This window comes from Dyadobacter sp. CY351 (genome assembly GCF_021502625.1).
In the GTDB taxonomy this organism is placed as follows: Bacteria; Bacteroidota; Bacteroidia; order Cytophagales; family Spirosomataceae; genus Dyadobacter; species Dyadobacter chenhuakuii.
Genome location: NZ_JAKFFU010000004.1, coordinates 57672 through 115342, shown reverse-complemented (window position 1 = coordinate 115342; position 57671 = coordinate 57672). Strand labels below are relative to the sequence as shown.

The 57671-nt window shown below is 45.6% G+C and carries 60 protein-coding genes and 1 tRNA gene (2 of these 61 cut by a window edge); 34 read left to right on the top strand and 27 right to left on the bottom strand.

What is annotated here, in order from left to right; genetic code table 11:
* Window positions 1-1524 carry the 5' portion of a CocE/NonD family hydrolase gene (locus L0660_RS09700; RefSeq protein ID WP_235159315.1) on the bottom strand. Its footprint begins 351 nt before the window's first position, so the window shows 1524 of its 1875 coding nt (coding positions 1-1524); it begins with the start codon at window positions 1522-1524; its stop codon lies off the left edge, out of view.
* Window positions 1525-1655: 131 nt separating this feature from the next.
* Between L0660_RS09700 and L0660_RS09695 the strand changes: the two genes are divergently transcribed.
* The 3 genes from L0660_RS09695 to L0660_RS09685 all read left to right on the top strand — a co-directional run bounded on the left by L0660_RS09695 (window position 1656) and on the right by L0660_RS09685 (window position 3674).
* Entirely contained in the window at window positions 1656-2762 is a 1107-nt protein-coding gene (locus L0660_RS09695; RefSeq protein ID WP_235159314.1) for an MBL fold metallo-hydrolase, read from the top strand.
* 84 nt (window positions 2763-2846) lie between these two features.
* On the top strand, window positions 2847-3044 hold the full coding sequence (locus tag L0660_RS09690) for a hypothetical protein (RefSeq protein WP_235159313.1): 198 nt from the start codon (window positions 2847-2849) through the stop codon (window positions 3042-3044).
* Window positions 3045-3080: 36 nt separating this feature from the next.
* The gene (locus tag L0660_RS09685) at window positions 3081-3674 is read left to right on the top strand and encodes a hypothetical protein (protein ID WP_235159312.1); all 594 of its coding nucleotides are present in this window, start codon (window positions 3081-3083) and stop codon (window positions 3672-3674) included.
* Here the strand turns inward: L0660_RS09685 and L0660_RS09680 are convergent, their stop codons facing one another.
* From L0660_RS09680 to L0660_RS09660, 5 genes are all read right to left on the bottom strand, one after another.
* Window positions 3675-4082 carry a helix-turn-helix transcriptional regulator gene (locus L0660_RS09680; protein ID WP_235159311.1) on the bottom strand — a complete coding sequence of 136 codons (408 nt, stop codon included), beginning with the start codon at window positions 4080-4082 and terminating at the stop codon, window positions 3675-3677.
* A 3-nt stretch (window positions 4083-4085) separates the two neighbouring features.
* Window positions 4086-4274 (bottom strand): type II toxin-antitoxin system HicA family toxin, encoded by a 189-nt coding sequence (locus tag L0660_RS09675; protein WP_235159310.1) that lies wholly within the window; start codon window positions 4272-4274, stop codon window positions 4086-4088.
* 83 nt (window positions 4275-4357) lie between these two features.
* Window positions 4358-4696 carry a HigA family addiction module antitoxin gene (locus L0660_RS09670; RefSeq protein ID WP_235159309.1) on the bottom strand — a complete coding sequence of 113 codons (339 nt, stop codon included), beginning with the start codon at window positions 4694-4696 and terminating at the stop codon, window positions 4358-4360.
* Between the two features lie 10 nt (window positions 4697-4706).
* Window positions 4707-4985 carry a type II toxin-antitoxin system RelE/ParE family toxin gene (locus L0660_RS09665; RefSeq protein ID WP_235159308.1) on the bottom strand — a complete coding sequence of 93 codons (279 nt, stop codon included), beginning with the start codon at window positions 4983-4985 and terminating at the stop codon, window positions 4707-4709.
* A gap of 108 nt (window positions 4986-5093) precedes the next feature.
* Window positions 5094-5438 carry a helix-turn-helix domain-containing protein gene (locus tag L0660_RS09660; RefSeq protein WP_235164011.1) on the bottom strand — a complete coding sequence of 115 codons (345 nt, stop codon included), beginning with the start codon at window positions 5436-5438 and terminating at the stop codon, window positions 5094-5096.
* 111 nt (window positions 5439-5549) lie between these two features.
* On the opposite strand from L0660_RS09660, the gene L0660_RS09655 reads away from it, so the two are divergent.
* Window positions 5550-5801: a hypothetical protein gene (locus tag L0660_RS09655; RefSeq protein WP_235159306.1), complete on the top strand. Its 252-nt coding sequence runs from the start codon at window positions 5550-5552 to the stop codon at window positions 5799-5801.
* Window positions 5802-5906: 105 nt separating this feature from the next.
* Here the strand turns inward: L0660_RS09655 and L0660_RS09650 are convergent.
* Window positions 5907-5978 (bottom strand) — tRNA-Glu (locus tag L0660_RS09650).
* Between the two features lie 259 nt (window positions 5979-6237).
* On the opposite strand from L0660_RS09650, the gene L0660_RS09645 reads away from it, so the two are divergent.
* On the top strand, window positions 6238-8727 hold the full coding sequence (locus L0660_RS09645; RefSeq protein ID WP_235159305.1) for a M14 family zinc carboxypeptidase: 2490 nt from the start codon (window positions 6238-6240) through the stop codon (window positions 8725-8727).
* On the opposite strand, the gene aroQ is transcribed toward L0660_RS09645, so the two are convergent.
* Window positions 8728-9141, bottom strand: a complete 414-nt coding sequence (gene aroQ / locus L0660_RS09640; RefSeq protein ID WP_235159304.1) for a type II 3-dehydroquinate dehydratase — start codon at window positions 9139-9141, stop codon at window positions 8728-8730.
* Window positions 9142-9167: 26 nt separating this feature from the next.
* On the opposite strand from aroQ, the gene xerD reads away from it, so the two are divergent.
* The gene (xerD, locus tag L0660_RS09635; protein ID WP_235159303.1) at window positions 9168-10064 is read left to right on the top strand and encodes a site-specific tyrosine recombinase XerD; all 897 of its coding nucleotides are present in this window, start codon (window positions 9168-9170) and stop codon (window positions 10062-10064) included.
* Here xerD and L0660_RS09630 read toward each other — a convergent pair whose 3' ends face one another.
* A complete protein-coding gene (locus L0660_RS09630; RefSeq protein WP_235159302.1) occupies window positions 10065-10268 on the bottom strand; it encodes a hypothetical protein in 204 nt (67 codons plus the stop codon).
* Window position 10269: 1 nt separating this feature from the next.
* Window positions 10270-10776 carry a histidine phosphatase family protein gene (locus L0660_RS09625; RefSeq protein ID WP_235159301.1) on the bottom strand — a complete coding sequence of 169 codons (507 nt, stop codon included), beginning with the start codon at window positions 10774-10776 and terminating at the stop codon, window positions 10270-10272.
* Between the two features lie 195 nt (window positions 10777-10971).
* Between L0660_RS09625 and sppA the strand changes: the two genes are divergently transcribed.
* Entirely contained in the window at window positions 10972-12738 is a 1767-nt protein-coding gene (gene sppA, locus L0660_RS09620; RefSeq protein WP_235159300.1) for a signal peptide peptidase SppA, read from the top strand.
* Window positions 12739-12747: 9 nt separating this feature from the next.
* Here the strand turns inward: sppA and L0660_RS09615 are convergent, their stop codons facing one another.
* The 4 genes from L0660_RS09615 to metH all read right to left on the bottom strand — a co-directional run bounded on the left by L0660_RS09615 (window position 12748) and on the right by metH (window position 19655).
* Complete coding sequence (locus L0660_RS09615) at window positions 12748-13671, bottom strand: YihY/virulence factor BrkB family protein (protein WP_235159299.1); 924 nt, start codon at window positions 13669-13671, stop codon at window positions 12748-12750.
* Window positions 13672-13749: 78 nt separating this feature from the next.
* Window positions 13750-14988, bottom strand: coding sequence for a NupC/NupG family nucleoside CNT transporter (locus L0660_RS09610; RefSeq protein ID WP_233797210.1), 1239 nt, complete (start codon window positions 14986-14988; stop codon window positions 13750-13752).
* A 95-nt stretch (window positions 14989-15083) separates the two neighbouring features.
* Window positions 15084-15629, bottom strand: a complete 546-nt coding sequence (locus L0660_RS09605; RefSeq protein ID WP_235159298.1) for a nuclear transport factor 2 family protein — start codon at window positions 15627-15629, stop codon at window positions 15084-15086.
* Window positions 15630-15830: 201 nt separating this feature from the next.
* Window positions 15831-19655, bottom strand: coding sequence for a methionine synthase (gene metH, locus L0660_RS09600; protein ID WP_235159297.1), 3825 nt, complete (start codon window positions 19653-19655; stop codon window positions 15831-15833).
* Window positions 19656-19848: 193 nt separating this feature from the next.
* On the opposite strand from metH, the gene L0660_RS09595 reads away from it, so the two are divergent.
* The 4 genes from L0660_RS09595 (at window position 19849) to L0660_RS09580 (ending at window position 23604) form a co-directional block, all read left to right on the top strand.
* The gene (locus tag L0660_RS09595) at window positions 19849-20325 is read left to right on the top strand and encodes an Lrp/AsnC family transcriptional regulator (RefSeq protein WP_082215697.1); all 477 of its coding nucleotides are present in this window, start codon (window positions 19849-19851) and stop codon (window positions 20323-20325) included.
* Between the two features lie 265 nt (window positions 20326-20590).
* Window positions 20591-21205: an RNA polymerase sigma factor gene (locus tag L0660_RS09590; RefSeq protein WP_026628354.1), complete on the top strand. Its 615-nt coding sequence runs from the start codon at window positions 20591-20593 to the stop codon at window positions 21203-21205.
* A gap of 85 nt (window positions 21206-21290) precedes the next feature.
* A complete protein-coding gene (locus L0660_RS09585; protein WP_235159296.1) occupies window positions 21291-22598 on the top strand; it encodes a hypothetical protein in 1308 nt (435 codons plus the stop codon).
* 94 nt (window positions 22599-22692) lie between these two features.
* Window positions 22693-23604 carry a Ppx/GppA phosphatase family protein gene (locus L0660_RS09580; protein WP_026628356.1) on the top strand — a complete coding sequence of 304 codons (912 nt, stop codon included), beginning with the start codon at window positions 22693-22695 and terminating at the stop codon, window positions 23602-23604.
* Window positions 23605-23620: 16 nt separating this feature from the next.
* Here L0660_RS09580 and L0660_RS09575 read toward each other — a convergent pair whose 3' ends face one another.
* The 7 genes from L0660_RS09575 to L0660_RS09545 form a co-directional block, all read right to left on the bottom strand.
* Window positions 23621-23989 (bottom strand): SxtJ family membrane protein, encoded by a 369-nt coding sequence (locus L0660_RS09575; protein ID WP_026628357.1) that lies wholly within the window; start codon window positions 23987-23989, stop codon window positions 23621-23623.
* Between the two features lie 79 nt (window positions 23990-24068).
* Window positions 24069-24218, bottom strand: coding sequence for a DUF5989 family protein (locus L0660_RS09570; protein ID WP_169719989.1), 150 nt, complete (start codon window positions 24216-24218; stop codon window positions 24069-24071).
* 72 nt (window positions 24219-24290) lie between these two features.
* Complete coding sequence (locus L0660_RS09565; protein WP_235159295.1) at window positions 24291-25412, bottom strand: SGNH/GDSL hydrolase family protein; 1122 nt, start codon at window positions 25410-25412, stop codon at window positions 24291-24293.
* A 28-nt stretch (window positions 25413-25440) separates the two neighbouring features.
* Entirely contained in the window at window positions 25441-27303 is a 1863-nt protein-coding gene (locus tag L0660_RS09560; RefSeq protein ID WP_026628359.1) for a carbamoyltransferase, read from the bottom strand.
* A 190-nt stretch (window positions 27304-27493) separates the two neighbouring features.
* A complete protein-coding gene (locus L0660_RS09555) occupies window positions 27494-28540 on the bottom strand; it encodes a hypothetical protein (RefSeq protein WP_235159294.1) in 1047 nt (348 codons plus the stop codon).
* 100 nt (window positions 28541-28640) lie between these two features.
* Complete coding sequence (locus L0660_RS09550) at window positions 28641-29027, bottom strand: acyl-CoA thioesterase (RefSeq protein ID WP_233797218.1); 387 nt, start codon at window positions 29025-29027, stop codon at window positions 28641-28643.
* Window positions 29028-29080: 53 nt separating this feature from the next.
* Window positions 29081-29815 carry a 6-phosphogluconolactonase gene (locus L0660_RS09545; protein ID WP_235159293.1) on the bottom strand — a complete coding sequence of 245 codons (735 nt, stop codon included), beginning with the start codon at window positions 29813-29815 and terminating at the stop codon, window positions 29081-29083.
* A gap of 145 nt (window positions 29816-29960) precedes the next feature.
* Here L0660_RS09545 and fumC point away from each other — a divergent pair, with 145 nt between their 5' ends.
* The 12 genes from fumC to L0660_RS09485 all read left to right on the top strand — a co-directional run bounded on the left by fumC (window position 29961) and on the right by L0660_RS09485 (window position 39519).
* Entirely contained in the window at window positions 29961-31361 is a 1401-nt protein-coding gene (gene fumC, locus L0660_RS09540; RefSeq protein ID WP_235159292.1) for a class II fumarate hydratase, read from the top strand.
* A gap of 71 nt (window positions 31362-31432) precedes the next feature.
* Window positions 31433-31966 carry a hypothetical protein gene (locus tag L0660_RS09535; protein WP_235159291.1) on the top strand — a complete coding sequence of 178 codons (534 nt, stop codon included), beginning with the start codon at window positions 31433-31435 and terminating at the stop codon, window positions 31964-31966.
* 45 nt (window positions 31967-32011) lie between these two features.
* Window positions 32012-32953 carry a D-2-hydroxyacid dehydrogenase gene (locus L0660_RS09530; RefSeq protein ID WP_233797222.1) on the top strand — a complete coding sequence of 314 codons (942 nt, stop codon included), beginning with the start codon at window positions 32012-32014 and terminating at the stop codon, window positions 32951-32953.
* A gap of 24 nt (window positions 32954-32977) precedes the next feature.
* On the top strand, window positions 32978-34156 hold the full coding sequence (locus L0660_RS09525; protein ID WP_235159290.1) for a galactokinase: 1179 nt from the start codon (window positions 32978-32980) through the stop codon (window positions 34154-34156).
* Between the two features lie 41 nt (window positions 34157-34197).
* Window positions 34198-35337, top strand: coding sequence for an aldose epimerase family protein (locus tag L0660_RS09520; protein WP_235159289.1), 1140 nt, complete (start codon window positions 34198-34200; stop codon window positions 35335-35337).
* 120 nt (window positions 35338-35457) lie between these two features.
* Window positions 35458-35760, top strand: a complete 303-nt coding sequence (locus L0660_RS09515; protein ID WP_235159288.1) for a DUF4160 domain-containing protein — start codon at window positions 35458-35460, stop codon at window positions 35758-35760.
* On the top strand, window positions 35757-36014 hold the full coding sequence (locus L0660_RS09510; RefSeq protein ID WP_235159287.1) for a DUF2442 domain-containing protein: 258 nt from the start codon (window positions 35757-35759) through the stop codon (window positions 36012-36014). The genes L0660_RS09515 and L0660_RS09510 overlap by 4 nt, the downstream gene beginning before the upstream one ends.
* A gap of 28 nt (window positions 36015-36042) precedes the next feature.
* On the top strand, window positions 36043-36666 hold the full coding sequence (locus L0660_RS09505; protein ID WP_026628368.1) for a hypothetical protein: 624 nt from the start codon (window positions 36043-36045) through the stop codon (window positions 36664-36666).
* 149 nt (window positions 36667-36815) lie between these two features.
* Window positions 36816-37451 (top strand): PspC domain-containing protein, encoded by a 636-nt coding sequence (locus L0660_RS09500; RefSeq protein WP_235159286.1) that lies wholly within the window; start codon window positions 36816-36818, stop codon window positions 37449-37451.
* A 50-nt stretch (window positions 37452-37501) separates the two neighbouring features.
* On the top strand, window positions 37502-37687 hold the full coding sequence (locus L0660_RS09495) for a LiaI-LiaF-like domain-containing protein (protein WP_026628370.1): 186 nt from the start codon (window positions 37502-37504) through the stop codon (window positions 37685-37687).
* Window positions 37688-37691: 4 nt separating this feature from the next.
* Complete coding sequence (locus tag L0660_RS09490) at window positions 37692-38738, top strand: LiaF transmembrane domain-containing protein (RefSeq protein WP_235159285.1); 1047 nt, start codon at window positions 37692-37694, stop codon at window positions 38736-38738.
* A gap of 19 nt (window positions 38739-38757) precedes the next feature.
* The gene (locus tag L0660_RS09485) at window positions 38758-39519 is read left to right on the top strand and encodes a M15 family metallopeptidase (protein ID WP_235159284.1); all 762 of its coding nucleotides are present in this window, start codon (window positions 38758-38760) and stop codon (window positions 39517-39519) included.
* 1 nt (window position 39520) lies between these two features.
* On the opposite strand, the gene L0660_RS09480 is transcribed toward L0660_RS09485, so the two are convergent.
* Window positions 39521-40240, bottom strand: a complete 720-nt coding sequence (locus L0660_RS09480; protein ID WP_235159283.1) for a head GIN domain-containing protein — start codon at window positions 40238-40240, stop codon at window positions 39521-39523.
* Window positions 40241-40480: 240 nt separating this feature from the next.
* On the opposite strand from L0660_RS09480, the gene L0660_RS09475 reads away from it, so the two are divergent.
* The 3 genes from L0660_RS09475 to L0660_RS09465 are packed head-to-tail and all read left to right on the top strand — an operon-like array spanning window position 40481 to window position 43921.
* Entirely contained in the window at window positions 40481-41074 is a 594-nt protein-coding gene (locus L0660_RS09475; RefSeq protein ID WP_233797229.1) for an RNA polymerase sigma-70 factor, read from the top strand.
* A gap of 2 nt (window positions 41075-41076) precedes the next feature.
* Window positions 41077-42111 (top strand): FecR family protein, encoded by a 1035-nt coding sequence (locus L0660_RS09470; RefSeq protein WP_235159282.1) that lies wholly within the window; start codon window positions 41077-41079, stop codon window positions 42109-42111.
* Window positions 42098-43921, top strand: a complete 1824-nt coding sequence (locus tag L0660_RS09465) for an STN and carboxypeptidase regulatory-like domain-containing protein (RefSeq protein ID WP_235159281.1) — start codon at window positions 42098-42100, stop codon at window positions 43919-43921. The genes L0660_RS09470 and L0660_RS09465 overlap by 14 nt, the downstream gene beginning before the upstream one ends.
* On the opposite strand, the gene nadE is transcribed toward L0660_RS09465, so the two are convergent.
* Window positions 43922-45982: an NAD(+) synthase gene (gene nadE / locus L0660_RS09460; RefSeq protein ID WP_235159280.1), complete on the bottom strand. Its 2061-nt coding sequence runs from the start codon at window positions 45980-45982 to the stop codon at window positions 43922-43924.
* Between the two features lie 107 nt (window positions 45983-46089).
* On the opposite strand from nadE, the gene L0660_RS09455 reads away from it, so the two are divergent.
* On the top strand, window positions 46090-47325 hold the full coding sequence (locus tag L0660_RS09455; RefSeq protein ID WP_235159279.1) for an ABC transporter permease: 1236 nt from the start codon (window positions 46090-46092) through the stop codon (window positions 47323-47325).
* A 24-nt stretch (window positions 47326-47349) separates the two neighbouring features.
* Here L0660_RS09455 and L0660_RS09450 read toward each other — a convergent pair whose 3' ends face one another.
* Genes L0660_RS09450 through L0660_RS09440 form a run of 3 tightly spaced genes read right to left on the bottom strand, consistent with a single transcriptional unit; the run spans window position 47350 to window position 50082 of the window.
* Window positions 47350-48510 carry a methionine aminotransferase gene (locus L0660_RS09450; protein WP_235159278.1) on the bottom strand — a complete coding sequence of 387 codons (1161 nt, stop codon included), beginning with the start codon at window positions 48508-48510 and terminating at the stop codon, window positions 47350-47352.
* Window positions 48511-48549: 39 nt separating this feature from the next.
* A complete protein-coding gene (locus L0660_RS09445; protein WP_235159277.1) occupies window positions 48550-49026 on the bottom strand; it encodes an NUDIX hydrolase in 477 nt (158 codons plus the stop codon).
* 18 nt (window positions 49027-49044) lie between these two features.
* Window positions 49045-50082, bottom strand: a complete 1038-nt coding sequence (locus L0660_RS09440; RefSeq protein WP_235159276.1) for a LacI family DNA-binding transcriptional regulator — start codon at window positions 50080-50082, stop codon at window positions 49045-49047.
* A gap of 275 nt (window positions 50083-50357) precedes the next feature.
* Between L0660_RS09440 and kduD the strand changes: the two genes are divergently transcribed.
* The 7 genes from kduD to L0660_RS09405 are packed head-to-tail and all read left to right on the top strand — an operon-like array spanning window position 50358 to window position 57651.
* Window positions 50358-51128 (top strand): 2-dehydro-3-deoxy-D-gluconate 5-dehydrogenase KduD, encoded by a 771-nt coding sequence (gene kduD / locus L0660_RS09435; protein WP_255712260.1) that lies wholly within the window; start codon window positions 50358-50360, stop codon window positions 51126-51128.
* 39 nt (window positions 51129-51167) lie between these two features.
* A complete protein-coding gene (gene kduI, locus L0660_RS09430; RefSeq protein WP_235159275.1) occupies window positions 51168-51998 on the top strand; it encodes a 5-dehydro-4-deoxy-D-glucuronate isomerase in 831 nt (276 codons plus the stop codon).
* Window positions 51998-52345: a cupin domain-containing protein gene (locus L0660_RS09425; protein ID WP_035360201.1), complete on the top strand. Its 348-nt coding sequence runs from the start codon at window positions 51998-52000 to the stop codon at window positions 52343-52345. Before kduI ends, L0660_RS09425 begins: the two co-directional genes overlap by 1 nt.
* A gap of 23 nt (window positions 52346-52368) precedes the next feature.
* A complete protein-coding gene (locus tag L0660_RS09420; RefSeq protein WP_374759224.1) occupies window positions 52369-54309 on the top strand; it encodes a glycoside hydrolase family 88 protein in 1941 nt (646 codons plus the stop codon).
* A gap of 12 nt (window positions 54310-54321) precedes the next feature.
* On the top strand, window positions 54322-55845 hold the full coding sequence (locus L0660_RS09415) for a tagaturonate reductase (RefSeq protein ID WP_235159274.1): 1524 nt from the start codon (window positions 54322-54324) through the stop codon (window positions 55843-55845).
* A gap of 49 nt (window positions 55846-55894) precedes the next feature.
* Complete coding sequence (locus tag L0660_RS09410; protein ID WP_235159273.1) at window positions 55895-57175, top strand: MFS transporter; 1281 nt, start codon at window positions 55895-55897, stop codon at window positions 57173-57175.
* Between the two features lie 44 nt (window positions 57176-57219).
* Window positions 57220-57651, top strand: coding sequence for a nuclear transport factor 2 family protein (locus tag L0660_RS09405; RefSeq protein WP_235159272.1), 432 nt, complete (start codon window positions 57220-57222; stop codon window positions 57649-57651).
* Here L0660_RS09405 and L0660_RS09400 read toward each other — a convergent pair.
* A protein-coding gene (locus L0660_RS09400; RefSeq protein WP_235159271.1) for a YhcG family protein crosses the window boundary here: on the bottom strand, window positions 57638-57671 show its final stretch. Its footprint extends 1001 nt past the window's final position; 34 of the gene's 1035 nt are visible here — the last part of the coding sequence; the start codon falls outside the window, past its right edge; the stop codon is at window positions 57638-57640. The genes L0660_RS09405 and L0660_RS09400 overlap by 14 nt on opposite strands.

Genomic DNA, 57671 nt, shown 5'->3' with positions numbered 1-57671 from the left:
AACCGACGTGTTGGCGGGCCATACATCAATCACTTTTACAATAAAATCCGCGTCAGAGCCAGTTGTCGAAACCATTAAATTGGCAATGATCTCGCCGGTTAATGTCACATCAGTTGTCAAAGAATCTGTTTGAAAGCTAAGCACGTCCGGCCGTTTGGAGGCAAATCGCTGATCTTCGGCCATATATGCATTATTCCTGCGGCTGCCCGTCACGCTTGTGTAGGGAACCGGGTTGGCAGGATCGCTCTCATACGCCGTTTCACCTATTTTTGTACTTGGCTTAGCTGTTGTTAGTGAACCTTTTGCATTTAAATAATAGGGCGTCGGCTCACTATTCTTCGGTGGCCAGACATCATAATTTTTCCATTGATTTGAACCCGTTTCGTAAACCGTCACCTCGGGCTGATCAAAGCTGCCTTTTCCTTTGAGATAAAAATTAAAAAACTTCGTCTCGATCTCTTCCTGGAAATATTTGTTCAAATCGCCACCAAAATCATATTGCGCGAACGACTTCCATTGCGGCGCAGCCCAGCCGCCATGCGTCCAGGGGCCCATCACGAGGCGATTATTGTTGCCCGGCGTCTGCTTTTCGATGGCCGCATAAGTCTTCAAGGCACCATATAAATCCTCCGCATCAAACCAGCCTCCAACAACGAGCACAGCAGGTTTAATGTTTTTCAAATGCTTCTTAATGTTCCGGCTTTCCCAAAATTCGTCATAAACGGGATGTGCCACCGTTTGCCGCCAAATGCTGTTGGGATCCGAAAAATAGGCGTCTGTATTGGCTTTTTTCAAAGGACCGAAGTCAAGAAAATATTTGTAAGCATCCTTATATTCCGCATTGAAAAACGACTTATAATTTTCACCATCCGCGCTTTTTGGACCATCAAAACCGCTATAAAAACCAAAGTTATCCATCAGGAAAAATGCGCCATTGTGATAGCAGTCATCGCCGATAAACTCATCAGACATAGGCGCTTGCGGAGAAACGGCTTTCAATGCAGGGTGCGCATCGGGCAAGGCGGCAGAGGAATAAAACCCAGGGAAGGAAATGCCTGATTGACCCACCTTACCATTGTTTTTGGTGTTTTTCAAAAGCCATTCAATCGTGTCATATGTGTCGCTCGATTCGTCAACATCCTTATTGCCCGATTTCTTCTCAATGGCAGGCGTCATCTCCCGGAAGGTGCCTTCGCTCTTGTAACGGCCACGCGCATCCTGGTACACGAAAATGTATTTTTCACGCATTAAATAAACGTTCGGGCCGAGGCTGCGGCGATATTTATTCACGCCATAAGGCCGCACCGAATAAGGCGTCCGCTGCATAAGGATCGGGTAAGCCTGGGACGAATCTTTGGGCGCATAAATAGCCGTAAAAAGCTTCACGCCATCACGCATGGTGATGTATTGCTCGGTTTTAATGTAATTTTCCCGGATCCAATTTGTATCGGGAACCGCCTGATTTTGAGCCTGACAAATGCAGGTGGAAAGCAGCAAAATGAGCAACAGAAAACGTTTATGCATGGCTGGCTGTTAATGATGAAAATATAGTGACCAAAAATACAGAAGAAAGTGTTTGTCAAACATAAAACTTTTTACCTTCCCGTTTATTTGCATTTCCCCCGTCGATGATCCGAATTCTTAAAAAATCCCTTATGATATTATTTATTTTGCTGGCGTTGCTGGTCTTTGCCAGTTACATTTTTATGGAGCGGCCGCAGTTTGGCCGACAACCCTCTGGAGCGCGTTTGGAGCTGATCAAAAAGTCCCCGAATTACAAGGATGGCAAGTTTCAAAATGAGAGTTACACGCCTGATTTGGCAGAAGGGTCCAGTTATTCCAAAGTGCTCATCAAATTCTTTTTTGGCAAAAGCAAATACAACATTCCGGGCGCAACCATTCCTTCCCAAAAGATTGATTTACTGCATTTAGACCCAAGTGAGAACGTTTTAGTATGGTTTGGACATTCTTCCTACTTCATGCAGATCGATGCCAAAACATTCCTAGTCGACCCTGTTTTCAGCGGCAGCGCCTCCCCCGTCCATTTCACAACGCCCAGCTTTAAAGGCACCGATGTGTATGATGTTGAGGATTTCCCGAACATTGATTACCTGATGATTTCGCACGATCACTGGGACCATTTGGATTACCCGACCATATTAAAACTGAAAGCCAAGGTTAAAACCGTCATCACGGGCCTCGGCACAGGCGAACATTTCGAGCGTTGGGGTTATAAAACAAGCACGCTGATTGAAAAAGATTGGAACCAGGGCGCAGATTTGGGCGTCGGGTTCCGGGTTGACATTACGCCGGGAAGACACTTTTCAGGCCGCGGCCTGAGCCGTAACAAGGCACTTTGGGTCTCGTTTGTACTGCAAACCCCAACCATGAAAATCTTCATCGGCGGCGACTCCGGCTATGACCAGCATTTCAAAAGGATCGGTGAAAGATTCGGACCATTTGACCTCGCCATACTCGAATGCGGCCAATACAACGAAGCCTGGAAATACATCCACATGATGCCCGAAGAAACCGTAACGGCAGCCCACGAGCTGAAAGCTACCAAACTAATGCCCGTCCACTGGTCTAAATTCTCCCTCGCCCTCCACGACTGGAACGAACCCATCCAAAGAGCCACCACCGAAGCAAAAAAACAAAACATGCCGCTGGTAACACCCATGATCGGACAGAAAGTGAATTTAAAAGGGGACAATGTCTTCACCGAATGGTGGAAACAAGCCGCGCTGCAACCGGAGGATTAACCAGCTCTGCCGCAGGGACAATATAGTTGTGAATGTTGTAGGATGTTTTTAAAATTGAGTTTCTGTACGTAAACACTTGAAATTATGACACAGGAATTGGTTGATAAGGTTAGGGCTTATGTGAAGGCAAGGCGGATAGAACTCGAAAATTCACCTAATGCGGCTGAATTGGCTAGGGAACACCTTCGAAAAATCGGTTATCTTGATCAAAACAATGAAGTTAGTGAGGCTTACAGAGGTGGAGTTCCGGAGAATCGGAACGAAGCTACGAGCTCCATCTGACTAAGACTTTTTTAATTCGCACACTATAATAATTAAATGCACCCTTTTCATTACTGTGACGTAACAGTCTATGGCTTTCACGGCTGTAATGTCAACGTCAAAAATCAGATTCTTAGCGGCGCTGTAAAGTTTGAAAAAAGTGCCAACAGATATGACTGGCTCGGTTCAGGGGTGTATTTTTGGGAAAATGATTTCCTAAGAGCACTAGATTGGGCCGAAGATATGCATGGCAAATTTGCGGCGGTTATCGGAGCAAGAATAAAGCTGGGCCGCTGCTTTGATTTGTCTAATTCTTTTGCAAAAAACCTTCTCAGGTTTTCCTATGAGGATATGCTTGTTGAATGGCGCGAGGCAAACATGCCTCCGATAAAAAACAAGCCACATCCGAAAGGAAAAGGCAATCACCAAGATTTCATCCTCAGATATCTTGATAAAGTAATCATCGAAAATGCATTGGTCTTAGCAGATATGCAGGAACCGAATATTCGCTACGATACCGTACGCGCACCGTTTCAGGAAGGCTTTCCAGTCTATCCCGGCAGCGCCTTCCGCGAACACGATCACATTCACTTATGCGTCCGAAATCCTGATTTGTTGATTGATTTGTTTGATCCGGAAGAGCTGGAGTGATCAAGCCAGAACAACCTCTTTCAACTTTTCACCCAGATCATGAATAGCATCTTCTAATTTCTTTGCTTGCTGTTCAGAAGGGAATTTTGTTCCTGCGACATAGTGTCTTACCAACGATGGATTAAGGCCCGCTCGCTTTGCTAATGCCCCAACTTTGATGTCATCAAACAATTCAAAAAACGCACTCAAATCGTAGGCATAATCGAAGGTAAAATCGGATTTCTTAAGATTTTGCCAATCGGCATTTGATTTGCCTTCGTGTTGAATAAAGTCTTCAAGTAGATCTCTCAGATTGTCGGTAATCTCAGCCACTGTGCTTCCGCTTGTTACAGGCAAATAGTCTGGCACATTCTCTATGCGTCCCCATAATTCGTTATCGCCTTTTTCTATGATGATTGTCAGTTTCATGTTTCAATTATTAAGGCCCGCTTGTTTCAAAATTTTCTTTAATGTCCCAATTGGGATATCCTTATGGCCGTGAAAAGCAACAGGGATTGTTTCGCCACTGTCTGGATGCTTAAAAATTCGATGACTTCCACGGCTTCTGACTTCCATCCATCCACGCTGTTCGAGCAGGCGGATCAATTCTTTTGCATCCATTGTATAGTGTGTTAAAAAAACAAAGGTCGCAAATTTGCGACCTTTGTCGAATATCTAGGTAATTTTTTTCGGGAACCACAATCTCATTGTGACATAGAAACTACTACGGCGCCTTCACCATTCACAAAATGCCTGATATTCTCCCGGCTAACATTTTTTTCCGCCTGCCACAGATCGTAATTTTTTTGCAAGTTTAACCATAGCTCAGCACTTGTATTGAACCCTTCGGAAAGCTTAACTGCCATTTCTGAACTTACTGACGCCTTTTGATTCAATATCGCTGAAAGCGTGCTTCTGCTAATTCCCAGCCCCGCAGCAATTTCAGTAATAGTAAAAGCCCTGCCCGACTCCTCGTGCAAACCTTCTATCATCCCTGCCAAAATCGCACCCGGATGAGACGGGCGCATTCCTCTTTTTAACATATGAATGCTCTTAATGATAGTCAAGATAGTTTACATCAAACACATTTCCATCAACAAACCGAAAAATGATCCGATAGTTTCCGCTTACTCTTATTGAATAGAAGTCTTTGAATTCACCGGTTAATTTATGCAACCTGTATCCTGAAACGTTCAACTGCTCAATTGTTTCAGCCACGTCTAACAAAGATAAAATTTCCCGAATTCGTTCCACCAGATGTGGAGGCAGTTTTGACGAGTTATCATCTTCAAATAGAAGATGTAAACCCTTATGCTGAATGCTTTCAATCATCTTAACAGTGCCAAACTCTCAGATAAAATCTTGAAGTAAACAGCGCTGATGCACATTCGGGTAGTTTTGATATCATATATATAGTGTGTCTAGTTTTTGTAAATATCGTTAATCTTTCCTCAACTCCGCAACCTCCCTCTCCAACTCGCGAATCCGATCCTCCTGCCGCAAAGCCTTCCGCTGCAATTCGATAAATTCATCTTTGGTAATCGTTATTTGATTTGAGAGTTCGGCTTGCTTTGTAAAAATCGGCTCATCACCGCCCTCGCCTAGTAATAACCAATAAGGATTTACCTCGAAGGCCTTTACAATGTCGGCGACGGCATCAGCAGTCAAATTTCCACTTCCCTTTTCAATTCTGTTATAGGTCGCCTGCGGGACATTAGCCTTTTTTGCAAATTGAACTGCGTTAATTTGCAAAACTTCCCTAAGCTTTTTTAGCCTGTCAATCACGGAAATTTATTGATTTGATTATAAATATATTCATTTTGGTAAATAATATTATCAAATTGACTATATTTGTGTAGCATTATCTGATTAGCACAATTTACACATATTATACAAATGGAAATAACTAGATTACCGATTAAGCAACGATTACTTATTCGTTTTCGCAGGGCCAAAGAAATGGCAGGTCCAAAATGGAGAGACAAGCTGGCTGAGCACAACCAGTTTTTTGATACGAGAACTGGTGAAGCTTACATGCGTTCAGTGGCTCAGGCGCTTTCCGATCCGAGACGTGGCGATGTGGACCGGATTGAGCATGTTACTTTGGCTTTGGAGGAGATTCCGGGGATTAGTAATGTTCGTATTTAGTTAATGCTCCGAATCGGGTAAAGCAAACGCCAGACAACAACAAAAAAACCGCCCTAAAATAGGACGGTTTTTGAAGTTTCTGAAAGCGCATTCCGCGCGGTTATGTGACCCATAGGGGAATCGAACCCCTGTTTCAACCGTGAAAGGGTCGTGTCCTAACCGCTAGACGAATGGGCCGACTGGTCTCCTACTTCGCGCGTTTTTTAAGCACTTTCTTTCACTTTTCGTTTCCGTTTTCCGAAATCGTGGTGCAAAGATGCACGACCGGTTTTTAAATTCCAAACTTACAAGAGAAATAAAACGAAGTTATTTTACACTGTCCTGATTTCCAGAACATTCAATCCAAAACTTTTTTTTATTCAATATCCCATGCCGTTAAATTGAGGTAACTTTCTAATTTTGGAATCCTCGTTTTCCATTTCATTTCCTTCAATATATGTTAAAACGTTTCTGCTGGTCATTGCTGCTGCTTTTTTCCCAATTCGCAGTGGCGCAAAATAAAACGCCGGACGAATTCCTGGGTTTCCCGCTCGGCTCTAAGTTCGCATTTCATCACCAGATCGTTGATTACATTAAGTTATTGCAATCGCAAAATGCAGACCGGGTGAAAATCGTCCAATATGGCAGCAGCAACGAAGGCAGGCCGCTGATGGTGGCATTTATTTCCTCGCCGGAGAACATTGCGAATCTGGAAAAGATCCGCACAAACCATTTAAAGAGCATTAAACTCCTGGATGGCAAACCGGATGCCGCCACGCCGCCGATCGTTTGGATGAGTTATAATGTGCATGGAAATGAGTCAGTTTCGGCGAATACGAGCATGAAAGTGGTTTATGAGCTGCTGAATAAACAGAATACGCTGACACAGGATTTTCTGAAAAATATGGTCGTGATGATCGATCCTTGCATTAATCCGGATGGGTATGACCGCTATTCGCAATGGTATAACCGCGTGCAGAATGCGACACCGGATGTAACGCCATTTGGGCTGGAACATGACGAACCCTGGCCTGGCGGTCGTTTTAACCACTATTTGTTTGACCTCAACCGCGATTGGGCGTGGCAAACGCAGAAGGAAACGAAGGAACGCATTGCGCTTTACAATCAATGGATGCCGCACTTCCATGCCGATTTTCATGAAATGGGCCACACCAGAAGCTACTATTTCCCTCCTGCTGCCCGTCCATTTCACAAGGACGTAACTGCGTGGCAAAGGCAGTTTAATGATTTGATCGGGGAATATTGCCGCAAATATTTTGATAAAAACAACTGGGCCTATTTCACCCGATATAATTACGATCTCTTTTACCCAAGTTATGGCGACACCTGGCCTACGGTCAATGGCGCAATTGGCGTGACTTATGAGCAAGGCGGCGGAGGAAGGGCTGGATTAGGCATTGAGCGCAAAGACGAACATGATACATTGACGCTCGCCAGCCGCATTTCCCATCATTATGCGACGAGTCTGGCCACGTTGGAAGCGGTGCTTTCACAAAAGGAACGCATTGTTTCTGAGATGATTAAGTTTCATGAAGATGCCTTAAATGCGCCTGCAGGTTCTTTCAAAACCTACATTGTGAAGGCCAAAGGAAATGAAGAGCGGATTCGTTCTTTCAGCGAATGGATGACGCGCCAGGGCTTTATTTATGGCATTGCTGGTAAATCTGCATCCACAAAAGGCACGGAGCTGACGACATTGATCGAGCAGCCCGTAAAAATTGAGAATAATGATTTGCTGATCAGCGCCTATCAGCCTAAATCGAACTTGCTGAGAATTCTCTTTGAGCCCAAACCGGTGCTGGAAGACTCTGTAACTTACGATGTTACGAGCTGGGGACTTGCTTATTTGTATGGTTTGAAAGCTTATGGATTGAAGGAAAAACTGGCTCCGGCAGCGTATCAGTCAGAGAAAATTGAAAATCCGATTCCGTCGACTTCACCTTACGCTTATCTGGCCCAATGGTCTGAGGTTGAGCACACTGCGTTTCTTGCAGAGTTGCTGAAAAACGGAATTTTGGTCAAAAGCTCGAATATTCCGTTTGAGATGAATAAGTCGAATTTTGAGGCTGGGACATTGATTATTCCTAAAAAAGGAAATGAAAACCTGGCTTTCGATAAACTTGTCACTTCTATTGCAAACAAACACTTTGTCAAGCTTACGCCTGTGCAAACGGGTTATGTGAGCAGCGGCGCGGATTTTGGAAGCGATTACATTGTGTCGCTTAAAGCGCCAAAGGTGGTTGCTGTGACGGGTGAAGGCATTAGTCCGACTGCTGTCGGCGCTGTGTGGCATTATTTCGAGCAGCAGATCGGTTATCCGGTGACGATGGTGAATGGTTCGCGGCTTTCCACATTGCCCTGGAATGAGATCGATGTGCTGATCCTTCCTGACGGCCGTTATAGTGACATTATCAATGACAAACAGCTAGAAGCTTTACAAAACTGGATCCGGAATGGTGGAAAACTCATTGCTATGGAGCGCGCAACTGATGTTTTTGTTGGAAAATCGGGTTTTAATCTGACCAAAAAAATGTCGGACAGAAAGAAAGATTCCGACACATTTAAAAAATACGGCGATCAGGAAAGAGAAGACGCTGGCGACACTTCGCCGGGCAGCATGTTTCAGGTGACGATGGACACAACGCATCCGCTGGCATTCGGCTGCGGAAAGGAATATTTCACCCTCGTGCGGGACGCCTACGAAATGGATTACCTGAAAGACGGCTGGAATGTGGGTTACCTCACCGAAACGGGCTACAAAGCTGGATTTGTAGGCAACAAAATGACCGGAAAGCTCAAAAACACATTGGTCATGGGCGTGCAGGACATGGGCCGCGGCCACGTGGTTTACCTCATGGACGACCCCGTTTTCCGCTCCATGCTGTATAGCGGGAAGATTCTGTTTAGCAATGCGGTGTTTAGGTAATTAGAAATAGCGAACCGCCAGTTCATAACCCCGAAGCCCCAACCCACAAATCATTCCCTTACAACGCGACGTCAAATAGCTATGGTGGCGGAAGGATTCTCTGGCGTGGATGTTGGAGATGTGGACTTCTACGGCCGGAGTGGTTACCGCGGAAAGGGCGTCGGCCAAGGCGATGGATGTGTGTGTGTAGCCGCCCGCATTGATCACTATGCCGTCGAATGTGAAGCCGACTTCGTGGATTTTGTCTATTAATGCGCCTTCATGATTGGATTGAAAATAATGCAGTTCAGTGTCCGGAAAAAGACCTTTCAGTGTTTCGAAATAATCCTCAAATGATTGGTTACCATAAACGCCGGGTTCGCGTTTGCCTAAAAGATTCAAATTAGGGCCGTTCAGGATCAGGATCTTTTTCATTCAATAATCAGATTAACAGTTCTTCTATGTGGCAAAGCTACATCAAACATTTTAAAAATTATCTTCGGCTGGAACGCTCCCTATCGGGCAATTCAGTGGAGGCTTATGTGCGGGATGTTGAGAAACTGGAAGAATATCTTGAATTGGCAAAAATCGATTTGCCCCCCGCGAAGATTACGGAGGAACATTTAACGGCTTTTCTGAAATATCTGTCCGAGCTCGGCCTGGCGGCACATTCTCAGGCGAGGATGCTTTCGGGCATTAAAGCTTTTTTCAAATATCTTTTGCTGGAAAATGAGATCACCGAGGACCCGACCGAACTCCTGGAATCCCCTCGCCTGCCGCGCAAGTTGCCCGATGTGCTTTCCTATGAAGAAATTGAAACAATGTTATCTGCCATCGACCATTCCACGCCGGAAGGAACGCGAAACCGGGCGATTATTGAAGTGCTGTACAGTTCGGGATTACGAGTTTCAGAATTGACTGGCTTGCAGCTTACACATTGTTATTTCGACATTGGCTTTCTGCGGATTTTAGGAAAAGGCGATAAGGTAAGACTGGTCCCGATTGGCAAAGAAGCCATTAAATACACCCAGATTTACCTCGAACACGTCCGCAACGACATTGCACCGGCCAAGGATGCAGAGGACATTGTTTTCCTGAACAGAAGAGGCGGTCAGCTTTCTCGTGTGATGATTTTTATAATGATCAAGGACATTGTGGAAAAGGCTGGAATCCACAAAAATGTGAGCCCGCACACATTCCGTCATTCATTTGCGACCCATTTGATCGAAGGTGGCGCGAGCTTGCGCGCAGTGCAGGAAATGCTTGGGCATGAGTCGATTACGACCACGGAAATCTATACGCACCTGGATCGCGATTATCTCCGGCAGGTTATTACAGAATTTCACCCGCGAGGTTGATTACTTCACTTCTTCCAGCAGCGAATCCAGTAAAAGCGAATCAGAGTCCGGCGTGGCGCCTGGTAATGCGCGGTTCAGTTGCTTGGGCTTGTTCCAGGGAGCGGTTGTACGGCTCGACATGTCGTAGGAAATGTATACGAAGAGCGCAATAAAAAAGACGGTTATGGCAATGAAAATGCTGCGGTTCTTGTTTGGTTTGTCCATTTTACTCAGCTTCGCTCACTTGTTTTGGTGTTTTGTATAAAGTCAGCTGCCCGGTCTTTGCCGAAAGCTCTTCCCATTTTAGGCCTTCAAATTCAATGATGGCAACGCTTCCTTTCTTCATCGAACCTAAATCCGCTCCGGACATATATTCCGCAAAATGGCTGATATCGGGATTATGGCCAAATAGCATCAGCTTTGAAAAGCTTTCCGAAACAGAATTCAATGCGTTTAAATAAGCTTTCGGCCCGCCATCGTAAAGGTCTCTGTCAGAGATCAGCTGATCCGTATTCAAGCCCAACTTTTCCGCGATAATTTCGGCAGTCTGGTAAGCTCTGGGAGCCGGACTAGAAACAAAAATATCAGCACTAATATTGGCCGTGGCAAGCCATTCCCCCATCTTCGCCGACTCGCCCAGTCCCTTGTCATTAAGTTTTCTGTCAAAATCCTTGATCAAAAAACTATGGTCCTCAGCGGTGGCGTGGCGAACGAGAATTAGCGTCTTTTTCATTTTTCTTTTTTTTCCAAAATTACAGATATCCTGCATTTAAACCACTTTGCAGGGACACGAAAATCAGCCTGAATTTTTTGCCACTTAGCGAGCTCATACAACCTTTCGACATTAATTATTCTACAATCCGCGACAATTAATCTGTATTTTTGTTTCTTACATACCTATGAAATAAAACCCACTAGCAAGCATCTCATGTTACAATTCTTTAAATATGTCCTGGCCACTTTTGTCGGCATAATCATTTTTCTTTTCGCTTCCTTTTTCATCCTTGTGGGTATCGGTTCCATGCTTTCGTCAGATGACGAGGTCGTTATAGCAGAAAAATCTGTCCTTAAATTAGACCTTAACAAACCGATACAGGAAGTAGGCGTCGAAAATCCTTTTGCTGAAATCGGCGGGCCGTTTGGTGGCAATGAAAATGCGGTCGGACTGAAAGACATTATCGAAGCCTTAAAAAGCGCTCAGAAAGACGATAACATCAAAGGCATTTACCTGAAAACAGAAGGACCGGAAGCCGGATGGGCAACATTGGAGGAGATCCGGAACCAACTTTTGGAATTTAAAAAATCGAAAAAATTCATCGTTACTTACGGCGAATCTTACTCCGAAAAAGGCTATTACATTGCTTCAATAGCCGATAAAATTTACCTGAATCCTGCGGGTGGCATGGAATGGAACGGTCTTTCAGCCGAATACAGCTTCTTTAAGGGCACTTTTGACAAGCTGGACATCAAGCCATTGGTGTTCCGGGTAGGTGAGTTCAAAAGCGCGATCGAGATGTTCTCGCGTCAGGATATGAGCGATTCGAGTAAAAAGCAGTCTCTCGAATTAATTACAGCCATTAATGGCAATTTTCTTAAAAATATATCTGCCTCCCGTAAAATTCCGGTTGCTGAACTAAAAGGACTTGCCGATTCCCTTGCCGTTGACAATCCGAAAGCTGCATTGAAATACAAATTTGTGACAGATCTGGGTTACCAGGACGAATTGGAGTCCTATCTGAAAAGGGATTTGAAAATAGAGGATAAGAAAAAGATCACTTATGTGGGTGTAGATAAATATCTGAAAGGCGGCAGCAAGGTTGATGAGGGGGATTTTAACAAACGCATTGGCGTGCTTGTAGCGGAGGGAGAAATTACTTCCGGCGATGGCGGCGACGATAATATCGGCTCTGACAAATTTGTAAAAGAACTGAAAGAGATTCGTGAAAACGACAAAATCAAAGCGGTCGTGATTCGGATCAATTCCCCTGGCGGAAGCGCGCTGGCCTCTGATGTCATGTGGCGAGAAATACAAATTACAGCCAAAAAGAAGCCTGTTATTGCTTCCATGTCTGATGTGGCAGCTTCCGGCGGATATTATATGGCTATGGGTTGCGACAAAATTGTGGCACAGCCGAACACCATAACGGGTTCAATCGGGATATTTGGCTTGATTTTCAATGTCTCGGATTTCATGAATAACAAGCTTGGGGTAACATTTGACGGCGTGGGCACCAGTCCGCATGCTGACTGGCCTACTGCAACCCGCGACATGACGGAATTCGAAAAATCAATGATCCAAAAGAGTGTCAACGAAGGTTACGAGACATTCACCAAAAAAGCAGCAGCTGGCAGAAAAATGTCTGTTGAAAAACTAAAAAGCCTGGCACAAGGACGCGTTTGGTCTGGTGTTGAAGCCAAGGAAAACGGCCTAGTGGATGTTTTGGGCGGTGTGGATGATGCCATCAAAATTGCTGCAAAGGCGGCGAAATTGGGTGAAGGCGATTATCGTGTGCGTTATTATCCTGAAAAGAAAAAGCCATTTGACGAGCTGGTAACCAAAATGATGGGCGATGAGGAAGAAAAAGCATCGACAAAGGCACTTGGTGAACTTGCTCCATATGTCAAAATGTATAAAAAGCTTTTGAACATGGGCGGAACACAAACCAGAATGCCTTTCGAACTTGTAATTCGCTAAGCGTTTCTGTTAATCGACGATCAGCTCACCGGTTTCTTCATCAATTTCTTTTCTGACAATCAGTACGGCGTGTTTATTGGGAGCAATTCCTACGCCGTCCTGTTTGGCATAAACCTTCGTAAATTCTGCTCCAAAATAAAGAATAATAGAAGAATAGTAAATCCAGGTCAGCAGGATAACGATCGAAGCGGAAGTGCCGTATGCTGCACCAAGGTCAGACTGGCCCAGATAAAAACTGATCACAAACTTGCCTATCAGGAACAGAATAGCCGTAAAAGTTGCTCCTACCATACACTCCTTCCATCTCAGCTCGCCATCCGGTAACACTTTGAAGATCACTGTGAACAGCGCAGTAATAATGGTCAGAACCAGCGCCAGGTTTACAATGTAGAAAAGTATGACAGAACCTTCTGAAAAGTATCTTTCCAACTGATTACTCAGCACATCAACCAAAGCACTTGCACCCAGCGACACAACAAGCAGAAAGCCGAGCGTAAGGATCAGTGAAAAGGATACGAGCCGGTTTTTAAGATATTGAAGCCATCCTTTTTTTGGTTTGGATTTGATAGCCCAGATGTAGTTGATCGAATCCTGCATTTCGGCAAAAACCCCCGTCGCACCAACCAGCAATGTTCCGATCCCTATCGCCGCAGCCACACCGGACTTGTTGGAAAGCTCTGCGTTTTTAAGGATTTCCTGCAATTGCTGAGCTGCACTCGCGCCTACCAATCCTCTGATCTGGTCAAACAACTCACCTTGAATGGCATCCCGCCCGAAAAAAATGCTGAACACCGAAATGATGACCAGCAACATGGGAGCCAGGGAAAATATCGTGTAGTAGGAAAGAGCTGCACTCAGTTTCAGCCCGTTATCATTCATGAACTCACCGAAACTTTCTTTGAGGATGGAGAAATACAGCTTTACGTTTTTCATACGATGTTTTACTAATTCAATATTACTTTCGAATCAGCAAACAGAAATATCCATGCCAAAGCAGCAATCTGAACGGGCTTATAACAGCAAACCGGCGAGCGTCGCCGACATGTAGGAAGCCAATGTCCCACAAATGAGTGCTTTAAATCCCAGCCTTGCCAGGTCGGCGCGGCGTGACGGTGCGAGTTCTCCAATCCCTCCTACCTGAATGGCAATGGAGCTGAAATTTGCAAAACCGCACAATGCAAAACTGGTGATCACGATGGTTTTATGATCCAGTGTCTCCTTCATTTTCACGAGATCAAGATAGGCCACAAACTCGTTGATTACCATCTTTGTCCCCATTAACGAGCCAGCAGCCTCGATATCCTTCCCGGGAACGCCCATGGCCCATGCAAAAACGGAGAAAACTTTACCAAGCACAAAGTTGAAACTCAACTGTGGAAAAGCAAACAAACCGCCAATCAAGCCCAGCAAATAATCGAGCAAGGCAACCAATGCGATAAAGCCGATCAGCATGGCTATGACATTAAAACCAACCTTCAAACCCTCGCCTGCTCCCGCTGCGATGGCATCCAGCAAGTTTGCATGCGTTTTCTGGATTTCCAGCTTTACGACGCCTTTTGTGTTTGAAGTCTCCGTTTCAGGAAAAACGATTTTTGAGATAACCAGTGCACCCGGAGCAGCCATTAAACTGGCAGCGATAAGATAAGGAGCCGGAACGCCCAATGAAATATAAACAGCCATTACACCGCCCGCTATACACGCGAAACTTCCTGTCATAGAAGCCATTAACTCGGAGTTGGTCATGTTTTTCAAATAAGGCTTAATCATAATCTGTGCCTCCACCTGACCTACGAATGTGCTGGCAACATTGGAAAGAGCTTCTGCACCACTTACACCCATAAGCCAGTAGACGCCGCGCGCGATGACAGATACCACGCGTTGCATAATGCCCAAATGGTAGAGCATATTCACCAGAACGGCAACAAAGATGATAGTAGGAATTACTTTAAAGAAGAACACAAAGTCATTTCCAGGACCAAATGCACGTTGCATCAAATCGGGACGAACGAGCGTTCCGAATACAAAATCGGCGCCCCTGTCGGAGAATGAGAGTAATTTTTGAACTTTATCGCCCAGCCATTGAAAGATCCGCTGGCCGGTTTCGGTACGAAGAATAAATACAGCCAAGCCAAATTGAAGTCCCAACCCCACGCCTACTGTCCGGTAATTAATCGCCTTTCTGTTATTCGACATTGCGAATGCAATGCCCAGGATCAATATGATACCCAGCAGTCCCGTAAATCTTTCCATAAATTGTTAAGTCGCCCTTTGCCAAAAGGTGCAAAATAACAACAAATTAATTGGAAGATGCGAAATGTGTAAAATATACAGGATTATGCCGGAGATTATTTGGCAGCGATAATGGCCTCAGCCGGCATGGCCAGTTTATCGGATTGTCGATGTACGATTTTCCACTCATTATTTTCCCGGCGGAAGACAATCGTAACATTCAGGTCAACTTTAATGCCATCTTGAAGTGTGTAATGCTCTTTTTGAAGAACATATCCCTGCTCAGGGCCAGCTTGACTAGCGATTTTTTCTAATTTGAAGTTGCTATTACCAGCCATTTTCTGAACAAAGGAATCCAGACTTTTTTCGACCGATTCCCAACCTTTGTATTCCTGTCCATCCATTGCGCAAAAATTGCTTACATCTTCCGAGTGCGACCAAAGCGATTTGTAGATGGAAGCCCGGCCCTTAGCAAGCTCTTGGTTGCCTTCCTGTAATTTCAGCACGGCTTTATCGAATGCGCCGGATTCCTGACCTATATTTTTAACTGAATGAACCTGGGCGGGGTTTAATGTTGAAACTTGCCCGCGTGTTTTGGTTCTGTATTTAAATGAGGAGGCAATAAGGATGAGTAAGATGAAAACGGCGATATTACGATTCATGGCTAACAGACTTTAATTCTAACTCGAATTATAAGACAAATATTCACTGTAGAAAACTAAGAAAATAGCGTATTAATACCTGTTTCCAGCACATCATGCTCCTTAATTACGTGATTTGTTCAAAAAAAGTATACAGCGGACAAATAAAATGGGAGAGCAGGTTACCCCACTCTCCCAATCGAACCTTAAACATTAAACTTTTTAGTATCCCAAAACAGGAGATAGCCACTTTTCAATTTCTTCCAGAGGCATATCTTTTCTCCTTGCATAATCCTCAACCTGGTCTTTAAATATCTTACCAACAGGGAAATAACGGCTGTCCGGATGCGAAAAATACCAGCCGCTCACGCTGCTTGCGGGATACATGGCATAGCTTTCCGTCAATGTAATGCCGAGCTGTTCTGCTTCTAAAAGATCGAAAAGCATCCGCTTTTCTGTGTGGTCCGGGCAGGCTGGATATCCGGGTGCAGGACGAATGCCCATATAGCTTTCCTTAATGAGGTCTTCGTTGCTAAATGTTTCATTTTTGGCATAACCCCAAATCTCCTTCCGAACGCGTTCATGCATTAATTCCGCCAATGCTTCCACCAAGCGATCCGCCAGCGCCTTCACCATAATGCTGTTATAGTCATCATGGTCCTTTTCATATTTATCCAAAAGCGCTTCGATGCCGATGCCCGCAGTAACTGCAAATCCGCCTATATAATCGGTTTTTCCCGTTTCAAGTGGTGCAATAAAATCTGATAAGCAATAATTGGCCAGATTAGACGCTTTTTGAGACTGCTGACGCAAATGATGTAAAACCGCCGCCGTATCCGCAACAAGCTCCCCTGCATTGAGATTCTCCGTTGCCGGTTGACTGATCAGATATTCGATATGTTGATGTGAGCCATGCCTTTCGCAAGACACTTCGCGGCTTTGCTCTTCAAAATGATGCAAAACAATGTCATCCTGAATTGAATTAGCTGGCCAGAAACCGATTACCGCCTTCGCTTTAAGCGTTTTATCCCGGATGATTTCGCCTAGCAGCACCGCAGCATCCTCGTATAGTTTAACTGCTTCCGCTCCAACAACTTTGTCTTCAAAAATCTTGGGAAACTTGCCGTGTAACTGCCACGTCTGGAAGAATGGTGTCCAGTCAATGTATTTGGCAATGTCATTCAAATCATAGTCATCATAAACCCTTGTTCCCAAGAATTGCGGCTTGGTCGCCTGGAAGCTGGTCCAGTCAATTTTTGCTTTATTTTCTCTTGCTTTTGCAATGGGGACATGCGCTTTTTCTCCCCCGCGTTTGGCATGGTCGACTCTCAGCTTGGCGTATTCAGCCTTAATGTCTGATAGCACATCAGCCTGACTCTGATCACTTTGGATCAGTTTACCAGCGACCGGAACAGATCTGGAAGCATCGAGAACATGAATAACCGCACCGGAATAATTCGGGTCTATTTTAACTGCCGTGTGTATACGCGAAGTTGTTGCACCACCGATCAAAAGCGGCATTTTAAAGTTTCTGCGCTCCATTTCTTTGGCCACACCAACCATTTCGTCGAGCGAAGGCGTGATTAATCCTGAAAGACCAATAATGTCCACATTATGCTCAATAGCGGCGGCGAGGATCTTATCCGTAGGCACCATTACGCCCAGATCGATAATTTCGTAATTGTTACAGCCCAGCACCACGCCCACAATGTTTTTGCCAATGTCGTGAACGTCGCCTTTTACTGTGGCGAGCAATATTTTTCCGGCTGAATTATTGCCCTCACTTTTTTCCGCCTCAATGTAAGGTTGCAGATAAGCAACCGCTTTTTTCATTACACGAGCTGATTTCACAACCTGCGGCAGGAACATTTTTCCTTCGCCAAAAAGATCACCCACAATGCTCATTCCGTCCATTAACGGCCCTTCTATCACTTCCAATGGTCTGGCAAACAAGTGTCTGCATTCCTCTGTATCCTCATCAATATAATCCGAAATCCCTTTTACCAAAGAATGCGAAATGCGCTCTTTAACCGGCAATTCTCTCCATGAAAGATCAGGACCGCTTTGTGTTTTTCCTTTGTCTTTTACTGTCTCTGCATAAGCAACAAGGCGTTCGGTTGAGTCGGCGCGACGGTTAAGCAGCACATCTTCAACCAGTTCGAGCACATCTTTCGGGATTTCATCATAAATGCCAATTTGCGCAGCATTAACAATTCCCATATCCATTCCGGCACGGATTGCGTGGTATAGAAATGCCGTGTGAATGGCTTCACGCACCGGTTCATTTCCCCTGAAACTGAAAGAAACATTGGAAACACCACCCGAAACTTTCGCATGCGGAAGATTTTCCTTGATCCAACGAACAGCATTGATAAAGTCAACCGCGTAGTTATTATGCTCCTCCATTCCGGTTGCAACCGTCAGAATGTTCGGATCAAAGATGATGTCCTCAGCTGGGAAACCAACTTCTTCTGTCAAAATGCGGTAAGCCCTTGAACAAATTTCAATGCGCCGTTCCAGGTTATCAGCCTGGCCTTGCTCGTCAAATGCCATCACAACAGCCGCCGCGCCGTAGCGAAGCACTGTTCTTGCGGATTCCTTGAATTTCTCCTCGCCTTCTTTCAAAGAGATCGAGTTAACGATCGACTTGCCCTGCACACATTTCAATCCCGATTCTATCACTTCCCATTTCGAAGAGTCGATCATTAGGGGCACTTTGGAAATATCAGGTTCAGAAACAATGAGGTTAACAAAGGTCTTCATTGCCTCCACGCCGTCGATCATCCCTTCGTCGAGGTTGACATCGATCACCTGCGCACCGCTTTCGACCTGTTCGCGGGCGATGGCAAGTGCTTCGTCGTATTTGCCTTCACGCACGAGCCTGGCGAATTTTTTTGAACCGGTTACATTGCAACGCTCCCCAATGTTCACAAAATTGCTCAGCTTATTGATCTTAACCGGCTCTAAACCAGATAGTTTCATCACTGTTTCGCTCTGCGGCAATGTTCTTGGGCTATATTTTACAGATAGGTCCGCAATCACGCGGATGTGCTCCGGCGTCGTTCCGCAGCAGCCACCGATAATGTTGACCAGATTATCTCTCAAAAATCCATCAACCACTTCGCCCATCTGCTCGGGAGACTCGTCATACTCACCCATTTCATTCGGCAAACCTGCATTCGGGTGAGCAGAAGTAAAAAATGGGGCCTCTTTCGCCAGAATTTGCACATATGGACGCATCAGATCGGCCCCTAATGCGCAGTTCAAGCCTACTGAAAGCAATGGTAAGTGAGATACAGATGTCAGAAATGCTTCTGTCGTCTGCCCTGATAATGTTCTTCCGGAAGCGTCGGTAATTGTTCCCGATATCATGATCGGCAATGCTTCGCCGGGTTTATTTCTCCATGAATCGAGGCGCTCTATTTTACCATTTTTAGCATCAACGAAAAATTGATCGATAGCAAAAAGTGCAGCTTTCGCATTCAATGTATCAAATATGGTTTCAACGAGCAGCAGATCGCAGCCGCCATCCGTAAGACCTTTAATTTGCTCATAATAAGCTTCAACGAGCTGATCAAAGCTAATCGCCCGATAACCCGGGTTATTAACGTCCGGCGAAAGTGAAGCCGTCCGGTTGGTAGGTCCGATAGAACCTGCAACGAAACGCGGCTTGTCCGGATCTTTTTCTGTGAACTCATCCGCAACTTCCCTCGCAAGGCGCGCAGACTCAAAGTTCAGTTCATAAACCAATTCCTCCATGCCGTAATCGGCCATGGCAATGGTGGTTCCTGAGAATGTATTGGTTTCGGCAATGTCTGCCCCTGCCTCAAAATATGCAGCGTGAATGGCTTTTATAATGTCAGGGCGTGTTAGTGAAAGCAGGTCATTATTCCCTTTTACATCACGCGGCCAGTCCTTGAAACGCTCGCCCCTGTAATCGTGATCTTCCAGCTTATACCGCTGGATCATCGTTCCCATCGCACCGTCCAGTACGAGGATACGGCTTTTCAGGATTTCACGGATGTCTGCGTTTTGCGTTGCTACCATTGTGTTGTATTTCTATTAGCTGAATAATTTTAAGCGGAAGGATTCCAATGTCAACTGGAAAGCAAATTTAACCTAATAGATGTTTTGTTCAAAAAAATCAAAAAGTTCAGACTAATAGTCTACGTCCATTCCAATCGACAAATTATTTATCTATATTCGATCAGTTCAAAAAGTAATTAAAGATATTCTATCTATGTATAATCCCGACGAAACAGATGCTAAAATCCTGCATTATCTGCAACAGGATGCGACCTTGAAAACAAGGGAATTGTCGGAAAAGTTAAACCTATCTTATACGCCTGTCTATGAACGCGTTAGGAGACTGGAAAAGGAAGGGATTATTAAGAAATATGTTGCGCTTGTAGATCGCGAAAAGGTAGGCAAGAAGTTGATGGCTTTCTGCAACATTGCTTTGAAAGAACATTCCAAATCGATGGGGGAAAAATTCGTGAAAGCTGTTGTGGCCATGCCCGAAGTGATGGAATGCTTCAACATTTCGGGTGATTACGATTTTTTGCTTAAAGTCGTGGTGGATGATATGTCGCAGTATCAGCAGTTTTTAATGCAAAAACTGGGTTCGCTTGAAAATATCGGGAGCACGCACAGCCTGTTTGTCATGGGCGAAATCAAAAATTCTTCCGCACTGGAAATGCACGTCCAGAAAAAATAAATACGGCACCAGAAATTCCAGGCCGTATTCCAACTCACCCCTAACAAATTTTTTAATGTCTTTTGAATGTAAGGACATTCTCTAACTATTTACGTTCCTCACAAAGCAGCTGTTGCAAAATTTGCCACTTTTTTCGCCAGGAAAAGGGCTTTAACATTTTTTAAGAATCTTCACAAATTTAAATGCTCAACTTTTGCAACAGAATTACGGCAATATCCGTAATCCTAATTAAGCAATCAATCCCTGACAATCTGATCCTCTAACTTTGCTCTTCGGACGAAAAATATCTTTTAACGAAAACGACTTTGAGACCGTCGTCGCTGCGTGCATTGCTGGTAACAACCAGGCGCAGAGACATCTCTATAAACAGTTTTTTGGCTATTCTAAAAGCATTTGCCTGCGTTACACATCGACAACCGAAGAGGCTGAGGAAGTTTTGAACGAAGGCTTTTTGAAGGTTTTCAATAATTTGGGTAAATATGATTCCAATCACCCGTTCAAGGCCTGGCTGAGAACGATCATGGTGAACACGGCGATCAGCTATTACCGCAAGCATAAGAAGCATAATGAAGATATGGTTTCGCTGGAAGATGCTCCATATCCGAAATTTGATGAAGATATTATCGGGCAGATCACCGCAGATGAGATCCTGGAACTGATCCAGAAAATCAAGCCGGTTTACAAGAATGTGTTTTTACTTTATGTAGTCGACGGCTACAACCACCGCGAAATTGCAGATTTACTACAAATAAATGAAGCCACTGTACGCTCGCATTATGTGCGTGCAAGAGCGCGTTTGCAGCATTTGATTAAACAATATTACCCAAATCTCTATCCAAGCGATTGGGCCGTAAAGTCATTAAGAGGAAATGAAAACTAATAGATTTGAAGATACTATACGCCGGAAATTAGAAAGTATAGAACCAGACTTTCAAGAGAAGGATTGGGCAAAAATGCAAAATTACATGCAAGCCCACAATCCTCCCACTTTTTGGCAGCAGCACAGTTCCTGGATCGGTTACGCCGCCGCAGCTTCGGTTTCGACGGTGATGGCTTTTATGTATGTGAGCCAGCGCACGCAAAACTACAACCTGACGGCAGACGTCAAAAACCTGCAACACCAGATCGAGGCGATCAAAAATATACCTTCTGAAAAAACAGACACGGTGTATTTAATGCAAAAGGCAGGTGATTCTGGTGAGTTGGTCGCGGTTTCGAAAGAAAATCTGACTCAGCAAAGCCAGGTCGATGCCAGGCTTGCCGCCGAGCCTGAAGACGTGCAGCAGCGACTTGCAGAGCGTAAAATTTTAGTCAAACCAAATGCGGTTTTTGCAAAGCGTCAATCATTAATTGCTGAAAATGCATCGGTTGCAGACAACGCAAGTATTGCAGACAATGAACTGGTTACCAACCATGCGAATGGAGGAAACGGATCCGTAACTGACCAACTGACGGTTCCATTCGAAGCACCATTGGATATGCAGCGTGCCATCGCATTCAGTAACGGCAGCTCGCAGGCTTATAAAATGAAGTATAACCTGGTAAACCGCATTTCTTCGCGCCAGTACAAACAGGCGCTTCTTGCCCGTAATGCGAACACATTGCCTGTCGCTAATGCAGTGAAAGGCACCGAACAGGTGGCGCAGGCCGAAACGGTCATCCCAAAACTCGACTTGAAAGTGCCTTACAGATTCGGTGTAGGTTTTCAAACAGATCGCGTCGGTAAGGCGAAAAGCGTTTCCGGAGAAGTTCTGGTCGGAAGAAAATTCTCGATTTCTGCCGGGATAAGCTGGCTGAAAGTGAAGCCGATGGAGTTTTTCAATGAGAAATTATTCCGGGAAAAAAGCCGCCGCGATTTCCGCGAAAGCCTTCCCGGCGAAGTGCCGGCGGCATTGCACGTCTATAACATTAAGGTTGATCCTACGGTTGTACAAATTCCTTTGACCGTTGCCTTCCGGAACAACATGAAAGACAACTGGGCCTATTATGCGGGCGCAGGCACCAACATTACCGTTTCTGCAAAAGAGAAGATTACATTCGACGCCAAGTCGCCAAACCTTGCGTACCTGAACCAGCATTTCGAAGCCAAGTCGGATGTACCATTGATTAATTCTGTGAATCTAACGATGGGCGTTGAGAAAGCCTGGTATCCGATCGTTGTGCAGGCTGAGGGATATTTGTACACTTACTTTAACCAGCTCAATCCTTTGAGCCAGTCCGCCGGGCCGGGCGTGAAAGTCAAGCTGATGTATCAGATAGGAGGAAAAATGTAAATAAGCCTCTTCAACTTTCAGGAACAATAAATAGATTCTTGTTCCTGAAAGTCCTATTTTTGGCTTTTATTTACTCCCCTATTATACCTGACTTTTGAAATTCGCTGCAATAGATATTGGATCCAACGGTGCCCGCATGCAAATCTCTTCGGTGTTGCATGACGAGGGAATTTCCCGTTTTAAGAAGGTTGAATATGTCCGTTTTCCGCTAAGACTTGGCCACGATGTTTTTACAGAAGGCCGGATAAGTCCTAACAGCGAAGACCGGATGATGAAGCTTATGCTTGCATATCAACTTTTGATGGAACTGCATGAAGTGGACGATTACATGGCTTGCTCAACTTCGGCCATGCGCGAAGCAGACAACGGTTATGAGGTCCGCGAACACATTCAGCAGCGCACCGGCATCCACATTCAGATCATCGACGGCCAGAAAGAAGCAGAGCTGGTTAATAATGTTGTGGTTAAATCGCTGAGCGACGGCCAGTATATCCACATTGACGTGGGCGGCGGCAGTACTGAGCTGAATGTTTATAAAGACAGGCAAAAAATTGCTGCCAAATCGTTCAAATTGGGCTCAGTAAGACTTCTGGAAGGAAAAGAATCTAAAAGCTCCTGGCTTAAAATAAAGGAATGGATCAATCAGTATGTCGACTATTCCCTGCCCATCGAGGCCGTTGGAACAGGTGGTAACATTAACAAATTATTCGATCTTTCATCAAAGCTTTCCGAAAGCTCCACCAGCCTGGACGAGATTGAAAGAATGCGTGACTACATTGCCTCTTTCACACTGGAAGAGCGGATTAATAAACTACAACTTAACCCGGACCGTGCGGATGTAATTGTTCCTGCGGGCGACATTTACACATCTGCAATGAAATGGGCGGGTGCTAATGTCATTCACGTGCCTGACGTCGGCCTGAAAGACGGCATGCTGCAATTACTTTACGATCGGGCATGCCGCAAAAAAAAGCCCGAGGTTAAGCCCGGGCCTTTGTCAGCGTAGTGTTAATGTTATCAGGTTACCAAACCTGTTCAAGATCCTTTGCAGAATATTTGTGATTTCTCTCAACAAAAACAGAGTCTTTCGCTTCGCGTTTCAATGCTAACGGGTTTTTCTTGCCTAATTTGGCGATAGCCGCAACCGGGAAAAGGATCACGAAAAAAACCAGGGATAACAATATCCGGCCATTGATCGCACCCAAAATCTCTGCAATCTTGTACCATCCTTTTACGATCAGGTCTCCTGCCGCGGGGATTGCGATACTTAATACACCAACAGCCGCCGCTGCCATAAGAAGATACGGATACTTAGAGCCGAAAATAAAGTAGAAAACGACTAAGCCTGTAACGATGACCAATTGCGCTTTGGCCTTATCTGATTCACTCATTTGATATTTGGGATAATTTAAATGCAGTGGCTTTGAAAACCACTGCATCAATTTTTAAAAGTCTAACTGATCGGATATACTAGAATAGGGTGTAGATGAAAGGAGCAACCGCTGAACCTCCACCAATAACAATCAGGACACCGATAAGCAGTAAAACGACAATCACAGGAGCCAACCACCATTTCTTACGCTCCTTCATAAAGGCAAACAAGTCTGTCAAAAAATCCATTTCTTTCGTTGTTTTTATTTCAAAGATAAATATTTCAATATTTTATAATACTATTTTCCAATTATATTATTGTTAAGGCTTCTTCATCGCGTCTGTAAGCCTGTCTGCGATAAGTTTGTTTAATGTTGCGCTGCCATGCCCATCGTTTTTGCCTACGACACGTTCCTTTTCCGGAATTTTCAAAACGCCATCATTAATGCCTACAACAGTCACGCCTTTTGAGCGCAGATAATCTTCGACAGGCTTGGTATAACCAGCACTTTTATCAACCTGAAAAAGGAACGGTATGAAAACCGCATACATTTTAGCACCTGTGCTGTCCCGGTAATCGATCATTTTGGAAAGATCTCTCAGGTGTGCATTGAGCACGGTTGTATCGGTGTAGGCGGTTTGAACAAATTTTTCGAATGTACTGAAACCGGTGTGAGGCAATTGCCAATAGATGAAGTTGGGCAGATAAAAACGCTTTACCAATGTCGCCATAGGGCCTTTCAAATCAGCATAAGGTTCTGCGCCTGAAAGGGAAAGCCCTTTTTCACGGCCTACTTTCTCAATGTCGTTGGGAAAATATTCCAGGACAATTACGTCAGGCTTTACTGGAAACTCTTCAAGCCTTTTGGCTTCATCTCGAGTGTCAGCACCAGACATTCCTAAGTTATAAACAGAATGTTTGTCTGCACCTAACGAAACTTCCAACTGGTTGGAAAAACGCTCATTCACATCTTTCAGACCGTGACCCGCCGCAAACGAATCCCCAATAACGAGGATCTGCTTTTTGCCTGGCTCTTTCGTGATTTCCTTATCGTGGTAACCCAGTGAATTGATTGGTTTCCAATACTTTTCCCACCATATCTGCGAAGCTTTGGAAAGCACACCTTCATGGCTTTGCGGAATGTACATGAAAATGATCTCGAGGAAGATAAGCGTTACAAGCAGCGGGACGGTGATGGTGACAATGTTTGCCAAAAGACCTTTTGCCTTGCTTTTTACAACGCCGTAATAGAAAATCCTGAGTATCTCAATAATGAGTAAAAACCAGAATGCAAACTTTGCCAGGCGAACATACCAGCTGTCCGCTTGCGGAAATCCGGGATAATCAAATTTTATCTGAAACTTATCAGGATAGAATAAGAAAATGAATAATAAGCCAAGAAATAAAATGCGGATAACGCTGGTAACTATTTTAGAAGCCATTTGTGTATGTTATTGATATTCAAGGAAATTAATCAAGAACAAATTCTTCTTTCCAGTTATCTTTTTCAAGCCATTCAGGCTGTTGCTTTTTATCAAAAATGAAATTGCCGACTACGAGATAATCCATTTCTGTCCGCATGAAACAGCGATATGCATCATTAGGTGTACACACAATAGGCTCGCCGCGAACATTGAAACTTGTGTTCACGATAACCGCGTAACCTGTAAGCGCTTTGAATGAATCGATCAGCTCATAGTAGCGCGGATTGGTTTCTTTATGGACAGTCTGGATCCGTGCCGAATAATCAATGTGCGTAATAGAAGGAAGGTCTGAACGCTCAAAATAAAGCTTTTCCCTGAGGTCCATAGCACCATAATTCGCAGGAACCGGCTTGCGTCTTCCTTCTGCAACCGGGTGAACGAGAAGCATATATGGAGAAATGCCATCATAATCGAAATACTCGGCGCAATCCTCTGCCAAAACCGAAGGCGCAAATGGCCTGAACGATTCGCGGTATTTAATTTTCAGGTTCAGTTTTTTCTGCATCTCGGCATTCCGGGGATCGCCCAGGATACTTCTTCCGCCCAAAGCGCGCGGCCCAAACTCCATCCTGCCCTGAATCCAGCCTACTACATTTCCTTCGGAAAGCAATTTGGCTGCATCACCGGCCAGGTCTTTGAAATTTTCGTAATGCGTGTAAACGGCTTTATATTTTTTAGCCGTCAATGCCACGTCGAGGTCTGAGAATGTTGGTCCGAGGTAAGATCCTCTCATCGCGTCCGCCTTCCAGGTAATCTTTCTCTCCTGACCGAAGAAAATATGATAAGCAGCCTGCGCCGCTCCCAATGCACCACCGGCGTCACCGGCAGCTGGTTGGATAAAAATATCTTTGAAAATATTGGCTTTCTGCAACTTACCGTTCGAAACGCAGTTCAATGCGACACCACCGGCCATACACAGGTAATCCGCACCAGTAAGGCGTTTAGCTTCCTTTGCCATCCTGATCACCGCTTCTTCGGTAATGTTCTGAATAGCAAGTCCCAGGTTGCAATGGACCGGTTCAAGTGCGTCTTCCGGCCTTCTGGTTTTGAAGCCAAAAAGCGCTTCCCATTTGTCCTCATTCACCATTTTCAAGCCAGTAGCATAATCAAAATAATCTTGATTCAGCCAAACGGAGCCGTCTTCTTTCAGTTCAATAAGGTCTTTGAGAATGATATCTTCGTACTTTTTGATATCAGGGGAAGTTGGGTTGCCATAAGGAGCCAGACCCATTAATTTATACTCACCGGAATTGACCCGGAAGCCAAGGAAATACGTAAATGCGGAATACAGAAGCCCCAATGAATGTGGAAATCTCAGTTCCTTTAAAATGCTGATATCTTTTCCTTCTCCCAAGCAAATGGAAGCCGTTGCCCATTCACCCACGCCATCAATGGTAAGAATGGCAGATTTTTCATACGGTGACGGATAGTAAGCGCTCGCCGCGTGAGAAAGGTGATGTTCCGGAAAAAGCAGTTTTACTTTTTTCTTTTTATCATAACCCAATTTCACCAGCTCTTCATTGATCAGACGCTTTAAAAACATCTTCTCTTTAATCCAAACCGGCATTGCAGTTAGAAATGACCTCACTCCTTTTGGCGCAAATGCGTAATAGGTTTCGAGAAGTCGTTCGAATTTCAGAAGTGGTTTATCGTAAAAAACGATGGCATCCAGTTCATTCAGGGTTAACCCGCCATATTCCAGGCAAAACTTCACTGCCTCAGAAGGAAATCCCGGATCATGTTTTTTTCGGGTGAAGCGCTCTTCCTGCGCTGCTGCAACAATTTCTCCGTTATCAATTAGGGCTGCCGCCGAATCATGATAAAAAGCTGAAATACCTAAAATTTTCATTTACCTATTTAAAATTTTCCACTACAAACGCTTCCGGAGATATTTAAACCAGATGGCAATAGCGTGTTTTCCTGAACGAATGCACTATATGCTTAAATTGACGACAAAGCTAGCAAAAGTTGACACAAGTTAGGTATTATAGATTTTTTGACAAATAAGAATAATCCAACGGCAACCTTTTCGCCGCTGCCTAATCCGAATGTTCCAGTAACCGGGAATCGATCAGATGCCCGGCCAGTTTGGAGGCAAAATTTTGTGCTCCCAGCTCGCTGACATGGCATACGTCGCAAAAAAAACGCCCATCCTGAGGCATATTCGCAGCCATATCAAAAAAATGTGTTTGCTTTCTCTTAGCCAGATCTGTCAATATCTGATTATGCGACTGGATGCCTTTTTTCACATTATCGGCCTGCCCCCAGATTGTTACGGGCGAGGCATAATGGCAACCTGCAAAATGATCCATATCTTTTTGCTCGCCGGTCAGCTTCACTCCTTCCGGGAAATAGGACGCGTATTTCATCAATAGCAACGCATCCCCGCGCTTGTTCGATATGTTAATCATGTTAGTAAGGTTTTTCCGGTACGGCAAGGCAGTTTTAATGTTGCTGCCGAATTTTGCAAAACCAGGATCTACCATATCCTGGCTCACATATACTTTCCGGGTAACTTTATCCCGCACACCCCTGATGACCAGCGCACATACATAAGGAATAACTGTAAAATTAATTTCCGGGTGGGCTTGAAGCAGATAAATGTCGCTATACCATTTAATGTGCGCATAATCGGAACGAAAATCTTTGTCGGGGATGCAATTTGCGCGGTTCTCGTTAATCGCCTCGTAGTAGATGACCAGGTCAAACCGCTTGTTTGCCAGAAGTTTGTATTTAATAAGGTTATCGAGCGAAGTGTGGCCGGCTGCGGCTGTATTGTAGAAGGCAAACTTTTTTGATTTGCCATATTTCTTTTGAAGGATCGTATCAAGCCGCATCTCCATATTAGACCACGGTGTACTGATTACCGAACCACCAAGGATGAGAATGTCCTGAACTTCGTCATCACTCCTGATGTCCTTTCCAATCATCTCTTTGAGTGTCGGATAAAACCCTGTGTACAAGTAATCTCCTGGCTTCCAAAATGGATAACCATAGCATACCAGCGCAATTCTGAGGATTATTTCAGTAGCGAAGAAAAGGATTACAAAGAATATTAACGAAAAGAGGAACGAACGCCAAGCCATTCTGATAGTATATCGGCACAAAACCTTAGCCGAAAAAGGAAAAATTACCCTCCAACCATCCCGACCTGCCTATATACGAACAGAATTTACTTTTAGATCACTACGTAATAATTTTAGTTGGTTTATGCTGCTCGTCGAGCGCTACGAAAGTGAATATGCCTGTTACTGCTTTTTCGCGGCCTTCCTCATACATTTTCTCCACAAAAATGTCCACACGCACCTTCATACTTGTATTTCCGACCGTTTCCACGCGCCCGATAAGCTCAATAATGGTCCCTGCGGGAATAGCATGCGTGAAGTCAATGCGGTCGGTTGAGACTGTAACACAGCGCAATCTGGAAAAACGGGTGGCGGCAATGAATGCCACTTCGTCCATCATCGACAATGCGGTTCCTCCGAAAAGGGTGTCGTAATGATTGGTGTTATTAGGAAACACCGTTTTAAAAACGCGTGCTTCGGAGGCAATGATCCTTTCTTCTAATGTCAAAACAGAAATATTTTAATTTTGGCAAAGGTAAAAAAGAGTCACGCTAACAGCGCCTAATCTGCTATTAGTTTTGCCGCCTCCGAATCCAGCAGAAATTCTGCGTTCATATGGTTTTGCAAAACAGTTGCAGGAAAAGCCGTCGTTACCGGGAATGCCATTGCACGCTGTATCACAGGCGCTTTCTCACTTCCTGCTGCTATCAGAATCGCGGTTTTTGCTTCCATAATGTGCCGGATCCCGATGGTAATTCCCTTGGTGATCGTGGTCGGTTGCTGAAAATATTTTTGTCCAACCTCTCTGGTCACGTTTTCAAGCTCCGAAACATGGGCATAGCTATCCCACGGCGTTCCGGGTTCATTTAAGGCCAGATGCCCGTTCATTCCCACGCCCAGAATGATCATATCCAATCCACCCAGGTTTTCCAGAACCTTGTTAACCCGCTTGCATTCTTCTTCGGGATCAATGGCTTTTCCATCAAAAAACACGATCTGATCTGCCCGTAAGCCAATTGGTTTCAAAAAGTCCTTATTAAGTAAATTCCGGCAGCCGCCATCATCTTCCGCTCCAAAACCTACCCATTCATCCAGACCAATAAAAACACACCGGGAAAAATCTGTCATGCCCTTTTGATTGGCGGACACCAGAATTTCAAACATGCCCAGCGGCGTGCTGCCGGAGGGCAAACAGATAACAGCAGAAGGTTTTTTGGCCAGTAATGCCATTACACGCTCCGCAGCGGCGAGGCTCATGGCTTTATAATCGGGGTAAATGTTCAGTTTTGGTTTCATTGTTAAAATAAAATGTAGTTAAAAATGGCCTTGAACAGATTCTTTTCACCTAAGAAACATTTATCCTTGAAAAACACCAAAAACTGAAAGTCCAATCCTAACTTTACCGCAATAAACCTGATTGTTCATTCTCACTAAATAAAAAATGGAATACCGTATAGAAAAAGATACCATGGGTGAAGTGCAGGTGCCTGCTCATGTATACTGGGGCGCACAAACACAACGTTCGATCCAGAACTTTCCTATTGCTCAGGATATCAATAAAATGCCGAAGGAAATCATCAAGGCATTTGCATATTTGAAAAAAGCCGCAGCCATTACCAATTACGAGGCCGGCATTCTTCCAAAAGAAAAGAGCGACCTGATCGGACAGGTTTGTGATGAAATCCTAACTGAAAAACTCGACGACCAGTTTCCGCTTGTGGTGTGGCAAACAGGCTCAGGAACGCAATCCAATATGAATTGCAATGAAGTGATCGCTTACAGAGGTCATGTGTTGCAAGGTGGCCAGCTGGCTGACGAAACAAAATTCCTTCATCCGAATGATGACGTGAACAAGTCACAGTCTTCCAACGACACCTATCCTACGGCCATGCACATTGCGGCCTACAAGATCCTGATCGATGTCACCATCCCAGGCATCATCAAGCTGAGGGACACATTGAAAGCCAAATCCGAAGCTTTCAGAAACGTGGTAAAAATCGGTCGTACGCACTTTATGGATGCGACCCCGCTTACATTAGGACAGGAATTTTCGGGTTATGCTTCACAATTAGACCATGGCCTGCGTGCGATTTATAACACATTGGCGCATCTTTCCGAGCTTGCATTGGGCGGAACGGCCGTTGGGACAGGCATTAACACGCCCGAAGGTTATTCTGAAAACGTGGCCCGTCACATTGCATCATTAACAGGCCTGCCATTTATCACTGCTGAAAACAAATTCGAAGCATTAGCAGCACACGACGCGATCGTTGAAGCACACGGCGCATTGAAAACGGTTGCTGTAAGTTTGATGAAAATCGGAAATGATATTCGTATGTTATCGTCGGGCCCGCGCTCCGGGATTGGCGAGATCCATATTCCTGATAATGAGCCTGGAAGCTCTATTATGCCGGGTAAGGTAAACCCTACGCAATGTGAAGCTATGACAATGGTGGCAGCACAAGTGATGGGCAATGACGTTGCAATAGGCATCGGCGGTTCCAACGGTCATTTTGAGCTGAATGTTTTCAAACCTTTAATGGCTTACAACTTCCTGCATTCAGCGCGCCTGATCGGGGATGTATGCGTTTCCTTTAATGATAACTGCGCGGTGGGCATCGAACCTTTGCATGAGAACATTAAGAAACACGTAAACAACTCGCTGATGCTGGTTACTGCGCTGAATACAAAAATCGGTTACTACAAAGCAGCCGAAATAGCGCAAACGGCACATAAAAACGGCTCAACGCTGAAAGAAACAGCTGTGGGACTGGGTTACCTGACGCCCGAAGAGTTCGACGCCTGGGTAAAACCGGAAGAAATGGTTGGTGATAATAAATAGTTTCAGATAAATATTTAACAAATGCTCTGCCAGACCCGGCGGAGCATTTGTTTTGATAAACGGCTACGCTGATGAATATCCGCAGCACATTACTGGCAGATCCTATACAATCCAAACGGCGTGCAACGGAAGTAGCCGCTTATGCCTGCATCGATAGTACGCATTCTCAGGAACTGATGGACTGCTTCGTAGCCAACGATTACAGGCTGGCACAAAGGGCCGCGCAAAGCGTAAGCATTGCCGTAAGCGAGCGCCCCGACCTGATCGCACCGCATATGGGCTCGCTCGTAGACCAGCTCACAAGACCGGGCGTTCATGACGCGGTGATCCGCAACAGCGTACGCATTATGCAGGAAACAGAAATCCCCGTTGAGCTGCACGGGAAGGTTATGGACGCCTGTTTTAATTTTATTCAAAACCGGCAAATTGCAATCACTATCAGGGCTTTTTCGCTTACCGTGCTTTACAATTTTTCAAAAATTTATCCCGAGATCAAAAATGAACTGGGCATAATTATTGAGGAGGCGATGGAATTCGAAACGCCTGCATTCAGGGCGAGAGGAAAGAAAATTCTGGCTAATATTAAAAAGCAAAAGCATCCTTAACACAGGTAAAAGTCTTTACTTTACTTCTTTAAAACAAAAAAGCAAATGATCATATACTGCTATTCCATGCTGGATGAGTCACTGAGAAACAACCTTAGTGAAGCACTGCAACCCCACCATACCGTTCATTTCAGAACCGAAACGTCCAGTGAGGAAGAAAGCCTGGCAGCATTTCGTACAGCAGATTATATCTTGGGCAATCCGCCTGTCGGCTGGTTTTCGGAACCGACGGATAAGCTGCAATTCTGGCAGCTGGATTCCGCCGGATTTGACCAGTATGCTTCTGTAAACATTAAAGAAAGCGTCAAAACAGCCAACATGGGTGACTGGTTTGCACGTCCCTGCGCCGAATCTATCGTAGGCGGCGTTTTGGCATTGTATCGTGGCATCGACACATTAACCCTGCTCAAACAAAAATCAGAATGGATCGGCTCGAAGCTGAGAGGTGAGTTGAAGATACTTTACAAGCAGAATGTTATCATTTTGGGTGCCGGGACCATTGGATTGTCGGTGAATACGATTCTCAAAGGCTTTGGCTGCACAACACACTTAATGGCACGCACTTCACCGGAAGCTGACCTGCATTCACAGGAAGAATTATTTGTAGAACTGCCATTCGCGGATCTGGTAATCAACACACTTCCCGGAACCGCCCAGCATTTTGTTGACCAGACTTTCTTTTCCAAAATGAAAGAACGCAGCGTTTATGCAAGCGTCGGCAGGGGCAGCACCACAGACGAAGATGCGCTGATCGACGTGCTGCAATCTGGTTATCTGGATGGAGCTGTTCTGGATGTGACGGAGGTTGAGCCATTACCGGAAAACAGTCCGTTGTGGAAAATGGAAAATGTTATTCTCACGCAGCACACCGGCGGCGGGCATAGCAACGAGCATATCGGCAAGGTCGATTTGTTCCTTAATAACATCTTCGCAATCGAAAATGGTGGAAATATTGTCAACGAAGTGAACCTGCGCAGGGGTTATTAATTAAATATCAGACTAGTATTTTAAATGCAAGATTCAGAAATAGTCAGTAAAATAAAGGAAAAGTATTTCCAAAAATTCGGTCAGTCCTCAAAGCCGGAGCAAGTTAGGGTGTTTCGTTCGCCGGGAAGGATCAACCTAATCGGTGAGCATACCGACTATAACAATGGCTTCGTACTGCCGGCCAGCGTGGATAAGGCCGTTTATTTCGTCATTGAACCAAGGGAAGACGACCAAGTGATCCTTCACGCAGCGGATCTGGATGAAACTTATTCATTCTCAGTTGAAGATCTTTCAAAACCAGCGCAATCCTGGGCACATTACCAGCTGGGCATTATTGAGCAGATTTATAAAAAGGGGCTAAAAATCGGAGGTTTCCAAACAACCTTCGGCGGGGACGTTCCGGTTGGCGCGGGCTTATCCTCTTCTGCGGCGCTTGAATGCTGCCTGCTTTTCGCTTTGAACGAATTATACAACCTGAATCTGGACCGGTTCAGCATTGTAAAAATGTCGCAAAAGGCCGAAAACGAATATGTTGGCGTGCAATGTGGCATTATGGACCAGTTCGCGTCCGCATTTGGCAAAGAAGAATCCGTGATCCGTCTGGATTGCCGCTCATTGGAATACAAATATTTCCCTTTCCCCATGCAGGATTACCTGCTCGTGCTTTGCGACACCAGTGTGAAACATTCACTTGCCAGCTCTGAATACAACACACGCCGCCTGGAATGCGAAAAGGGGATCGCCATACTGCAAAAATATTATCCCGAAGTGCAGAGCCTGAGGGATGCAACGCCTGAAATGGTTGAGAAACATAAAGATGAACTGGGCGACATTGTTTACCGGCGGTGCAAGTTTATAACCGAAGAAATCCAGCGCGTTCAGGATGCTTGCGATCTGCTGGTGGAAGGAAATCTGGTTGATTTTGGCAAAAAAATGTACGCAACCCATCAGGGATTGCAGCACGAATACGAAGTAAGCTGCCCCGAACTCGACTTTTTGGTTGAGCAGACATTATCTGATCCTAACGTGCTTGGGGCGCGGATGATGGGCGGAGGTTTTGGCGGTTGCACCATTAATCTTGTTAAAAAAGAGGCCGTCGATGCTTTTGAACAAAAAATGAAGGCCGCATATCAGGAACAATATCAGATTGACCTGCCTTGCTATAAAGTGAAAATCACCGCCGGCACAGGAGAGATCATTTGAAACAAATTGCTAAATATCCAGACAAACCTTTAACCTTTCGTATGAAAAAAATATTCGTTTTACTCACTGCGCTGACGGGTTTTTATCTTTTCAGCTGCTCCAAATCAAACAAAGAAGAAATGATCAGTACGATTTCGAAAGAGTCATTTGGCAAACTCCCCGACGGCCAGGAAGCAGATTTGTACACGCTCACCAATGCCAAAGGCATGACTGTGAACATTACCAATTACGGCGGCATTATCACCAAAATCATGGCTCCGGACAAAAAAGGTGAGTTTGCCGACGTGGTGCTGGGCTTTGATTCACTTGCTCCTTACTTAAAGGAGAACCCATTTTTCGGCGCCTTAGTAGGTCGTTATGGCAACCGGATCGCGAAAGGAAAGTTCACATTGGAAGGCAAAGAGTATAACCTGGCCATAAACAACGGACCGAATTCCCTGCACGGAGGCAAAAAAGGGTTTGACAAAGTATTATGGAAAGCGACAGAGATCAATCAGGACTCCGTTGTGGGCCTTCAACTGGAATATGTCAGCAAGGATATGGAAGAAGGTTATCCCGGAAACCTGACAGTAAAAGTGGTTTACACATTGGATAATGACAATGCATTGAGCATCGCCTATACAGCCACAACGGACAAGCCTACGGTCCTCAACTTGACTAACCACTCCTATTTTAACCTTACAGGCCTGAAAAGAGACATTCTGGATCATGAGATGATGATCGAGTCAGACAGCATTGTCCCAGTAGACGCCTCACTGATCCCAACCGGAAAGCTGCGTGCGATAGAAGGAACGCCGTTTGATTTCAGAAAATCTACAAAAATCAATGCTGGCATTAACAAAACAGAAGACGAGCAGATTAAAAACGGTGGCGGTTACGACCACTGCTGGGTCCTGAAACGCTCCGAGCCCGGACTCATGCATTTCGCTACGGCAAAAGATCCTGAAAGCGGCAGGATTCTGGAAGCATTCACAACAGAGCCAGCTGTTCAGTTTTACAGCGGCAATTTCCTGGACGGGTCACTTAAAGGCAAAAACGCAACATACGCAAAGCGTTTCGGATTCTGCCTCGAAACGGAACATTACCCAGACTCCCCAAACCAACCCCAATTCCCTTCCACGGAACTAAAACCAGGAGAAACTTACCAAAGCACAACCAAATACCGGTTTTCGGCTAAGTAACAGCATCTGCTAAGGATTTAACCAAAGGACAATGACCACAGACCTAAACCATCTCGAAGTCGTTGTCCTTATTTTTTAGAATCTTTTGAGTAATTTTGAATAACACACTATGATATTGATATGCCTAAAATCCTAGAATATTTCGGAATTGTTTTTTATTTCTATTCAAACGATCACCTGCCTATTCATGTGCATGTTTCCTACAATGAGTACGAAACGGTATTTGAAATTTTCTTTGAAGAGGGCAAATTGAAGGACTTACGGGTGCGGGAAGTTTCGGGGATCGAAGGCTTGCCTGCGGTTCAATTCAAAGAGGCGCGAAAAGTTATTGAAGCTTACGCAGAAGTAATCGTAAATCGCTGGACGGATTTTTTTGTTTTAAAAAAGAAAGTGTCAACGTTAAGGATAACCAAAAAGCTATGACTTTACACATTCACGTCATCGCTGCTGAGTATTTGTCTGGGTATAAAATCTTAGTCAAATTCAGTGATGGTACGCAACAGGTTGTGGACTTCGAAGATTTCTTGGTGTCTAATCCGCATCCGCAGCATAACCAGTTCAAAGTCAAAGAGCGTTTTAAGAATTTTAAGATAGAAAAAGGAACCTTGGTATGGGGTGAAGATTGGGATTTAATATTCCCTATCGAACAACTCCATGCTGGATACATTGAAAATTGATCTCAACGAACTAATAAATACCCACACAATGCTTACCAGAACAGTAAAAATCAGCAATGTTACTAATTTGTCCGATGCGCGTTATTGTGCGGGGATGGGTGTTGAAATGCTTGGTTTTTCGATTGACGAAGATTCTCCCAATTATATTTCTCCCAAAAAATTCGAAGACATTTGTTCCTGGCTGGCCGGCGTGAACCTTATTGCGGAAACTGCGCAAACGGATCCTGCCAAGATCATTGAAGCACTGGCGCTGTATCCCGTACATTCTGTGCAAGTGGAATCACCCGGGCTTTTAAATTATCTCAAAAGCGAGCTGAACCTGCCGCTGCTCCTCCGAATCAGCGTAGACCTTTACGAAGCAGGCGAAATCAGTTCTATACTAAGCCGTTACGAGGGAGAAGTTTCCCATTTCCTGCTCGAAAGCGACAACGAAGCCGAATTAACAGAAAACTGGATGCAAGTGCTTGGCAACCTGGCGGGTGAATATCCGATCCTGATCGGCTTTGGCCTGGACAATGAATATACCGTAAGCGCATTAACCGAACTTTTCCCAAACATTGGCATTGCATTGCGCGGAAGCGAAGAAATCCGTCCCGGTTACAAAGATTTCGGTTCCATGATGGACATTCTTGAAGCTTTGGAAGAACAATAAGTCCTTAAAAAGTCCACTTATAAGCCAATAATTAAAAGCTTTCCTTAAAAAAACCCGCTCAACACGCCCTCCCGCCGATAATAATTTTCCGATTTGCAGTATCTTGCATTACCTACTACCTTTGATTACAAATAAACGCTAAGCTAATCATGGAAAAGAAATTGCATCGCATACCTGACCAGGCAGTTTTAGGAGGAGTTGGTTCCGGAATTGCTCAATATTTTAATATTGACGTTGTAATAGTACGAGTATTGCTTGTTGTAATGCTGCTGCTCCCTATTCCACCCACATTCGGAATGACCGCATTTATTTACATCATTCTCTGGGCAGTGCTGCCGACAGGACCGGCCGGGACAATTTACACAACCAATACGTCATTCGATCCAACGCCTAACACGCCTTCCGATCCGGTTTGGGACAAAAAGAAATCCGACCAGACGGTGATGGTTCTGGGTGGTGTCCTGATCTTTTTCGGAGCTGTGATGCTCGTGGACGATTTCCCGCTTTGGTATCAGTTTAAACAATATTTCTGGCCCATCGTTCTGATCGCAATCGGCGCGTTTCTGATCCTTCGCCAACGCGATAAAGAGCATCATGGCAATACAACGGTGTATCCTACAACGCCTCCACCGCCGGTTGATCCCATCGCGCCAGATCCTGAGCCACAGCCTTATACACCTTTCACACCATCATCCGCAACAACCACGACCACCACGCACTTTCCGGAAGATCCGGAGGCCAGGAAACCGGATGACGAGGATGATCAGGTGATTAAAGTGAATTAGTGTATCGAGTTTAATATTCTTCGATTTAACACCATTAACCATACATAGCCATGAACTTTCGAAACATTTTTTGGGGTGTTATCCTCATCATTGCCGGATCTCTTTTCTTAATTGAAGAACTGACTGCATTTGATTTTGGCCGCTTTTTCTGGCCCATTATCCTGATCACGACCGGCGCTCTTTTGCTTTTGCGTAATTATTTGAGTTCTGATATTTCCAACCGTTCAAACATTTAAGACGATGAAAAATTCACGTGGTATAGTTTGGGGTGGATTGCTGGTCATATTTGGAATGCTCTGGCTGCTTCGGAATATGAATCTCCTGAACGTTAATTGGGACGAGATTCTTCCTTACTGGCCTGTTTTACTAATCATTGCAGGTGCGTTACTGATCGCCAAGGGCAATGAAGACAGAGGACTAGGAGGACTGATCGGCCTGTTGATCACGCTCGCAGTGTTTGGCGGCATTGTTAACAAAACAGACAAAGCCTTTGACCGGCACGCCGACAATTGGGATTGGAACTGGAACGACGACGACGATGATGACCGGAATTTTGGTTATAACGACAATGACAACAATGATCATGAGAACGATAACGACGAAGATCGGGACGAAGATTATGAAAATGACCGGGATAACCGGGATGGCAAAAAGCCGATAAATGGCAATTACAAGTATGAAATGGAGGATTTTATTCAAAAAGCCAATTTTCATCTTGAAGGCGGCGCCGGATCTTTCACACTGAACGGCAACACCCAGAAACTTTTCGAAGCCAAAACGAAGAGCACATTTGTTGGTTTTTTGTCAAACACATCCATTAACAAGCTTGATAATTCTGCGACTGTCAACCTTACAATGGAAGAAGGCAATGTAAAGATCAAGGAAGGAGAAATATCAAATCAGGCAAACATTCATCTGAATGAGCGCCCGGTATGGAACATTGACCTGGGCATTGGCGCTGGAAAAGGCGATTTTGATTTCAGCAATTACAAAGTTGAAAAACTGAAAGTAAGTACTGGCGTCGCCGATATGGACATTAAAATGGGCGACAAAATGACCACTTCCAACATTGATATCGAAGCAGGCGTTGCTTCCGTAACGTTGGAACTGCCTCGTTCGGTTGGCTGCGAAATGCGTATGGATGGCGCTTTGAATGCCAAAAACATGGATGATCTGGATAAAATCAGCAATGGGCTTTATCGTTCTCCGGATTTCGAAAGCGCCTCCAAAAAGATCATTATCCACTTCGAAGGCGGTCTGACCAGCGTCAACATCAAGCGCTACTAAAACGTCCAGAAGTATAGAAATGAATATCTTTGCAGCCTATCGCAACGATATTCATTTTTTTATGCCTATTAAAATCACTTGCTCTCTGCTCATTTGGCTTCTCATATCTGGTCAAAGCTTTGCGCAAAAAGCAGAAAAAGAATCAGTTAGGGATTTAAAAACTCCTGCTATTGAGCAGAAAATGATCGAGCAGGGATTGGTGGACATTCAAAAACTGGATCCGAACATTAAGGTTGAACTGAAATATTCGACCACGGACAATTTTGTAGGAAAAGACGTTTATGGAGACCTGAACCGCGCTTACCTGCAACCAGAAATGGCCAGGCGCCTAGTTAAGGCCAATGCGCTTATAAGAAAAAAACATCCGGATTACACATTACTTGTTTACGACGCAGCGCGCCCCAATTCCGTGCAATATGCATTATGGGACGCATTGGATAACCTGAAAATTCCTGTCAAAAATAAGAAAATGTATGTCGCAGATCCTAAGATCGGCTCGAATCATAACTTTGGCTGCGCGGTGGACTTGACAGTGGTTGACGGAAAAGGAAAACCATTGGATATGGGGACCAAATATGATTTCTTTGGTCCCCTGGCCTATCCCCGCTCCGAGCAGGAAATGTTGAAAAAAGGGAAGCTCACCCAGCAGCAGATCAGCAACCGGCAGATTTTAAGAACCGCAATGAACCAGGCCGGTTTCAAAACGAATACAACGGAATGGTGGCATTTTGACGGCATGTCCAAAGCTCAGGCGCGTGCCAAATATGGCATGATCAAATAAACTATTCCTTCCTGACTGTGCTGCCGCCCGACGTTTTCTTGTCCACATTCGGATTGCCTTTATAGCGCACATTGCTGGCGCCGCTCGCATCCACTTTCAGAAATTCTGAAACGCAAACCCGGGCCGAACTCGCTCCGGACAATTCCAGGTCTGACTCCTGGGCAATGAGCTCAAATGCATCCAGCTGAGAGGCACCCGAAAGATCGCCATCAAGATATTTTCCTTCGCCAACCAGAAAAAGCTGAGAAGCACCTGAAAGATCGAATTTAAATTCACGACCGGAGCCTTCGAAATCCACCTTCGAAGCACCTGATAATTCAAAATCAAGTCCTGGAAGATTTTCAAACCCAACCAATTTGGCCTTTACTGCGCCCGAGAAATTGACGGATTGAATGTCCGGCATTGTAATGTCAATGTACATCGGCTCGCGGCGGTTGCGATATCCATTTCTGTAACGCGCATGCAATTTCCCGTCTTCCACAAATAAATCAAGATCGTCCAGATCATTAAGCTCGCCTTTTGCAGAAACAGAAAAAGAACTTCCGGCAATCACATTTACGCGAAAAGCATCGCCCATTTCCAGCTCGTCAAAATTGCGGAAATCGTAAGTCCTGGTGCCTTCGCCGCGTGGCGGAATGTCGTCTTGGGAGTCCACATAAACACAGGATTGAAAAACAAATGCAAGGAGAGCAAGCGTGATGGAGAAAAATAATTGTTTCATGGCTAATAAATAAAATTTAAGAATATGGCTAATAGACGTTCATTGGCGTCTTTTATCCATGACATGTGACTTCTTGAATCCCCCTATCCAGAAAAAAAATAATTTGAAATAGGGGAAATCAGGCAGTTGGTTGTCTCAGTGAAAAGCGACTTAAACTTGGCAGCGACCGCTCTTCTTTATCGGAAACCATTAATCGACGGAGATTTTTTATTTTTGACCGAAAATCAAAAATACAATTTGGTGTACGCTACCGACCCGGATATTGTCCAAGCCATAAGGCGGGGCGATGAACAAGCTTTTGAGCAAACTTTCCGACAATATTATCAGCGGCTTTGCAACTATGCCTGCACCCTTCTCAAAGATGAAGAAGAGTCGGAAGAGGTTGTGCAGACAGTTTTTCTGACGATTTGGGAAAAAAGGGAAGATCTTGAAATTACATTATCATTGAAATCCTACCTCTATCGTGCTGTTCACAACCATTGCCTCAACCGCTTCAAGCATGCGTCGGTGCGGCAGGTGCATAAGGAACACACATTAAATTTCGGGGCTCAATCCTATGAATCGGTAACAGAAGTGATCCACGCAAATGAACTGGAAGAACGAATTGAAAAAGCAGTGAGCACATTACCGGAACAATGTCAGAAAGCATTCAGGCTTAGCCGCTTTGAAGAACTGAAATACCATGAAATCGCAGAACAACTGGGCATTTCGATCAAAACGGTTGAAAATCAGATTGGTAAGGCGCTTAAAATTTTACGCATTGAACTTGCCGATTATCTGCCCGGAATGCTTTGGCCGGTCTATTTTATTGTTGAACAGCTAACCAGATCGTAACCATGAACTTATCTCATGACAACATTTCGGAGGAGCTGTTAGCACGTTACCTGGCTGAAACCGCATCCGAACAAGAAATAGAACAAGTAAATGCCTGGCTGGCGCAATCGCCTGATAACGAACGCGAACTGGCCACTTACAGGCTCATCTGGGACCATTCCGCTCACGCTGCGAAAACCAGCTTCCCGGTCAATACGGATGCAGCCTGGAACAAGATGAAGGCGAAAATGACCAAGCCTGCGCCAGCTGTTTCTCCTGAAATTCCAAAACCGGAAGCTCGTGAAATTGAATTTATTCCTACACATTCCAAACGAAAATTCCCGGTAACCATGTGGGCTGCTGCAATGATCGCTTTGGCATTGCTGGCATTTGGATGGTTTCATTTCCAATACACTAAATCCGCTGAAACGCAGCGCATTGCCACCACCAACAACACCAGTGACAGCGTGTTGCCCGATGGAACCAAGGTTTTCTTAAACTATAATTCTTCCCTGACTTATCCCGCCGATTTCGATGGCGATTTGCGGACCGTTTCCTTGCAGGGAGAAGCATTTTTTGATGTAAAGCCCGATGCCGCGCATCCTTTCGTAATCAATGCAAACGGAACGGAAATCCGTGTTTTGGGAACATCATTTAATGTGAAAGCTTACAAAGAAGCCACTGTCCGCGTGGATGTTTCGACTGGGAAAGTGGAAGTTAGCAAGGCTTCCAGAAAAATCCGGCTAATAAAAGGGCAAGGCGCCGAAGTGCTTGATGACACGATCAGAAGTATGGAAGCAAATAGGAATATGATGAGTTATCATACGCAGGTTTATGATTTCAATGCGGCTGATCTCAACGAGGTAATCAATTCAATCCGTGACGGTTACCATGTGGATGTACGCCTTTCTAACCAGCAGATCGCGCAATGCAGACTGACAATCCGTTTTGAAAAAGAACCTTTGGATGCAACGCTTTCGGTTATTGCGGAAACATTGGATCTGGATCTGAGAAAAGAGGGAAAAACTTACTGGCTTGACGGAAATGGCTGCCAATAGTTTTTTAAAACATAAAGCAAGCATTGCATTAGCCTGGCTTTTGCTGCTGGCAGGTGCCGCTACAGCTCAGGAGTTACTTGAAAAAAAGATCTCGCTAAATGTTATCAACCGTCCGCTGGACGAAACGTTGCAAAAAATCGGCGACCTCGGCGGTTTCAGCTTTTCGTACAGCCCGGATATGATAGACGTTAAGGGAAGGGTTACTATACAGGCCAATAACCTGAGTGTCAGGGAAATCCTGACGGCTATTTTCAAAAATAAAGTCTCATTCAGAGAACGTCGGAGATACATTATTCTTCAAAAAGTCGAAGCCCCAAAAGACGAAAAGCCCGAAAACTTCAATCTGAACGGCTACATTATCGACAATAAAACGGGCAGAAAGCTGGCTAATGCGAGTATTTATGAGTCCGCAACATTAGCTTCCGCCGTCAGTAATCAATATGGTTATTACAAGATCCGCCTCCCGGTTTCATTATCGGCCGTTCGGCTGGAAGTCAGGAAAGAGGATTACATTGGCAAAACCATTTCAATTGCGAGCAGGGAGGATAAATATTTACAAATCAAGCTTAATCCAGACACATTAAAGCCGCTCTCAGGAAAGGCGGCACGTGCAGTTTCAATGATGGATTCGCTGCATCATAAGGTGGCAATCCCGCAGTTTGAGATCGTTTCAGAATCCAATTTCGAGCCAGACACGGTTACAGAACAAGTTGCCGCCAGCCGGCCAGAATTCAATCTTGCCAGGGAATCCGAGAAGCTTAAAACCACTTACCGCAAAGTTCAGAGCAGTTTTGTAAGTGCATTCGCCTCTGCCAAGCAGGCCATTCATACTCGCAACATTCAGGATACATTATATCGGCCTTTTCAGGCGTCGATCTTACCGTTTTTAGGAACAAATCATGAGCTGAGCGGAAACATTATCAACGATTATTCTATCAACCTGATCGCCGGTTATTCGCTAGGCGTGAACAAGTTGGAAGTCGGAAGTTTGCTGAATGTCGTTCGGGGCAATGTAAATGGATTTCAATTGGCTGGCGTGAGCAACATTGTCGGCAAGGATGTGAGCGGCTTCCAATATGCTAACTTTTTGAACATTACACTAGGAAGCATCCATGGTTTTCAGGGAACAAATTTCATTAATTACATCGGCCGAAATCTAAGAGGTTTTCAGGTTGCCGGCGTGGGTAATGTGGTCGTTGGATCATTGGAAGGATACCAGCTTTCCGCAGGTTACAATTATGCGCATACAGTCCGCAGCGGCCACCAGATCGGCTTTGTAAATTATGCGGATTCATCTGCCACGACGCCTTTCGGGATTTTCAGCTATGTCCGCACCAATGGTTACCGGCGCTACGAATTCTCAACGGATGAATTCAACTATTTCAACACTGCCTTTAAAACCGGCGTCAGTTCGTTTTACAATATTTTCAGCCTGGGAACCAACGGATTTGCTAACGACAAGCCGCTCTTAACATTAGGCTACGGATTCGGAACAGCCCAAAACCTGGGCAAAGGCTGGGGCATCAACGCAGACCTGACCGCAAACCTGGTCCTATTCAAAGACGAACCACTGGAAGACGTCGGAACAGGCCTTTTTAAAGCTAGTATTGCCGTTGAAAAAAAGCTGGGCAGGAAGTTTGCGTTATTTGCAGGCCCGTCCGTTAACCTGCTTACCAGCAAGCATTCCGGCATAATGGACACAGAAAAATCAAGAAGCCTCAGCCCAATCTGGCTCGGCGGGAGACCAGACGACTCCCGCAAAACCTATGGATGGGTCGGCGTGCAAGCAGGGATCCGGTTTTGTAATTAATTAAAAACCAATCCGCTTTCTGCCGTTCTGAATGGCCGCGCCGCCGACAAACTCGCGCAGTTCCGCCAGTTCTTTTTCAAAACCACCAGATAAGATCGGAAAGCGGCACCAGCTCCTTGGGTCCAGATTCAGATCATCCAAATGGAATGACGGCGCATAACGCTCACGTTTCCACTGGTTCCGGCTCCAAAGCTTGAAGAAGCGCTCGGTCCAGGCCAGCAGCTGCTCTGTTGAATAAATCCCTTTATAGCGCACCTGCAAATTACGATAGGCTTCCAAAGGCGACTTTTTGTCCCTGATAGCCAGATTTTCCAACGCATTCAAGAATTCATAAGGCATCAGGTCGACCTCATCTGTTTGCGTTTGAGCAAGCGGCCTCAGCTCGGCGGTCGGCTGTAAGCTGTTCACTTTTTTCAACCCTTCGATCTTAATGTGCTTGCCTTTCACCTCACAACCAGCCGTTTCCAGCCAGCGCAGCCATTGGCGCAAATAATGTTTGTCGATCCCGGCCAGCGGACTAATGCTGCCTGCCGTATCGCCATCCATAGTAGCATAACCCACCGCCGCTTCGGAGCGGTTGGATGTGGATAAGAGCAAATGATTTGTCAGATTGGTCAGCAGCCATACGCTCGGAGCACGCACGCGCGCCTGAATGTTCTGCAACGCGATGTCATCCTGCTCCCAGGTTAACTTCCTGCCAATCTGATCTTCAATCAAGCCTTTGTACGTTTCGACAAGGCCATTGATATGAATATTATAAAAAGTAGAACCAATGGATTCCGCCAGCGACTGCGCCGATTCAAGCGTATCCGTAGAGCTGTTCTCGGTTCCCTGGTATATGTTATGAATCAAAGCCAAAGCCAGATCTTCCTCTGTTTTGGCTGATTGAATTTCTTTAATATAGCCTAATTTCTCCTTAAACCGCTCCATACCAATGCTTTCGTCGGCCAACCGGATCATGAGTCCGCACAATGCCGTGCAAGCGCAGGAATCCGCTCCGCCGGAAAGCGAGATTGTAAAACCATTGGAACGGCTTTTCCGCAGATAATCAAACAAAGCGAGGCAAACGGCTCGTGCAAACTCTTCTTCCTTGATCGCACCGCCTTTCTCAAATGGTTCAATGTCAGGAACCTGTGGCAACACCGGCTCAATTTCAGGGAAATCAAAACGCCCCGCCACACGCCATGTGCGGTCTTTGTTAGCAACCGCAATTTTGCTCTGAACCTGGCTCAGTCGCGTATATTCTGTGTCAATGACCGCCGTTGTGATCAGGAAATCCTCATAGCTGAACCGCGGGCTCGATGCCAGCAGATCACCATTGGAAGCGATCATCGCATCTCCATCATAAATGGCCCTACCCGCCTCATTACCAAGCAAATTGGTATAAATATAACTGCAAGAAAATGCCCTCGAAGCATCCACAACTAGCTTTTCACGCGTCATGAATTTGTTGAATGCAAAGTGGCTTGCGCTTGGGTTCAGGATGATGTCCACGCCCCTTTCGTAATGCCTGCGTGCGGGGCGGTTGGAAACCCAGCCGTCCTCACAGATCTCGAAAGCCACTTTTACGCTGTTCGAGCCACCCAGAATCGGGCCCATAACAAGATCAAAAACAATGTCGCCGATCGGATACAACATTTGGTTCACCTCAATGCTCTCCACAATGCCCGGCTGCCACGGCCGAAACCAGCGTGCTTCGTAATGGATGCCGTTATTGGCCAAAAATTGCTTGCAGTAAAAACCCTGGATCTGCTTGTTGGCGATCAGACAAGCCGCGTTGTAAATGCTGCCGTTATGCCGCACTGGCAAGCCCACCGCCACGACCATTCCGGCCGTTTCCTGTACGATTTCCAGCAGACATTCCTTCGCCTGCTCCACCAGGTCGGGGGCGAAAAAATAGTCCTCACAACCGTAGCCCGAAATACACAATTCCGGCAGACAAAGCAGGCTTACCTGCTGCTTTCTGGCTTCATTAATGGCATTTATAATGTTCTTCGTGTTCCCCTCCCACGCCATCGGCGTCTGATTCACTACTCCGGAAGCTACTTTGATCAATGGCATAAAAACGATTCTGGTTTGTGCCGGCAACTTAATAAAATTGCTTGTGCGTACCGGCAAATGTTTTTCCCTATTTTTGCCAAACATAAAAATTAACCGGTAGATTCCTCTTGCAATTCCCCTCATTCATCGCAAAACGCATCCGTCACAACGAAGCAGGCTCTTTTTCTGCGACCGTTTCGCGCATCGGCGTTGCCAGTATTGCCATCGGGATTGCGGTCGGGATCATTGCATTTGCCGTGTTACTGGGTTTTAAGCAAACCATTCGGCAAAAGATATTTTTGTTTGGTGCGCATATCAATATTTCCTCGTTTGCAGTCGGCAACACTTACGAAGAAGCCCCGCTTTTTGTCAAAAACCCCATTACCGAAGCATTACCTAAAATCCCCGAAATCCTTCGCTGGCAAGGCGTTGCACATAAATCCGGCATCCTTAAAACGACCGACGAGATCAAAGGGGTGATACTCAAAGGGGTTGGCCAGGATTATGACTGGAAAACATTCAAACAAAACCTGATTGCGGGAAAACTAATTACCAATAAAGACTCGACATCGATTAAATACGGCTATTCTTCGGAAATCCTGATCAGCCATAAAATCGCTACGCAGCTGCGGCTGAAATCGGGTGATAATGTGATCATGTATTCCATGCAAAATCCTCCACGCCCGCGAAAGCTGATCGTCGTGGGCATTTATGACACGCAAATGGAGGAATTTGACAATAACCTGATCCTGGGCGACATTAGTCTCGTGCAGCGGCTCAACGGCTGGGGGAAAGATTCCGTCGGGACTTATGAGGTGTATTTAAAGGATTTTGACAAACTGGACGAAGTCGCGGCGGTGCTCAGAAGGACGCTTCCACCATCCATTTATCTGCAACGTGTCACCAGTATTTTTCCTCAGATTTTCGACTGGCTTTTGCTGCTGGATCGTAATACGGCTGTTTTTCTGACATTGATCCTTTTCGTCGCCTGCTTCAACATGATCTCGATTTTACTGGTCATGATCATGGAAAGGACACCTTTGATCGGTCTTTTGAAAACATTAGGAAGCCCGAATAAACAGATCCGGATGGTTTTTTTCCGCGTAGGGCTTCATATGGTGCGTAAGGGCATCATCATCGGAAACATTGCAGGGCTGCTTATTTGCTGGATCCAATATCAATTCAAAGTCATTGCGCTCGACCCTGTCAATTATTATATGGATACTGTGCCCATTGTCTTTGACTGGCCTATTTTCTTCATGGTCAATGTCATCACCATTGTCATCTCCGGCCTCATTTTGCTGATCCCAACATTAATCATCTCCCAGATCACCCCGATTAAGGCGCTTTTGTTTAAGAAATAGTGCTCTGGAAGATTGTTTTGTTTTTTACCAAATCACTTTCCCAAGCAGTTCCGCTGCCCTCAAAAGCGTATCATCATTTTTGGCAAAACAAAAGCGCAGCGTCTTGTAACTCGTCAGTTCATTGTAAAAAACAGAAACCGGGATCGACGCCACACCTGCTTCAATAGTAAGCCGCTCGGCGAGTTCACGATCATTTTGCTGTGTCAGATTTTCGTATGAAACATTCTGAAAAAAGCTTCCCTCGGATGGCCGGAAAGTGAATCCTATGCCCTGGATAGCATCATTAAACAGGTCTCTTTTTTGTTGGTAAAAAGCCGAAAGGCTCAGATAATGCTCGGGATTTTCCAGATATTCCGCCATAGCAAACTGAATGGGCGTTACCACGCTGAAAACCAGGAACTGATGAATTTTTCTGAATTCCGTTGTCAATGCTTTTGGGGCAAGGCAATAACCTATTTTCCAGCCCGTGGTGTGAAATGTTTTGCCAAAAGAGCCGCACAGGAAAGTCCGTTCCGCTAGCGCAGGAATGGAAGCCGTGGAAATGTGCGCCCGGCCGTCGAATATAATGTGCTCATACACTTCATCGCTGATCACCATTAGATCATGTTTTTCGGCAATGTGTGCAAGCTGATGCAAATCGGACGGCTTCCAGACATTTCCGGTTGGGTTATGCGGCGTGTTGATGACAATGGCCTTTGTATTCGGGCTAATTTTCGATTTAACATCCTGCCAGTCAATGCCTTCGTATTGGGGATGCAATGTTACAAAAACCGGAATGCCGCCGTTAAGCTCGATTGCCGGAACGTAGCTATCATAAGCTGGTTCAAAAACGATCACCTCATCGCCCGGGTGCACGACCGTCGATAAGGCTACATATAATGCTTCGGTCGCGCCGCTGGTGATGGTGATTTCTGTTTCGGGATGATATTCTTTGCCGGTTGCGGCGAACACTTTTTGCGAGATTGCCTCGCGCAAAGGCATCACCCCAGCCATGGGCGCATATTGGTTTTTCCCTTCCGCAATGTATTTACCCACAAGCTTTTGCAGTTCCGGGGCACAATCAAATTCCGGAAAACCCTGCGCCAGATTAATCGCCCGATGCTCCTCGGCCAGCCTGGACATTTTGGTAAAAATTGTGGTTCCAACGCGTGGAAGTTTGGAGCGGAGACCGGCCTTGACTAACATAAAAAATCTGTAAATCGATTGGAAAATGAGCCTTAATGATCAGGCCTTGTCCAAATCTATAAAACCGGAAGCAAATTGTTTTACACGAAGCGGATTTTGTGCCAATTCTGTGGTCAGAAACTCCGGATAAATCTTGATAGTGGAAAGTTCCGCAACCGGATGCCATTTGAATAACAGCTCACCATCGCCTTCCACGCCAATAAAATCGTTTTGATCCGCTAACGACGGAATTTCCATTTTGTAATAAAAACCCAGCTCGTGATGCTTGATGCCATTGTAAACGAAGAAATTTTCCGAAACCCAAAGCATTTCGCCCACTTCCACATTCATTCCCGTTTCCTCCTGCATTTCTCGAACCAGTGTGTCCTTAGAAAACTCGAAAAGTGAAGCGCGGCCGCCGGGCAAGCTCCAAAACTTGTCTGACGGCGTTTTATGCAGAAGCACTTTTTCATCCAAGAGCGCAACGCCCGCGACACGGTAATTGAACAATGCGCCGTCGATAGCCAGACTGATCATTTGATATCAACATTTAAATTACTGAATAGCTGATTTTCCTGCCGTAGACTCGCGGATAATGAGCGAGGTTTTCAGGGATCGGGTCTCAAAAACATCTGTTTTTTGCGGATGCTCTATAAGCCTGATCAGCAGCTCCACCGCCTGCTGGCCCATCTCCATGGCTGGCTGCACAACGGCAGTCAAAGGTGGATTAAGCAGCTCGGCGACACTAATGTTTGTAAACCCGACAATGGCGATCTGCTCGGGGACCTTAATGTTGTGTTTTTGAAAAACAGACATACAACCCGTCGTCAGGCGATCGCTGGCTGTGAAAATGGCGTCGGGCGGCTCGGGCATTTCGAGCATTTCCTGCACAGCGGCCTCATTTTCCTCAGCTACTTTGCCGCCGTGATAGCAATATTTGACATAAGATTCATCAAAAGGAAGCCCGTAATCCTCCAAAGCCTGCTTATAGCCCGCCAATCGCTCGGTTGTGATGGACAAATAAATGGGACTCGTCAAATGTGCGATGCGCTTCCGGCCGGTTTTGATCAGATGTTCCGTCGCTTCGTAACTTCCTGCAAAATTGTCTACAACCACTTTATGCGTTTCGATGGCATTCGGCACGCGGTCCAGAAAAACGATGGGCAAGCCTCTTTCCATCAGGTCCTGAAAATGGAACAAGTTGGTTGTCAGGCTGGAAAGGGATATCAGAAGGCCGTCCACCTTCCGGGAAACAAGGTAATTCGTATTGGCAACTTCGCGCTCGTAGGACTCGTGGCTTTGAAAAATAACCACGTGATAACCCAGATTATAAGCTATGGATTCAATACCATTGATGAGTTGCGAGAAAAAATGATTGGCGATTTCCGGAATGATGACCCCTATGGATTTGCTTTTGCTATCCCGCAGACTCAGCGCAATGGGATTGGGCCGGTAATTCATGCGCTCAGCATATTCCATGACCAATTTCTTGGTTTCCGGGTTTATTTCATAGCTATTGCGCAAGGCACGGGAAACCGTCGAAGTCGAAAGTCCCAGCGCTTTGGCAATGTCCTTAATTGTGATAGTCTCCAAAGAAAAATTGGTTTATTCCAACTTAATGTTTGATAATATATACTTTATCCAACGGTAAGTCAATGTACTAAAATAGAAATGAATATCGAAACCGATCCCGAGATGTTTGCCGCCTCACACGAGCTGATAACGTTCCCGATAACGATTGCACAAAAAAAGACAATTCAATATTTGATAATTCTAACTATTCGCCCTAAACTGCCGGAGCGTAAGGTCTCCTATGATCGACGCGAAATTTAGGGGTTACCCCGAAAAACACAATTTGCCATTCCTTAATGAGTATAATAAATTTATTTGACCTGACGGGCAAAACCGCCTTGGTAACCGGTTGCAACCGGGGAATAGGAAAAGCCATGGCGGAGGCGCTCGCAGAAGCCGGGGCAGACATCATCGGCGTCGCCTCATCAGACATTCAATCTGCCAGCGATTTACAAAATGCCGTCACCCAGGCAGGACGAAAATTTTATCCCTCCCAGGCCGATCTGGGCAATCGCGAAAGCATTTACGCATTCATCAAAAAAGTAAAAGCTGAACACCAACACATTGATATTCTGATTAATAACGCCGGCATTATTCTGCGCCAGCCCGCTGCTGAACATTCGGATGAATATTGGGACCAGGTGCTAAACATTAACCTCGATGCGCCTTATATTTTGTCAAGGGAATTTGGCCGCGATATGGTGGCGCGTGGTTCCGGGAAAATCATTTTTACGGCCTCGTTGCTCACTTTCCAGGGCGGCATCAATGTGCCAGGTTATACGGCTTCAAAAAGTGCGATCGGTGGTCTGGTGAAAGCGCTGGCCAATGAATGGGCTGGTAAAGGCGTGAATGTGAATGCCATAGCACCGGGTTATATCAACACAGACAATACGGAAGCGCTGCGTAATGATCCCGTGCGCAGCAAGTCCATTCTCGACCGCATTCCGGCCGGGAGATGGGGCATGCCTGAAGATTTTAAAGGCCCCGCGTTGTTCCTGGCGTCGGATGCTTCGAGTTATGTCAATGGCACCATTCTCACCGTGGATGGCGGCTGGATGGGCCGGTAAATTTCCATTTTTTAGATTAACCCACTTAATAGCAAGCACATGCAGATCAGATTTGAAAGCAGCCGGAAAGAAGTTTCGCAAATGGACACGGCCGCTTTACGCGAGAATTTTTTGATTGAAAATATATTTGTAAACGACCAGATCAACTTCGTTTACACGCATTACGACCGCGTCATGATCGGCGGCGCCATTCCGGCTACCGGGCCGCTGACACTGGAAACATACGGCCCGCTGAAAGCCGAATATTTCCTGGAAAGACGCGAGATAGGCATCATTAACATTGGTGGAAAAGGCCAGGTGAAGGCGGATGGAGCCACATTTGAAATAAGTAAGCTAGGTTGTGTTTATCTGGGAAAGGGAACCAAGGAAGTTATTTTTTCGAGTGAGAACCAGGCCGATCCGGCTGTATTTTACTTGCTATCCTCCCCTGCACACCAGACATTTCCGGCTACACTTTTCACGAAGGAAGACGCCGCGCCCACGACCATGGGCAGTATGGAAACTTCCAATCACCGGACCATTTACAAATACATTCACGCAGCCGGCATACAGAGCGCACAGCTGGTAATGGGGCTTACCGTACTGCAAACCGGAAGCGTCTGGAACACCATGCCTGCGCACGTGCACGACCGCCGTATGGAAGCCTATTGCTATTTCGATGTGCCTGCAAATCAGCGCATCCTGCATCTGATGGGCGAGCCAACCGAAACGCGGCACTTATGGCTTTCCGACCGGCAAGCGATTATTTCGCCACCCTGGTCGATCCACTCCGGCTGCGGCACTTCCAGCTATTCCTTCATCTGGGGAATGGCCGGCGAAAACAGGGATTATACAGACATGGACGCCGTGGCAATAACCGATTTGAGATAATGAGCGAGCTAAAAGGACGGGAATTTATTGACGACGCGGACATTCCCTGGGAAGAGCTGGGCGGCGGTTTGAAGCGGAAGATCATGGCTTATGATGACAATCTGATGATGGTCAAAGTGGCGTTTGAGCAAGGCGGCGTTGGCGCGTTGCACAGCCATTTTCATACGCAAATGAGTTATGTGGAAAGTGGCAAATTTGAAATCACCATTGGCCCCAAAACCGGCATACTAAGCGGCGGCGACGCCTATTACATTCCGCCGGACGTTGTTCATGGCGCATTGTGCCTCGAAGCGGGCATGCTTGTGGATATTTTCAATCCTATGCGTGCTGATTTTATCAAAAGCTAATTGACAATGTTCCTTCATTCCTGATGAAAAAACTGCTACGCAGCATTTCTGTAATTGCATTATTTTACTTTGTTCCAAACATTGCATGGCAGGCTTTGGCGCAGGAACTTCCTATGTCGCGGCGCATGGCCGATTCCTTCATGGCGCGTCATAAGGATTCTATTTTAGTAGGAAAAAATACAGCGACGAAATGGGATTACGAGCAGGGATTAATGCTGAAAGCCTTCGAAAAAATATGGAACAGAACGGGCGAAGGCAAATATTTTGATTACATCCGCAAAGACATTGATCAATATGTGAAGCCCGATGGCAGCATCCGGACCTACAAATTTGACGACTTTAACATTGATAACATTCCGCCAGGAAGGGCGTTGCTAACACTTTATCAACAAACACAACCCGACAAAGAGAAATATAAAAAAGCGGCTGATCTGCTGTGGAAGCAGTTAGCAGAGCAGCCGCGCAATAACGAAGGCGGTTACTGGCACAAAAAACGCTATCCCAATCAAATGTGGCTCGATGGCCTTTTCATGGGTGAACCCTTCGCCGCAGAATACAGCCTGCTATTCAATCATCCCGAACATTTCGACGACATTGCCAACCAGTTTGCCTTGATCGAAAAATATGCGGTGGACGAAAAGACAGGCCTGATTTATCATGCGTATGATGAGAGCCGTGAGCAAAAATGGGCAGATAAAAAGACCGGACGTTCGCCGAATTTCTGGGCACGGGCCATTGGCTGGTATGCCATTGCGCTGGTAGATGTGCTGGATTATTTTCCCAAAGACCATCCGAAACGAATTGAACTAATCCAATATCTCAAAAGGTTGGCGCCGGTGCTGGCCAAATATCAGGACAAGCAATCCGGGCTTTGGTATCAGGTTATTGATCAGGGCAATAGGAAAGGAAATTATTTCGAAGCATCTGCTTCCTGCATGTTCATATATGCATTGGCCAAAGGTTCCAGAATGGGCTATATCGATGCGTCTTTCGCTGAAAATGCGAAGCGTGGTTATGCAGGCGCACTGAAAGAATTTGTTGAAATAAAGGCAGATGGCTTGCTAAGCCTGAACAAAACCGTAAGCGTAGGCGGTCTTGGCGGTACACCTTACCGCGACGGCAGTTACGAATATTATCTCAGCGAACCGATCCGCAAAAATGACCTGAAAGGCATTGGCCCATTCATTTTTGCGAGCATTGAAATGGAAATTGCCGAAGATAATGCGGTTGGAAAAGGCAAAACGGTGGGTTTGGATTATCATTTCAACCATGAATTTAAGAAAGAACCGGACGGTTCGAGCATTCCGTTTCATTACACCTGGGAGGACCGCCTGCATTCCGGTTTCTGGCTTTGGGGCAACATTTACAGGGAACTAGGAGCAAAAACAGTAGCCGTAACCGGCGCACCGACGGCCGAAAACCTGAAAAATATTGACGTATACATTATCGTCGATCCCGACACGAAAAAAGAATCGGCCAATCCCAACTTTATCCAGCCAAACGACATTCAAGCGATTGAAAAATGGGTGAAAAATGGCGGGGTGCTGGTGATGATGGCGAATGACACTGCCAATTGTGAGATCACGCATTTCAATGAGCTTGCCAAAACATTCGGCATACAATTCAGCACCAAAAACCGCAATATGGTCCAGGGAACGCAGTTTGAGCAGGGAAAACTGATGATTCCGGCGGATAACAAAGCCATTTTTAAAACCGCCAGCAAGATTTACATTAAAGAACTTTCTCCCCTCCTGCTTACCGCTCCGGCGCAATCTGCTTTAACGGATCAGGGTGATGTGATTCTGGGCATTGCCAAATATGGGAAAGGCACCGTTTTCGCAGTGGGCGATCCCTGGCTTTACAATGAATATGTGGACGGGCGGCGGATTGATACGAGTTTTGAGAATTTTGAAGCAGGGAAAGATCTGGCCGGTTGGTTGTTAAAACAGGTCGTTAAAAAGTAAAACCGCAATGCTATGAGCCGCCTTTTTCGCGAAAATCTAGGTCAGTTACGCAATCAGCCCGGACTCGTCGTCCCGGACGATTCCATTTTTCAGCTGCCCGAAAAAGTGCTTCAATTCGGCACAGGCGCATTTCTGAGAGGACTAGCCGATTATTTTATAGACAAGGCCAACAGGCAGGGCGTTTTCAACGGCCGCATTGTGGTCGTAAAGTCCACCGATGAAGGGGATCTGAAAGCATTTGAGAGACAGGATAATCTTTATACAATTTGCCTTCGTGGCAGTCGGAATGGCATCATTGAAGAAGAAAACATTATTTCCTCAGCCATAAGCAGGGTTTTGTCGGCCAAAACGCAATGGTCGCTCGTGCTGGACCTGGCCAAAAATCCGGCGATCAGCATTGTGATTTCCAACACGACGGAAATCGGCATTCAGCTTGTGCAGGACGATATTTACCAATGGCCGCCTGTTTCTTTTCCAGGGAAACTGCTTGCTTTTTTGTATGCCCGTTACGTGGCTTTTGGCGGAAATCCGGAATACGGCGTTGTCATCATCCCCACGGAACTGATCACCGATAACGGCAAAAAACTTGAATCCATCGTGCTCGAACTCGCGCACAGGAACGGTCTTGAAGGTGCATTTATAGACTGGCTTGAAAACCACAATTCCTTTTGCAATTCACTGGTAGACAGGATTGTCCCTGGCCGGCCAGACGAAAATATTTGCAAAGAACTCGCCGAAGAACTGGGTTACCAGGACGACCTGCTGATCATGGCCGAACATTATCATTTATGGGCGATCGAAGGAGACGCGGCGATTGGTAAAAAGTTACCTTTCAAGGAAGTGGACGAGGGCATGATCGTGGAGCCGGACATTGAATTGCATCGTGAACTGAAACTAAGGCTGCTCAATGGCGCGCATACTTTGGGTTGCGGCCTGGCACATTTGTGCGGTTTCAAAACCGTGGACGAAGCCATGAGCAACCCGCTTTTTGAAACATACATTACCAATCTGATGGAAACCGAAATCGCGCCTGCGATTCCCTATCCGGTTGCTGAGGAAAGAGCATTGCAATTTGGCCGCAGTGTGGTGGAACGCTTTCATAATCCGCATTTGAGACATAAGTGGCTTAATATCAGTCAAAATTATTCTGCCAAAATGCTGTCGCGGGTCATGCCTGTTTTTTTTAAATATGAAAAAATGCATGAGACATTTCCGGATCACATTGTCTTTGGTTTTGCGGTTTACATCTTCTACATGAAGGCGGTGCGAAAGGATGGCGATCATTTTTACGGCCTCGCTAATGGCACCTATTATCCGATCCAAGACCAAAAAGCCGCATATTTCCATCAAAAATGGCAAATACCTTCGCTGGATGACATGGTGAAGGCCATTTTGAAAGATCAGTCGATCTGGCAAAAAGATCTTTCCAAATCAGAGGTGATCCGCCAAAATATCGTCTTCTATCTTGAATCCCTGAAACAGCTTGGCGCGGTGGACACATTGAAATTATTCCTTGAAAAAACCGAATACGCCTGATCGGCATTAGCCCATTTTAACCTCTTAATTAAATCTGCAAAACCCCTACATGGAAACTCAAATGACCAAATACCGCTGGCGGATCGTGGCCCTGCTTTTTTGCGCAACTACGATCAACTATCTGGACCGGCAGGTTCTGGGCTTGTTGAAACCCACATTAGAGGCAGATTTCGGCTGGTCTGAGCAGGATTTCAGCCATATTGTAATGGCTTTCCAGACTGCTTACGCCATTTCGCTGATCGGATTTGGTGCCATTATTGATAAAATCGGAACGAAACTGGGTTACACCATTTCAGTTGTGGTTTGGAGCATTGCCGCCATGCTTCATGCGGTCGCTACGGGCACATTCAGTTTCGGATTAATGCGCGCATTGCTAGGTCTGGGCGAAGCCGGTAATTTTCCGGTGGCCATTAAGGCAACCGCAGAATGGTTTCCAAAACGCGAACGCGCGCTGGCAACGGGTATTTTCAACTCGGGAGCAAATATTGGAGCCGTCGTCGCTCCCATCATGGTTCCCTGGATTTTGGGTTCCTATGGTTGGCAGGAAGCGTTCTTAATCACAGGTGCCATTGGTTTTGTATGGCTGTTTTTCTGGTTTCGTTATTATGAAGTGCCTGCAAAGCAGCAGCGCATTAATCAAGCCGAATTTGACTATATCCATAGCGATAATGAGCCCGATACGAGCAAAGAAGCGCCTGTAAAATGGCTCGATCTTTTCAAAGTGAGACAAACCTGGGCCTTTGTATTCGGCAAAATGCTCACTGACCCGATCTGGTGGTTTTTCCTTTACTGGCTGCCCTCCTATTTCGCCGAAGCATTCAAACTCAACCTTTCCAAACCCAGCCCAGAGCTCGTGATCGTTTACACGGCAACGACCATCGGGAGCATCGGCGGCGGTTATCTTTCGGGTCATTTCATCAAAAAAGGCTGGCCGATTTTCAAAGCTCGTAAAACTTCCATGCTCATTTTCGCTTTCCTCGTCACGCCTATTATGCTGGCCCAATACACGACTAACATTTGGCAGGCTGTGATTCTGATCAGCTTAGCGGCGGCGGCGCACCAGGCTTGGAGCGCGAACATTTTCACGACGGCTTCGGATATGTTTCCCAAGAAGGCGGTAAGCTCTGTGGTGGGTATCGGCGGGATGGCGGGATCAGTAGGAGGTATTCTTTTTCCGCTTTTGGTAGGGATCATTCTCGATAATTATAAAGCTGCCGGCAACATTGGCGGCGGTTATAACATCATTTTTGTCATTTGCGGATTCGCATATCTGCTCGCCTGGGGTATCATGCATTTGTTTGCGCCTAAGATGGAAAGAGTGGATATTTAGCAAATCATACAACCAACATCATTAATCCACATTCAACTTCTGAAATGAAAAAGACATTCTTACTCATCGCATTTCTACTTTTCAACATTGCATCATTCGCACAAAGTGCGGACGAAAAGGCAGTTGCTGACGCAGTGGAAAAAATCCGCGTTGCGATTATCGGTGCAAAAGAGGCCGATCTCATGAAATTAACCTCTCCCAAACTAACCTACGGACATTCCAATGGCCTCATGGAAGATCAGGCAGCATTCATCCGCGCGTTGGTTAGCGAAGAGTCTAAATTTACAAAAATTGACCTGTCCGAACAGACCATCACCGTTTCCGGCGACGTCGCAATGGTGCGCCACAAACTCATCGGCGACACACACAACAAAGGAAAAGATCCTGCCCCCGTAAGATTAGGCGTATTCATGGTTTGGCAAAAAGTGAAAGGGCAATGGATTCTGATTGGCCGCCAGGCCTTTAAGTTGGTATAGTTCTGATTTTCTGACGTGCG

Coding starts and splice junctions, on each gene's coding strand:
- L0660_RS09665 (WP_235159308.1), bottom strand. CDS start 4,985: ATGATTGAAAGCATTCAGCATAAGGGTTTACATCTTCTATTTGAAGAT.
- L0660_RS09530 (WP_233797222.1), top strand. CDS start 32,012: ATGATCATATACTGCTATTCCATGCTGGATGAGTCACTGAGAAACAAC.
- xerD (WP_235159303.1), top strand. CDS start 9,168: ATGTGGCAAAGCTACATCAAACATTTTAAAAATTATCTTCGGCTGGAA.
- L0660_RS09510 (WP_235159287.1), top strand. CDS start 35,757: ATGACTTTACACATTCACGTCATCGCTGCTGAGTATTTGTCTGGGTAT.
- L0660_RS09670 (WP_235159309.1), bottom strand. CDS start 4,696: ATGTTAAAAAGAGGAATGCGCCCGTCTCATCCGGGTGCGATTTTGGCA.
- L0660_RS09410 (WP_235159273.1), top strand. CDS start 55,895: ATGGAAACTCAAATGACCAAATACCGCTGGCGGATCGTGGCCCTGCTT.
- L0660_RS09565 (WP_235159295.1), bottom strand. CDS start 25,412: ATGGCTTCTAAAATAGTTACCAGCGTTATCCGCATTTTATTTCTTGGC.
- L0660_RS09480 (WP_235159283.1), bottom strand. CDS start 40,240: ATGAAACAATTATTTTTCTCCATCACGCTTGCTCTCCTTGCATTTGTT.
- nadE (WP_235159280.1), bottom strand. CDS start 45,982: ATGCCATTGATCAAAGTAGCTTCCGGAGTAGTGAATCAGACGCCGATG.
- L0660_RS09535 (WP_235159291.1), top strand. CDS start 31,433: ATGAATATCCGCAGCACATTACTGGCAGATCCTATACAATCCAAACGG.
- L0660_RS09645 (WP_235159305.1), top strand. CDS start 6,238: ATGTTAAAACGTTTCTGCTGGTCATTGCTGCTGCTTTTTTCCCAATTC.
- L0660_RS09695 (WP_235159314.1), top strand. CDS start 1,656: ATGATATTATTTATTTTGCTGGCGTTGCTGGTCTTTGCCAGTTACATT.
- fumC (WP_235159292.1), top strand. CDS start 29,961: ATGGAATACCGTATAGAAAAAGATACCATGGGTGAAGTGCAGGTGCCT.
- L0660_RS09425 (WP_035360201.1), top strand. CDS start 51,998: ATGAGCGAGCTAAAAGGACGGGAATTTATTGACGACGCGGACATTCCC.
- aroQ (WP_235159304.1), bottom strand. CDS start 9,141: ATGAAAAAGATCCTGATCCTGAACGGCCCTAATTTGAATCTTTTAGGC.
- L0660_RS09515 (WP_235159288.1), top strand. CDS start 35,458: ATGCCTAAAATCCTAGAATATTTCGGAATTGTTTTTTATTTCTATTCA.
- L0660_RS09575 (WP_026628357.1), bottom strand. CDS start 23,989: ATGAGTGAATCAGATAAGGCCAAAGCGCAATTGGTCATCGTTACAGGC.
- L0660_RS09520 (WP_235159289.1), top strand. CDS start 34,198: ATGAAAAAAATATTCGTTTTACTCACTGCGCTGACGGGTTTTTATCTT.
- L0660_RS09420 (WP_374759224.1), top strand. CDS start 52,369: ATGAAAAAACTGCTACGCAGCATTTCTGTAATTGCATTATTTTACTTT.
- L0660_RS09675 (WP_235159310.1), bottom strand. CDS start 4,274: ATGGATGCAAAAGAATTGATCCGCCTGCTCGAACAGCGTGGATGGATG.
- L0660_RS09585 (WP_235159296.1), top strand. CDS start 21,291: ATGCAAGCCCACAATCCTCCCACTTTTTGGCAGCAGCACAGTTCCTGG.
- L0660_RS09405 (WP_235159272.1), top strand. CDS start 57,220: ATGAAAAAGACATTCTTACTCATCGCATTTCTACTTTTCAACATTGCA.
- L0660_RS09500 (WP_235159286.1), top strand. CDS start 36,816: ATGGAAAAGAAATTGCATCGCATACCTGACCAGGCAGTTTTAGGAGGA.
- L0660_RS09490 (WP_235159285.1), top strand. CDS start 37,692: ATGAAAAATTCACGTGGTATAGTTTGGGGTGGATTGCTGGTCATATTT.
- L0660_RS09470 (WP_235159282.1), top strand. CDS start 41,077: ATGAACTTATCTCATGACAACATTTCGGAGGAGCTGTTAGCACGTTAC.
- L0660_RS09655 (WP_235159306.1), top strand. CDS start 5,550: ATGGAAATAACTAGATTACCGATTAAGCAACGATTACTTATTCGTTTT.
- kduI (WP_235159275.1), top strand. CDS start 51,168: ATGCAGATCAGATTTGAAAGCAGCCGGAAAGAAGTTTCGCAAATGGAC.
- L0660_RS09630 (WP_235159302.1), bottom strand. CDS start 10,268: ATGGACAAACCAAACAAGAACCGCAGCATTTTCATTGCCATAACCGTC.
- L0660_RS09415 (WP_235159274.1), top strand. CDS start 54,322: ATGAGCCGCCTTTTTCGCGAAAATCTAGGTCAGTTACGCAATCAGCCC.
- kduD (WP_255712260.1), top strand. CDS start 50,358: ATGAGTATAATAAATTTATTTGACCTGACGGGCAAAACCGCCTTGGTA.
- sppA (WP_235159300.1), top strand. CDS start 10,972: ATGTTACAATTCTTTAAATATGTCCTGGCCACTTTTGTCGGCATAATC.
- L0660_RS09495 (WP_026628370.1), top strand. CDS start 37,502: ATGAACTTTCGAAACATTTTTTGGGGTGTTATCCTCATCATTGCCGGA.
- L0660_RS09610 (WP_233797210.1), bottom strand. CDS start 14,988: ATGGAAAGATTTACGGGACTGCTGGGTATCATATTGATCCTGGGCATT.
- L0660_RS09485 (WP_235159284.1), top strand. CDS start 38,758: ATGAATATCTTTGCAGCCTATCGCAACGATATTCATTTTTTTATGCCT.
- L0660_RS09445 (WP_235159277.1), bottom strand. CDS start 49,026: ATGATCAGTCTGGCTATCGACGGCGCATTGTTCAATTACCGTGTCGCG.
- L0660_RS09545 (WP_235159293.1), bottom strand. CDS start 29,815: ATGAAACCAAAACTGAACATTTACCCCGATTATAAAGCCATGAGCCTC.
- L0660_RS09465 (WP_235159281.1), top strand. CDS start 42,098: ATGGCTGCCAATAGTTTTTTAAAACATAAAGCAAGCATTGCATTAGCC.
- L0660_RS09595 (WP_082215697.1), top strand. CDS start 19,849: ATGTATAATCCCGACGAAACAGATGCTAAAATCCTGCATTATCTGCAA.
- L0660_RS09690 (WP_235159313.1), top strand. CDS start 2,847: ATGACACAGGAATTGGTTGATAAGGTTAGGGCTTATGTGAAGGCAAGG.
- L0660_RS09525 (WP_235159290.1), top strand. CDS start 32,978: ATGCAAGATTCAGAAATAGTCAGTAAAATAAAGGAAAAGTATTTCCAA.
- L0660_RS09605 (WP_235159298.1), bottom strand. CDS start 15,629: ATGAATCGTAATATCGCCGTTTTCATCTTACTCATCCTTATTGCCTCC.
- L0660_RS09560 (WP_026628359.1), bottom strand. CDS start 27,303: ATGAAAATTTTAGGTATTTCAGCTTTTTATCATGATTCGGCGGCAGCC.
- L0660_RS09450 (WP_235159278.1), bottom strand. CDS start 48,510: ATGTTAGTCAAGGCCGGTCTCCGCTCCAAACTTCCACGCGTTGGAACC.
- L0660_RS09685 (WP_235159312.1), top strand. CDS start 3,081: ATGCACCCTTTTCATTACTGTGACGTAACAGTCTATGGCTTTCACGGC.
- L0660_RS09570 (WP_169719989.1), bottom strand. CDS start 24,218: ATGGATTTTTTGACAGACTTGTTTGCCTTTATGAAGGAGCGTAAGAAA.
- L0660_RS09555 (WP_235159294.1), bottom strand. CDS start 28,540: ATGGCTTGGCGTTCGTTCCTCTTTTCGTTAATATTCTTTGTAATCCTT.
- metH (WP_235159297.1), bottom strand. CDS start 19,655: ATGGTAGCAACGCAAAACGCAGACATCCGTGAAATCCTGAAAAGCCGT.
- L0660_RS09625 (WP_235159301.1), bottom strand. CDS start 10,776: ATGAAAAAGACGCTAATTCTCGTTCGCCACGCCACCGCTGAGGACCAT.
- L0660_RS09505 (WP_026628368.1), top strand. CDS start 36,043: ATGCTTACCAGAACAGTAAAAATCAGCAATGTTACTAATTTGTCCGAT.
- L0660_RS09680 (WP_235159311.1), bottom strand. CDS start 4,082: ATGAAACTGACAATCATCATAGAAAAAGGCGATAACGAATTATGGGGA.
- L0660_RS09615 (WP_235159299.1), bottom strand. CDS start 13,671: ATGAAAAACGTAAAGCTGTATTTCTCCATCCTCAAAGAAAGTTTCGGT.